The organism is Rhizobium sp. NZLR11, from assembly GCF_019685115.1.
Taxonomy (GTDB): Bacteria; Pseudomonadota; Alphaproteobacteria; order Rhizobiales; family Rhizobiaceae; genus Rhizobium.
Map to the genome: position 1 here is coordinate 1 of NZ_JABDWD010000034.1, position 46,609 is coordinate 46,609.

A 46,609-nucleotide genomic window follows, 5' to 3' on the forward strand; every position below is an offset into this window, starting at 1 on the left:
CGCCAGCCTCCTGCTCACGCAGCACACCGATGATCTGCTCTTCTGTAAATCTCTGCTTCTTCATTCGTCCGTCCTTCGTAAGGCCGGACTCTAATCAATTCTGGAAGAAATTCGCAGTGGCAGGTCACACGTTCAACAGGTTCGGCTTGGATGCGGCCCAGGCTGCGGCTCCGCTATGATCGGCATCGGCGCCGAGAACCATGAAAACGATGTCTTCCTCCTTGCCCTGGAAGGTATGCACCGTGCCTATCCTTTCCCGCAGCCACCTGGACAGTCTCGATGGAGGGGACCGCATATTTCCGTTCCGGTCCATCCATGCTGCATGGGCCAGAGCCTGCCTCAGGCTGTTCTTGACCTCCTTGAACGGCGAGATGATATAGAGATCCGGCAATGCGCCATTCCGGCGATATGTGGCAGTGAGGACGTTGACGATGAAGTCCGTCTGTTCTGCAACGGTCTGTTTGCCCGCGACCCTACCCCTGACGTCGATCCAGGCGCTGTCGCCATAAAACGGCGGTGCGTCGCCAGCAGGGCGGCGCTTCTCCAGCCCGAATACCATCTTGTTCTGATAGGCGATCCGGTTGGCAAGGCCGAACATCGGATCGATGCAGCGCCGGTGCACCCGGAGAGGACAGCCGATCCAGAGTCCATCCGCTTCCTCGCCGGGGACTGTCGTTCCGTAGCGGTTTGCGGCATCGGCCAGCATCTGCACCGACGCCCGGTTCGGTGAATATTGTCCTGTCGCCGTGTGGGCTGAGAGAGACGAAGCGGCGGTGATCAGCGCGCTCGGAAGTGTAAAGACCGGCTCGATCTGCTGGGGATCGCCGATCGCCGTGACACGGCGCCCCCGCAGCAGGGCTCCGACCGCCGCTTGCGGCACCGCCTGACCCGCTTCATCGATAAAGACCCAGCCGATCGAACCAGCTTCGAGCCCGCGGAATTGCCGGGCGAAGGAGGCAAATGTTGTCGAGACGATAGGAACGATCATGAAAAGGCTTTGCCAGATCGACACAATGTGCTCCCCATCGACGGGGCTATTGTTGGAAAGCAGTTTGCTGATGGCGACAATGTTTCCACCAAAACCCCCGCCCTTCCTGCCAACCTCCGCCAGCCATGCTTCATGCAGCGTCAATGCTGCTTCCAACAATGCCGAGCGCAGACCTGCCAGTTCGTCCTGATGCCACAGGCCGTCGATCTGGAACTGGTCGGTCTCGAGATCGGCGAGACGGTCGGGTGCGGCAGGATGATTGAAAATTTCCCCCAGACGGTCGAATTCACTTCTTTTCCTGGACCAGATTTTCCGCCGAGACCGCAGTGCCTGTTCGGCCCGTTCATGCTTGAGCAACGCCTGTTCCCGCTGAGGTTCATGGATTTTCGCAAGATGGTCCTCGCATTCTGCCAGTGCCTTGCGCAATTCCAGCTGCCGACGCGCATTGGCGCCGACGTCTTGCCGATGCTGCCGGGTAGAGTTGCTCGGCAGCGCTCGCTCCCACCACGCAGGCGCGCTGCGGTCGAGCAGCTGTTCTTCCTCCTTCAGACCCGACAATCCTTCGCGGAGACGCAGCATTTCGGCCGCCGCCGTGTCGCAACGGCCCTGCACGCCCCGGAGTTCGGCGGCGGCTTCCCCGACCCCTTTAAGCGTCTCGCTGCAGAACGTATCCTCTGACACCCCGGCGATGTCGTCATAGAGATCGGCATAGCGTGCATATTGACCGATCTTGTCAAGAACCAGGGCATCGGCGTCATCAAAGGCCGTTGATGCTTCGGCGAAACTCGGCCCCTCGTAACTCTTAAGCCATTCCCAGATGGTCTGCGGCCTGGCCGCGCCGGACCAGCCGGGATTCGGCCTTTCGGTGATTTCCATGAAGGCGAAACGTTCCTTGAAGGCGCGACGGTTCCTGGAGTTGCCGCGCGCGCAGGCGATCAGCCCCCACGGACGGTCGCCGTCGGAAAGCTTGACGGCGGCACCATTGTCCTTCTGACAAGCGACCTTGTGCGCGACCGTCTGCAGATAGTGGAAGGAAGACGCCCTGGCGATCGAGCTTCGCTTGGGAAGGTCGCGCGAAATATTATCCACGGCGGCATTGTTGGAGGAGGCGACGACCATTTCGAAACCGGTAAGGGCCGGGATCAGTGCCGATATCGTGGCGGTGCTCCGGTCTGCGAAGATGGCGCGGCGCGCTGGTCCGTCGAAGGCATCGCGCGCCGTCTTCAAGGAGGAGAGCACGCGGGCGCGCCGAACGATATTATCCGCGAACAGATCGCGAAGCAGCGTCGTCTTTCCCGTCCCCGGCGGGCCGTTGACCGAAAACAGTCCGGTTTTTGAAAGCTCGCCGATGGCCGAATTGATCGCGAACTGCTGCATGAGGCTCATCGCGTGATAAGGTTCGCTGAGCCAGCGTCCGCGGTTGATATTTCCCGGATGCAAGGCCCGAACGATCGCCTGGCGTCCGTCCGCCGTATAGAGGTCGATCCGCTTCTCCTGCGCAAGCGGGGTGAGATATCGCCTGAGCGGCTCGGGAATATCGCCGTGTTTGACGCGCATCATCGCCCGCTCGATATCCTCGATGAAGAAGCTGTTCAGGATACCGATCTCTTCTTCAACGCTTGCACTGTCATCCTCCTCATCCTCGGCATCGGGCGCATGGCTCTCCTGCTGAGGCGGCAGCGACAGGACTTCAGGCCTTTCCGCCTTGTCTTTGTAGCGTATCTCAACGGCGGCGATGGGCATCTCCCGAGGCGAGGCAAAGCCGGCCCAATCGCAGAGCAATTCATGCAGCGTCAGAATCTCGCCGGCGTCGATCGGTTGATCGTCTGTGTCCCCGAAGGATGGCGATCTCAAATGCCGCTGCGCCCGAAAATTTTGAAGCAGTTCCGATAGCTGCCGCTTGCAGTCGGCAAATGCCTCGTAGCTGAGCGAGGAGAGGCCGGATTTCTGCACGCGACCCAGAGCCCAAGGAAGCGTGGAGACCGAAAATGTCTCGAAGATCGGCTGTCCCAAGGGCGTGAGCTGCAGGCTGGCAAAGCAGGTATCGCCATCGAGATCGCCGCGCTCGGCATCCTCATATTCGGCGATATCGGCTGCAACGCTATCGAAGCGCCTGCGGATGTCGGTGACTTCGGATTTGCTGAAGACGCCGAGGAACAGCGTAAAACCCGTGATCTGCTTCCCCTCGGGGATCGCGGGACGGCGGAGTGATGCACCGTCATCTTCAAGCGTCCTTGCATGCAGCCAGAAGACACTTCGGCCCTCACCTGTGACGACACGACTGGATAGATCATAGGGAATGAAGAACTCGATCTTGTGCCAGAAATCGAGAATGGCCAGAAGCCGTTCTCTTTCGGCGCCATCTGCATTGGTCTGCATGAGTTCCTACTGAGGAGTTGCAAAATAGGCTTGCACCTCTTTTAGCAACGATCGCAGCTCAAAATCAAAGACCATGGCGACTGCGCATTCAGGAAGCGCCCAAACGCATTTTTGCGCAACCGGCGAAAATCCCGTCAATGCAGACGCGGCCGGCGTCGCTTGCTGAGCTGCCGTCCCCGATTCCAGCGGAGGACAGTCTCCTGCGCGACGTCGGTCTTATGAGGAGCTGGCTCGACGCTCGTGCGGATCCGTTCGAGGGCTGCACTTGCCTTGGCCGCATAGTCGAGTGCGGCCGGATCGTCCGAATGCACATCCTGGATCGCAGCGAAGACTGCCTCCGCTTCGCCCAATCGCTTGTTGGCCGCAAGGGCAATGCCCCGTTTGTAATGCGCCTGGATGAGATGTGGCCCGATCTCTCCGACCTGGCGGAAAGTTTCGGCGGCCAGGTCATCTTGATGCAGGGCAAGCGCTCGCCGCTGGGCTGAGAGCAACCATTCGATGGCTGCCCGCCTCGTACACGACACTCCATGCAGGACGAAAATATAACAATCTGTACTGAAATATTACATCAAGCTCTGATCTATATTGGGAGCAGATATAACCTCGAAGTACCCATCACAGTAAAAATACAACCAAAGCTTAGTATATTATCGTTTTTTGCCCGCTAAAACTAATCACTTTGGGCCATTTCCTTCCCTCTCAATCCGTATTAACATAATTAAGAAATGTCTAAAAAATAAAGCGGTGACATCAAGGGCCGGCATTTCATACTATTTAATACCCGCCATCGCTCCAAGTTTGAGTAAAGTGTAACGCTACGGGAGGCGTATATGTTCATGACAGGCTCAGGGATGGAGAATACTGACCAGGGACGGAAGTTGGATTCATCTGGAAATACTATACTGGTGGTTGCCAAGGCGGATCTGTTTTCGGAATGCATGGTAGAAGCTCTGGCAAAGAAATTTCCGAACTGTGAAGTGGCAAGCATAACGAGCACAAAGCCGATGCTGGAAAAGGATACCAGCGATATAAAGCTCGTTTTATTCTATCATATACCGGCGCCGGAGCTTCATGAAGCACTGCAGGCTGCCCGCGAAAACCATCCGGAGACCTCCGTCGGACTCGTCGTCGAGGCGATCGATATGCTCGAACCCTATGTCAGCCGGCTGGTGGAGGCAAGGATCATCGATGGCGTCCTGCCGCTCAACCTGCGTCTCGATGTCTTCATGGCCGCAGTGGATCTACTGATGAAGGGCGGCGAACATTTTCCCTCAGCACTTCTCAATCGCCTCACCAACAAGAACGCCCAACTGGAGCCCTCCCTCTATCAGACAAAGTCGGTCGATGCGGCACGCAGCAATGCGCTGAAGCTGAGACGCGACAGCATCTCCAGTTTGACCACCCGGGAGGTTCAGATACTGGATCTCATCTGCAAGGGCACGCAAAACAAGATCATCGCCGACAAGCTGCATCTATCAGAAAACACCGTGAAGGTTCACGTCCGCAATATCTACAAAAAGATGAACGTGCGAAACCGCACGGAAGCTGCGTCCCGCTTCTTCAATGAGCATCCCGCCGGCGATGACGACATGTCCGGCCGGTGGCGCAACTGATCGAACGCGTATCGCGATGTTGGGCGACATGCTTTAACGCTGTCGCTTCAGATCGAGGGGCGCGCGAAGCAGTGCGACTTCTGTCCGAAGCCGCTTGGCGAGCAGATATAAGGCGCTGAGCCGTGATAGGCGACGTGAACCGTTGCCGCAGCAGGGCGCTCGGGCCGATCTGCCGGATAGGTATAGTCTTTCGAGACACGCGGCGCCTCGACCACGACGACACTTTTTTTCGCGACGACGGCTATGTCGTCGTCAGCGACCGCACAGGCACTCGGTCCGATCGCCATAAGCGTCGTTCCCCAGGCGAACATCGCAAAACGAAATAGACGCCAGCCTTTCGGCTGCGCTGCATCTTGTTTTTTCAACATAGCAAAACCCCTCGCACATGGCGCTTCCGGATGCAAGACCGGTCGCGCAATCCGGCGCGGCCAACCTTACTCCTTTCTTCTACATCTGCTGTATTGAGTGAGGCTTAAGCGACCTCAGACTACCCGTGGCGCGTGAGAAGCAGGAATAAAATGATTAATCATTTATTATTCTGAAGAATAGTTGCGTAGTTATTTTGGATAATCAGAATTTTTGAAGTTGACGTCAGCTGTAATCGTCTTATTGTTTAAATAGTAATTCAGTCATCCGAAGAATAACTAAAAAGTTATTCGTATTGAGATAGTCGATACAATGAATATCCAGCCGGATAAGGAGACATGCAGTGCATAACTAAATCAAAAGACTAAATACATGGGAAGGAGTTTGTAATGCGTAGTTTCGTTCCCAGCGAAGGAAATTCTGAGGTAACTCGTATACCGGTGCTCAGGCAACTGGGCACCGCTCTTGTCAATGGTGGGGCCGGCTTCCTCGGTTCACATCTCTGCGAAAGGCTGCTGCAGCGTGGCCACCGCGTCATCTGCCTCGATAATTTTTCGACCGGCCGCCGAGTGAATGTCGATCACCTCGCCGCGAACGCCCGTTTTCACATGGTCGAGCACGACGTTCGCCAGCCTTTCGATATCGAAGCGTCGCTCATCTTCAACTTTGCCTCGCCCGCCTCCCCGCCCGATTATCAGCGGGATCCTGTGGGAACATTGCTCACCAATGTGCTCGGCGCCGTCAACACCTTGGATTGCGCCCGCAAGACCGGTGCTGTCGTCGTTCAGTCGTCGACATCGGAAGTCTATGGCGACCCGAGCCAGAGCCCGCAGCAGGAATCCTATTGCGGCAATGTCAACCCGATCGGACCGCGCGCCTGTTACGACGAAGGCAAACGCAGCGCCGAAACCCTGTTCTTCGACTATCACAGGACCTACGGCGTCGACATCAAGGTCGGCCGCATCTTCAACACCTATGGGCCGCGCATGCGTCTGGATGACGGCCGGGTGGTCTCCAATTTCATCGTGCAGGCCCTGCGCAATGCAGACCTGACGATCTACGGCGATGGTCAGCAGACCCGCTCTTTCTGCTATGTCGACGATCTCGTCGAGGGATTCCTGCGTTTCTCGGCCGCCGGCAACGCCTGCCACGGTCCAATCAACCTCGGCAACCCCGCTGAGATCACCGTTCGCCGCCTGGCGGAAATCATCCGCGACCTGACAAATTCCCGTTCCCGGATCGTTCACCTGCCTGCGGTCACCGACGACCCCCGTCAGCGCCGGCCGGATATTTCCCGAGCCTTGGCCGATCTTGGCTGGCAACCCCGCATCGGCCTCGAAGCCGGCCTGGCGCGCACCGTCGATTATTTCGACGGGCTGCTCGCCGAAACCGAGAAGGCGGAGGTCGTATGAGATGCCCCGCTACATTCTGGTTACCGGCGGCGCCGGTTTCATAGGCAGTCATATCTGCAAAGCGTTGTCGCGCGCCGGCATGATCCCGGTTACCTACGACAATCTCTCGACGGGACATGCCGACAGCGTCCGCTGGGGGCCGCTTATTCGGGCCGAGCTAGCCGACGCCGCCACGCTGCGCCGGACCCTTGCCGAGTTTTCGCCTGATTGCGTCATTCATTGCGGTGCCAATGCCTACGTCGGCGAATCCGTCGAGATGCCCAGGAAGTATTACCGAAACAACGTCGTCGGCAGTCTGACGCTGCTCGAGGCCTGCCTCGACCAGGATATCAACCGGATCGTCTTTTCGAGCAGCTGCGCCACCTATGGCGTTCCCGCCTCGTTGCCGATACGCGAGGAAAGCCCGCAGCTGCCGGTCAACCCCTATGGTCGCACAAAACTGATCTTCGAGATGGCGCTCGAGGATTTTGCCGCCGCCTATGGCATCCGCTTCGCCGCCCTGCGTTATTTCAACGCGGCCGGCGCCGATCCGGAGGGTGAGCTTGCCGAGCGCCACCAGCCGGAAACCCACCTAATCCCCCGCGCCCTTCTCGCTGCCGCCGGCAGGCTGGAGAGGCTGGATATCTTCGGCACCGACTATGCGACCGAGGACGGAACCTGCGTGCGCGACTATATTCACGTCAGCGATCTCGCGCAGGCGCATCTTGCCGCCGTCAATCATCTGATGGCCGACGGCGGCTCGCTCAGCGTCAATCTCGGCTCCGGTCGCGGCACCTCGGTGCTCGAGATCCTCGAAGCCATCTATCGCGCGACCGGCCGTGAAGTCCCCGTCCGCTATCGCCCCCGCCGGGCCGGCGATCCGCCGATCCTCTTTGCCAACACGGCGAGAGCGAAGGCGGAACTCGGCTTCGCTCCCACCCTCTCGGATATCGATACGATCATCCGTACCGCCGGCCCGACCTTTGGACTGGAGATGACAGCGTGAGCAACGTTTCGCAAATCGGCCACGGCGTCAGTACGGCTAAAGCCGCCACCGCGGATGCATTCGAGCCTGTTTTTACCGGCTGGAACCGCGTCGCCTATGGTTTCGGCATCCTTTGCTGGCTGGCCGCACTTGGGTTTTTCTGGATCTGGTGGTGCCAGTCCGCCCATATCATTTCCTGGACCGCCTTTGTGCTCATTACCCTCGTACTGGGCTGGATCACGCTCGTGCCGGCCTATTTCATCCTGATCTTTCTCGATGCGAGGACGATCAGCCCCCGCGCTCCGCTGCCGGAAGGGCGAGTGGCGATGGTCGTCACCAAGGCGCCGTCCGAGCCTTTTGCCGTCGTTCGCGCCACGCTTCAGGCAATGCTCGACCAGACCGGCGTCGAGTTCGATGTCTGGCTGGCCGACGAGGATCCTTCCGAGGAGACCAGGCGCTGGTGCGCGCAGCACGGCGTGCTGATCTCCACCCGAAAGGGGGTGGCGGAATATCATCGCGCAAGCTGGCCGCGCCGGACGCGATGCAAGGAAGGCAACCTTGCCTATTTCTACGACCATTTCGGCTATGAGCGTTATGATTTCGTCGCCCAGTTCGACGCCGATCATGTGCCGACGCCGACCTATCTCCGTGAAATCCTGCGCCCCTTCACCGACCCTGAAATCGGTTATGTCTCCGCGCCGAGCATCTGCGATGCGAATGCCGGTACGAGTTGGGCCGCGCGCGGCAGGCTCTATGCCGAGGCCAGCCTGCACGGTTCGCTGCAGACAGGTTACAACAATGGCTGGGCGCCGCTCTGCATCGGTTCCCACTATGCCGTTCGCACCGCCGCACTTCGCCAGATCGGCGGCCTCGGCCCGGAACTCGCCGAAGACCATTCGACGACGCTGATGATGAATGCCGACGGCTGGCGCGGCGTCCATGCCGTCGATGCGATCGCCCATGGCGACGGCCCGGCGAATTTTGCCGATCTCGTCGTCCAGGAATTTCAGTGGTCGCGCAGCCTCGTCACCATTCTGCTGCAACATTCCAGCCGCTATGTCGTCCATCTGCCATGGCGACTGAAATTTCAGTTCGTGTTCTCGCAGCTGTGGTACCCGCTGTTTTCCGCCTTCATGGCCGTAATGTTCCTGCTGCCGGTTGCCGCCTTGCTGACGGGCCACGTCTTCGTCGACGTCACCTACCCGGATTTCCTGCTGCATTTCCTACCCATATCGGGGGTGCTGACGCTGTTTTCCGTCTTCTGGCGGGCGACGGGAACCTTCAGACCGCATGATGCGAAACTTTTCGGCTGGGAGGGGCTGGCCTTCATCTTCCTGCGCTGGCCGTGGTCGCTCGCCGGCAGCCTTGCGGCCGTTCGCGATCATATCTCCGGCTCCTTCGTCGACTTCCGCATCACCCCGAAGGGAAAACAGCAGCAGCATTCTTTGCCGCTGCGCGTCGTCGCCCCTTATATCGCGCTCGCCGGGCTTTGCGCCGTCGCCATGGCGCTTGCCAGCGAGGTCGCTGCCGCTCAGGGCTTTTACATTTTCGCCGCGATAAACCTCTCGATCTATCTGTTGCTAGCGATACTGATCGTCGTTCGCCATGCGATTGAGAGCAGTCTGCCGCTGCTGCCGCAATCGCACGGGCTACGGCTTGCGACTGCCATGGGGCTTGGGATCTGGGTTACCGGCGGCATGCAGCTGGGCAGCCATGGCCTCAGCAGCCTCGAAGCTCTTTCCCATGGCCAGCCATTCATCAGTTTCACCGAATCACAATTTGCCGTCGCCGGTGCCGGCCTCGGCGGCGGCAAGACCAGGATCACCAAATTTCGTCTCAAATGGAATGGGTTCGGCAACATGGGACGGGACGAACAGGGTGTGTAGCCGGCAGTCCGGCAAGTGTCGAACAGGAGGATGTAATGTGTATCGGATCGAAACTTTATGGAGCAGCCCTTGCTCTCAGCCTGTGTCTGCCGGTGGCGGCACATTGCGCCGAGGCAGCTGGCAAGAAGGCGCCGACGCCGCTCAGCGCCTATGAGCTCTACCGCATCTACGGCGACAAGACCTGGATCTGGAACACCGGCGGCGGTCGTTTCGTCGATGACGGCCGGCGGTTCGTCGCCTGGACCAATGACAAGGGCAAGCAGTCCTTCGCCGAAGGCACGTGGGTGGTCGACGATCTCGGCCAGCTCTGCATGCGCGCCACCTGGACGAATGCAGAAGGTGCGGCCCGCGCCAGCACCTGTTTCGGCCATCGCAAAATCGGCAACACGATCTATCAGCGGCGCCAGCCGGACGGCAATTGGTATGTCTTCCGTCATGCGTCGGTGCGCGGCGATGACGAGTTTGGCAAGCTCGTTCCCATGGATTCGGTCAGTGCGAAAGCGCGTGACCTGAAGCAGGTCCTGCTGAGCCAGGAAGTAGCCCGAAAAGGAGGGTGAGCCATGAAGAAGCTACTGAAAAAAAACCTCTCGACTGCAGCGATAGCGGTGCTGCTGCTGTGTGTCGCCGATATGCCGGGCCGAAGCGAGATGCAATATGCGGGCATTGCCCCGAACCCGGCTGCAGGCGTCCAGACGATCATCGACAAACGCCCCGTTCTTCATGCCGACGGCATCAAGTTCGGCGCCTATGATCCAAATGGTGATTTTGGCGCACAATCGAATGTCGCGACCGAAGCCCTGTTCCTGCCTTGGGAGGACGTCGATCTGGAGACGCTGCGCGTTGCCGATGCCTACGCGCAGGCCAGAGGCCGCAATCTGCTGATATCGGTGGAGCCGTGGTCCTGGGATGTCGACTGGCGGCTGACCTCCGGCCAGCTTCGTCAAAAGGTCCTGCGCGGCGATTACGATGTCAACATGCGTGCGATCGCGCAGATGATATCCCAGCTGAAAAGTCCGGTGATCATTCGCTGGGGCCAGGAGATGGAGGACAAGTCCGGGCGGTTTTCGTGGTCCGGATGGAACCCGCGGGACTATATCACGGCCTACAAGCGCATGATGGATATCGTCCGCCAAGAGGCGCCGGGCACTAAGCTGATGTGGTCGCCGAAGGGCGAGCCAGGCTTGCAGGACTACTATCCCGGTGATGATTATGTCGATCTCGTCGGGCTCTCGGTCTTTGGCCTGGAACGCTACGACGAGCTTGCCTACACCAAGCATCGGACGTTTTCGGAAGCGCTGAAGCAGGGTTACGATCTCGTCGCCGGCTACGGAAAGCCGATCTGGGTGGCGGAGCTCGGCTATCAAGGCGGCGACGCCTATGTCAGGCCCTGGATCGAAACCGCGACGCTGAAGCAGAGCGCCTTTCCAAACCTTCAGGAAGTCGTCTATTTCAACGACCGGGATGTGCATGCCTGGCCGTTCGATCTCGGCCGGCCGGACTGGCGCGTCGTCGAAGGCCTGGCCAACTGACCGCCCGGAAAGGAGAGAGGCCCGCCGGGGTTTGCGGGCCTCTCCTCTCATGTCGGGCGATCGATCATCCTTTGATCGTCGCCTTACCCTCTTCGATGAGCCGGCTTGCCGCATCGGCGGGCAAAATCCGTTCGAAGGCGAGTTCGTCACAGATCGGGCGCAGCACGCGCTGGTCGAACTGGGTTGCGCCCATCGGCACCGGCGGCGGATATTCGCCGACCTGGTCCTTGAGAAGATTGACGTATTTGACTGTTTCCTGCTCCGTCGGGTTGAGCTGCGGTAGTATGGCTTCGCGCACGGCCGGGGACATCGGCACGCCGCGCTCGACGCCGAGAATCTTGCCGGCCTCGATATCGTTGACGAAGAAGTTGATGAATTTCGCGGCTGCCTCGCCGTTCTTTGTCGTGGCGCCGAGGCTCCAGATAAGCGCGGGACGGTAGTAGTGGCCCGACGGCCCGCCCTTCTTTTCCCGCGGCAGCATGGTGATGCCGAGCTTGTTCTTGATGATCAGCTGATAGCCGACCATTTGATTGGAATAGGCCATGCCGATCACCGATTTGCCGATACCGAGGCAATTGGTGTCGATGGTGTTCTGATCGAGCGTCTGGACGTCGGCAGCAACGGTGCCCCCCGCTTTGCGAAGCTTCTCCCAGTAGTCGAACCATTCGGTGGCATCGTCGGCTGTGAAGCCGAGCCCGACGCTTTCCTTCGCAAAGAGGCTCTTGCCGCGCTGGCGCAGCCAGGCGTCGAACACATAGGCGTAGCGTGCGGCATAGGGGCCGCCGCTCTTGCCGGAGGACTTGGCGAGTTCTACGGCGAGCTTGGCATACTCGTCCCAGGTGAGGTCGGGTGTCGGCAACGGGATGCCCGCCTTTTCGAATTCGACCGTGTCGAAGAACATCGAGAAGGAGTTGAGGCCGAGGCCGACACCATAGAGTTTGCCGTCGATGGTGGTCAGTTTCAGCATGTCGGCGCCGAAGGACTGGACGTTCAGGGTCGAAGGCAGGAATTCGTCAAGCGGCATGCACGCGCCGCGCTTGGAATAGTCGGAGATCGTTCCCGGCTCGAGCTGGAAGACGTCGGCGATCGAGCGGCCGGCCATCTGCGTTGCGAGTTTGGTCCAGTAGCCGTCGCCCGAAAGCGATTCACCGACGATCGTGACGCCGGGCGTCTTCGCTTGGTAGAGCTTGGCGACTTCGAGCGTGCGCTTGGCGCGGTCGTTCGACCCCCACCACATGGCGCGCAGCGACGCGTCCTCGGCAAAAGCCGGAATTGCGCTTCCCGCGCCGAAGGCGAGGCCGGCGGCTGCTCCGGCTGAACCCATCAGAAATGAACGGCGGTTGACCTGCATGATATCCTCCTCCTTGTCGCAACATGCCCGCTACCATCCTCCAACGGCGTTGGCGTGCATTTTGCAATAGAGTACGCAAAAAAATAATTATTGCAATAAATAACGTTTATCTTGCAAATTTGCATAATTTGCATAAGGTTTGCCCATGAATGAACAAAAAACCAACGACCAAGAAACCAACGACCAAAAAATCAGACGGCCGCGTCAGGCCGATATCGCTACATTGGCCGGCGTCTCCGTCTCCACGGTGTCGCGTGTGCTCGCCAACGAACCCGGCATCAGCGAAACCGTGCGCCGCCAGATCTTGAAGGTGGCGGCCGAGCACGGCTATCCGGTGAAATCTGCGACCGAAGCCGTTGCCGGCGGGCTGGCGCTCATTGCCAGCGACGGCGTCACCGGCGGTCTCAGCGTCTTTTATGAAGCGATCGTCGAGGGCCTGCGCGCCGGAGCCGCCGAAGCCGGCATGCCCTTCGAGATCCGGATGGTTCGCGAGGATCGCATCACGCCGGACGCCGTGCGCGACTATATGCAGGCAGCAGATGCCGAGGGTCTCTTTCTGGTCGGCATCGACCCGAACGAGATGCTGCGTGACTGGCTGCAGGGCACCATGACGCCGGCCGTGCTCGTCAACGGCACCGATCCCAGAATGCAGTTTGATGGCGTTTCGCCGGCTAATTTTTTCGGCGCCTATGAAGCGACCAGCCGAATGATCAAGGCCGGCCATCGCCGCATCCTGCATCTGAGCGGCTCGCACCGCTATACTATCCGGGAGCGTATCCGCGGTTTTGAGGCTGCGGTGGCCGCCGTCCCCGACGCCGAGGGTCGTTTCGTGCCTCTGGTGCTGGAGGGCAGCGCCAGCCGCGAGGCGCATGAACGCACTGCCGCGGTCCTTGCCGAAAATGCCGGTTTCACCGCCGCCTTCTGCATGAATGATTTCATCGCCGTCGGCGTGCTCGAGGCCGTCACCGAAGCCGGTATGCGTGTGCCGGAGGATTTCGCGATCGTCGGCTTCGATGATCTGCCCTGCGCGCTGATGACCAATCCGCGGCTTTCCACCATGCGCGTCGACCGCGCCGCCCTCGGGCGCGAGGCCGTCTTCCTGATGCTGTCCCGTTTCCGCAACAGGACGGCGGCGGCGCGCCACATCTGCCAGGCGGTCGTTGCCGTTGCGGGAGGGACCGTTCCGAATGCCGAAAAACCGTGAGTGATGCTGATGACCTATGATCCCGCCAGCGCCAACCCGCTTGCAGGCAATCCGCTCGAAACCCGCGCCGATATGAGCCGGGCTCTGCTTGATCTCTTCGATCCGCTTCTTGTCTGTTTTTCAAAAGGCAATGCCCGCGTCAGGCTGAGCGGCGGCGCCGCCCATTTCGACCGGGCGGCAGCCGATCTCGAAGGCTTCGCCCGCCCGCTCTGGGGATTGGCGCCGCTTGGCGCCGGCAACGGCGACTTCGCCCACTGGCATCGTTTTGCCGAAGGTCTCGCAAACGGCACCGATCCCGCCCATCCGGAATATTGGGGAACGGTCAATGGCCGCGATCAGCGGATGGTCGAGCTTGCCGCTCTCGGTTTTGCCCTGGCGCTGGTGCCGGAAAAGATCTGGGAGCCGCTCGATCAGCGCGCCCGCGGCAACGTCGTCGCCTATCTCAAGCATGCCAGGCAGTTCGACTATGCCGACAATAACTGGAAATTCTTCCGGATCCTTGTCGATATTGCGCTCGATCGTCTCGGCGCCGATTTCGATCGCAGCCTGACCCGGCAATATCTGCAGGAGCTCGAAGGCTTCTATATCGGCGATGGCTGGTATCGCGACGGCAACGTGCGCCGCATCGACCACTACATTCCGTTCGCCATGCATTTCTATGGTCTGATCTATTCCAAGCTCGTCGACGACGATTATGCAAAACGCTACCGGGAGCGCGCCATCCTCTTTGCCCGGGACTTCCGCCACTGGTTTGCCGCCGACGGCGCGACGATCCCATTCGGCCGCAGCCTGACCTATCGCTTTGCCTGTGCCGGCTTCTGGTCGGCGCTCGCCTTTGCCGATGTCGAGGCTTTGCCCTGGGGCGAGGTCAAGCATCTCTGCCTGCAGCATCTACGCTGGTGGAAAGATAAGCCGATTGCCGATCGCGACGGCGTGCTGTCGATTGGTTTTGGCTATCCGAACCTGCTGATGTCGGAAAGCTACAATTCCGCGGGCTCGCCCTATTGGGCGCTCAAGGCCTTCCTGCCGCTCGCCATCGCCGAGGATCATCCGTTCTGGACCGCTGAGGAAAAGGCGCCGGAGCAGGCACCCTCTATCGTCCCCCAGCGTCATCCCGGCATGGTGATGATGCGGGCAGGCGGCGATGTCGTGGCACTGTCTGCGGGCCAGGAAAATCTGCAGATGCGTTTCGGCACGGAAAAATACGCGAAGTTCGCTTATTCCACCCGCTACGGCTTCAGTGTCGAGTCCGATGAGCGTGGCTTCGCGCTTGCCGCCTTTGATTCGATGCTGGCCTTCAGCGATGACGGCCTGCATTACCGCGTGCGCGAAACGAATGAGCAAGCAAAGCTTGCAGGCGAGGTGCTCTATGCGAAATGGTCGCCTTTCCCCGCTGTCGCTGTCGAAACCTGGCTGCTGCCTCAAGCCCCCTGGCATATCCGCCTCCACCGGATCAGGTCTGACCGGCCGTTACGCATCGCCGAAGGCGGCTTTGCCATCGGCCGCCGGGATTTCGAGCTGGACAGGCTCTCGGCGTCCGATGGGGCTGCCTACGCGATCGGCGAAGCCGATTTCACCGGCATTGTAGATCTCGGTTCTTCGGTCAGGCGCGCCGGCCTTGCCCAGAAGGCGCAACCCAACACCAATGTGATCGTTGCGAAAACCATCGTGCCGCAGCTGCGCGGCCAGATCCCGGCCGGTGAAACCATCCTGGTGACGGCAGTGCTGGCGCTCGACGATCCCGCCGCCGTCACCTCTGCCTGGACGAAGCCGCCGAAAGCGCCCGATATTGCGATGCTGGAGGCCCTGGTGCGGGAAAAAGGCGTGACCGTCAGCGCCATCGAAGCGCCGGGACAGATGCCATGAGCCGCCCGGCCATTGTTCTTGCGATGGAGCCCTCGCGCACGGAACACGTCCTGCCGGAGGGTTTGCTGCAACGGCTCGACACCGTCGGTCACCTGCTGGATTCCAAGCCGCTGCAGCATTTCAACGACGAGCGGGCCAGACGCCTGCTGGCCGAAGCCGAAATCCTGATCACCGGCTGGGGCGCGCCCTATGTCGGGCCTGACATTCCCGCCGCAGCAACGCACCTTCGCCTCATCGTTCATGCGGCGGGCACGGTAAAGGGCGTCATCGACGACAGCATCTTCGAAGCCGGCATAGTGGTCAGCCATTCGGCCGAGGCCAATGCCGTGCCGGTCGCCGAATTCACGCTGGCGGCGATCATCTTCGCCGGCAAGCGGGCCTTCCGTTTCCGTGATCTCTATGTCGCCGACCGCAACCGCGACCGGACCTATCCGATGCAGCGCGAAGCGATCGGAAACTATGGCCGCATCGTCGGCATCGTCGGCGCCTCGCGCATCGGCCGGCGGGTAATCGAGCTCTTGAAACCCTTCGGCTACAGGCTGCTGCTGTTCGACCCCATGCTCGATGCTGCCGAGGCCGCCGGACTCGGCGCGGAGAAGGTCGATCTCGACGAATTGATGCGCCGCGCCGATATCGTTTCCCTGCACGCGCCGTCGCTGCCCTCGACCCGGCATATGATCGATGCGCGAAGATTGTCGCTGATGAAGGAGGGCGCAACGCTGATCAACACCGCGCGCGGCATCCTCGTCGATGAGGTGGCGCTGCTTTCGCAGCTGAAGACCGGCCGCATCGATGCGGTCATCGACGTCACCGATCCGGAGATCCCGGACCCCGGCTCGGTATTCTACGATCTGCCGAATGTCTTTCTGACGCCACATATTGCCGGCGCCATCGGGCTGGAACGGGCGCGCCTCGGCGAGATGGCGGTGGACGAGGTCGAGCGCTTCATGATCGGCCGGCCGCTGCTTTACCAGATCCACCAGGCGAATCTCGAAAACATCGCCTGAGGCGCGTCGAGCGACCCAGGCGACGAGATATCAGCGTGATGTCCGCAGCGAATTGGGCGAACCGTCATCGGCGAGCTCGGGCATCAGATCGGCAATTTTGACCACTTTGCCGGTGCGCGAGCTTGTCAACGCCGCAATGCCGCAGAGCACGGACATGGCGCCGGCCCGCGTGCCGGCGCGCTGGGCGAGCCTGTCTTCTATGTCGGGCTTGAAGATCATATTGCGCATCCGGTCGTCGCCGCCGTAATGGCCGCCGGTGAAATGCGGAACGACGATGCGCTCGACCGCCTCCTTGCCGTTCGGGAAATTGCGGATCAGCAGGATCGTGTCTTCCTTCGGCTCTTCCCAGGGCTGGGCCTCATATTGGCGAAGCTCGATGCGCCCCTTGGTGCCGTTGAAGGCGAGGTGATGGCCTTCGATCGGTTGAAAGGTGTTCAGCGAATAGGAGACATGGACGTTGTTGCGATAGCGCAGGCTGACCACCATCGTGTCGGGAATGTCGATATCCTCGCGGAAGACGCAGCCGTCGCGGAAATAGCCGTCAATCTTCGAGGGATCCTCGTAGAGCTGATCGAGGAACGGATCGGCCTCGAGATCTAGATAATAGTCGCATTCATGCGCGTGCGGACAGAGCTTGCAGCGCGGGCCGCGGAATGGGCCCTTGCGGCCGTAGTTTTGCAGGTCGGCAAAGGAGGTGACGGCTTCGGGGTCGCTGTCGAGATACCAGTTCAACAGATCGAAATGATGCGTCGCCTTGTGGACGAACAGGCTGCCGGAATTTTCGGTATAGGCATGCCAGCGGCGGAAGTAGTCGGCGCCGTGTTTGGTGTTGAGATACCAATGGAAGTCGACGGAGGTCACCCGGCCGATCTCGCCGGCATTCAACAGTTCCTTAATGCGCGCCGCCGTCGGCGCGTAGCGGTAGTTGAAGGAGACGTCGACGCGCCGGCCGGTCCGTTTCTCGGCATCGATGATCCGCCTGATCTTGTCGACCGCTGTTGTCATCGGCTTTTCGGTGATGACGTCGATACCGGCTTCGAGCGCCCGCACGACGATGTCGTCGTGGGTGTGATCAGGCGTGCAGACGATGATCAGATCCGGCTTCTGTTCGGCCAGCATCGCGTCGATATCGTCGTAAATCGGCGCGTTGCTGCCGATCATATTGCGGGCACGTTCGCCACGCAGCGAATTCTTCTCGACGATCGCGATGAGATCGACATGTTCGCGCCAGCCGGCAAGCAGGTCCTTGCCCCACATCGTGGTGCCGCGGTTTCCGGTGCCGATCAGGGCAAAACGGCGTTTCTCCATCGAATGAACCTCCTGCATGCGTGATGAAACGAATTGAAAATCAGATCTGGCAGCAACTGCGGAAGCGCTCGACGCAGGTGGCGATCACCTCGTCGGCCGGGCGTTTCCACCAGGTCTCGGCCGAAAAAATCTCCACCTCCTGCACGCCGAAGAAACCGGCAGCCTCGACCATCCGTCGTATGCCCTTGAGGTCGATGACGCCATCGCCCATCATGCCGCGGTCAAGCAGCATGTCCTTGGTCGGCACCAGCCAGTCGCAGATGTGATGGGCAAAGATGCGTTTCATGCGCCCGGCGCGGGCAATCTGGTTGGCAAGATCGGGATCCCACCAGACATGGTAGACATCGATCGCAACGCCGACATCCTCACCGAGCTGATCGCACATGTCGAGCGCCTGGCCGAGCGTGTTCACGCAGGCCCGGTCGGCGGCATACATCGGGTGCAGTGGCTCGATGGCGAGCTTGACGCCGGCAGCCTGCGCATGCGGCAGCACGGCGGCAATGCCGTCAAACACCATCTGGCGGGCGGCGACAATATCCTTCGAGCTGCCGGGCAATCCACCGACAACGAGCACCAGGCAATCGGCTGCGAAGGCCGCGGCCTCGTCGATGGCGCGCCTGTTGTCGTCGAGGTTCTTCTGCCAGTCGGCATCGTTTGCCGCCGGAAAGAAGCCGCCGCGGCAAAGTCCGGTCAGCTTGATGCCGTTCGATTTGACGATCCGCACCGCTTCGTCGAGACCGGCCTTGGCGACCTGGTCGCGCCACGGCGCGATCGAGGTGATGCCGTGTTTCAGGCAGATATCGACGGCTTCGGCGAAACCGCATTGTTCGCGGATCGTCGCCAGATTGATCGAAAGTCCTTCGGCTTGCATGTCATTCCCTCCCATTGCCGTGCCGGCGCTTAGTGAACGCCATGGACGGCAAGCACCTGCTTCATGCGCGCCGTTGCGAGTTCCGGATCGGCGAGAACCCGCGCCTTGTCGGCCAGGCGGAAGAGTTCGGCCAGATGCGTCAGCGAACGGGTGCTCTGCTGGCCGCCGACCATGACGAAATGGTCCTGTAGGCCGTTGAGATAGGCGAGGAAGACGACGCCGGTCTTGTAGAAGCGCGTCGGCGCCTTGAAGATGTGGCGCGACAGCGGCACGGTCGGCTCGAGCAGATCGAAGAATTCGTGGTTACTCTTGCGGCCGAGCGCGTCGAGCGCAGCGGACGCTGCCGGCGCGATCGCATCGAAAATCCCGAGCAGCGCATCGGAATGACCCTCTTCGTCGCCGGCGATCAGTTCGGCATAGTTGAAGTCGTCGCCGGTATACATGCGCACGGCTTTAGGCAGTTGGCGGCGCATCGCCACTTCTTTCTCCTTGGAAAGCAGCGAGATCTTGATGCCGTCGACCTTGTCGGCATGTGCCTCGATCACCTCGAGGCAGGTGGACATCGCCTTGAGGTGGTCGCCGTTGCCCCAATAACCCTCGAGCGCCGGATCGAACATCTCGCCCAGCCAATGGATGATGACCGGTTCCTTGACCTGGCGGAGGATGCGGTCGTAGACGCGGATATAGTCATCCGGCCCTTTGGCGGCGGCCGCAAGCGCCCGGCTCGCCATAAGGATGATACGGCCGCCGGCTGCCTCCACCGTTTCGATCTGCTCCTCATAGGCCTTGAGGATCGTGTCGACGGTCACGTCGGGTCCCGGCGTTAGATGGTCGGTGCCGGCACCGCAGGCAATCAGCGCATCCTTGCGACCGGCCGCTTCGCCAAGCGCCCGGCGGATGAGGTCGCGCGCTTCCGACCAGCCGAGGCCCATGCCGCGCTGCGCCGTATCCATGGCTTCGGCGACGCCGAGGCCGAGATCCCAGAGCCGGTGGCGAAAGGCGAGCGTTCGGTCCCAGTCGATCGCCGGCGTCAGCCACGGGTCGTTGTCGGCGAGCGGATCGGCGACGACATGGGCGGCGGCAAAGGCGATGCGCGGGAAGGCCTTGGCGTCGCGCTTCTTCAGTTCGATCGGCGTGCCGGTCAGTGTGTAGGGGACGATCTTGCCGTCGAGGGGGAGATTGATCGTCGTCACGGTCAGAACTCCAATGCGGGAACGTCGAGCCAGCGGCGCTCTGCCCAGGATTTCAGGCCGAGTTCGGCAAGCTGCACGCCCTTGGCGCCGGCTTCCAAGCCATAGGGCCACGGCGCATCTTCGACGACATGGCGGATGAACATCTCCCACTGCGCCTTGAAGCCGTTGTCGAAAGCCTGCGTGTCCGGGACCTCGTCCCAGGTCTTGTAAAAGTCGATCGTCTGCGGCTGGTCGGGGTTCCAGACCGGCTTCGGCGTGTTGACGCGGTGCTGGCTCCAGCATTTCGTCAGGCCGGCGACAGCCGAACCATGCGTGCCGTCGACCTGGAAGGTGACGAGGTCGTCGCGGCGAACGCGAACGGCCCAGGAGGAGTTGATCTGCGCGATGGCGCCGCCCTCGAGCTCGAAGGTCGCATAGGCCGCATCATCGGTGTCGCAATCATAAGGCTTGCCCTGCTCATCGATGCGCTGGCCGATATGGGTGGCGCCGAGGCAGGAGACAGCCTTTACCTCGCCGAACAAATTGTCGAGCACGTAGCGCCAGTGGCAGAGCATGTCGAGGATGATGCCGCCGCCATCACCCTTGCGATAATTCCAGGACGGACGCTGGGCGGGCACGCCCCAATCGCCTTCGAAGACCCAGTAGCCGAATTCGCCGCGCACCGAGAGGATCTTGCCGAAAAAGCCGGAATCCTTCAGCAGCGCCAGCTTGCGCAGGCCCGGCAGGAACAGCTTGTCCTGCACGACGCCGTGCTTGAGCCCGGAGCCGCGCGCCTTGCGGGCAAGGTCGAGTGCTACTTGCAGATCGTCGGAGATCGGCTTTTCGCAATAGACATGCTTGCCGGCATCGATCGCCCTGGACAGCAGCTCGGCGCGCATCAGCGTCGTGCCGGCGTCGAAGAAGATCGTGTCGTCGGGATTGGCGAGAGCGGCATCGAGGTCGGTCGACCAGCGCCCGATGTTATGCTTCTTCGCCAGCTCTTCCATCTTGGCGCCGTTGCGGCCGACGATGATCGGGTCGATCTCGAGTTTCTCGCCCGATTTCAGCGTGATGCCGCCCTGGTCGCGGAAGGCGAGGATCGAACGCACCAGGTGCTGATTGTACCCCATGCGGCCGGTAACGCCGTGCAAGATGATCCCCAAGCGTGCCATTTTTCCTCCCTTGCAATTTTTTGCGGCGGGAGCGGGCATCCGGCCCGACCCTCCCAAGTCAGTAACTAAACAGTTACTTGATGGCAGAAGAGCAGCGAGGCTGTCAATAGTCAAATCCTGTTTTCGGGATTCAGCGCTTGATCGAGGCGAGCGTCACGTGGACGATATGCCTTTCCCAGGCATGGAGATGGGTCGGCTCGATCAGGTCCCGGCCGAAGATCGTCGAAAGCGTGTACTGGTTGGACAGGTAAAAATAGCCGAGCGAGGCGATCGTCAGATAGACGTGCAGGGGATCGGCGGTCTCGACGAAGACGCCCTGCTTCTTTCCCCGCTCGAGTACATCCGAAAGCTCGCCGATCAGATGCGAGTGCAGTTCTTTTAGCCGAACGGACTGGCGCAGCCAGCGGGCGCGATGCAGATTTTCCGTGCCGAGCAGGCTCAGGAATTCCGGGTGCTGGAGAAAATAACGCCAGGTGAAGAGCGCGAGTTCGCCGATGCCTTCTTCCGGGCTACGGTCGCCGATATGAAGCGCGCGCTCGGCCGTGCGGATGCCGACATAGGCTTCTTCGAGCACTCTGAGGTAGAGCTGCTCCTTGTCGCCGAAATAATGGTAGAGCATGCGCTTGTTGGTGCCGGCGCGTTCGGCGATGGCATCGACGCGGGCCCCGCCCATGCCGTTTTCGGCGAACTCGCGGGTTGCCGCTTCCAGGATCGCGGCGCGTGTCCGCTCCGGATCGCGTTGCGCCGTGCGTTCCTGAGATGGGCGCCGGGATTTTTTCTTTTCTCCGTTTTCCGCGTTGTCGTTCATCGTTTCCCCTCCGTCTCGGATGTTGCGCTCATAAGCCTTCGGTGCGAAATTGTAAAAACCGAATTTAGAAGGGCGGCCAGCAACAACCGACACCCCGCTTGACACGCTTGCCGCTTTGCCCGTAGCTTGTAACCAATTAGTTATTTATGCAAGGGTAACTACATCGGAAGCGTGTGGAGGCGCTTCCCCTTAGGAGGAGGAAAAAATGAGCCTACGTGTAAGCAGACGTAATTTCGTGGCGGGAGGCGCAACGCTTCTTTCGCTTTCGGCGCTCGGAACCAGCGCTTTGGCACAGGAAACGCGCCTGCGTCTCCTGTGGTGGGGCTCGCAGCCGCGCGCCGACCGCACCAACAAGGTCTCCCAACTTTACCAGACAAAGAATGCCGGTACGTCGATCACCGGCGAATTCCTCGGCTGGGGCGATTACTGGCCGCGTCTTGCGACCCAGGTCGCCGGCCGCAATGCGCCTGATATCATCCAGATGGACTATCGCTATATCGTTCAATATGCACGGCGCGGTGCGCTTGCGCCGCTGGAATCCTATATGCCGGCGAAACTGAACCTCGACGATTTCGACAAGGCGCAGGTCGAAGGCGGCAGTGTCGACGGCCATCTCTATGGCGTCAGCCTCGGGGCGAACTCGGCCGCGACGGTGCTCAACACCACCGCCTTCAAGGAGGCCGGTGTCGATCTGCCGACGCAGGCGACAACCTGGGAAGAATTCGGCCGCATGGGCGCCGAGATCACCAAGGCGGGCAAACGCAAGGGCATGTTCGGCATCGCCGACGGCAGCGGCGGTGAACCGCTGTTCGAAAACTGGCTGCGTCAGCGCGGCAAGGGCCTCTATACCGCCGACGGCAAGATCGCCTTCGACGTCGACGATGCATCGGAATGGTACGACATGTGGGCCAAGTTCCGTGAGGCCGGCGCCTGCGTTCCTGCCGACGTCCAGGCGCTCGACAAGAACGACATCGAAACCAACACGGTATCGCTCGGCAAATCTGCGGCCGGCTTTGCCCATTCCAACCAGTTCGTCGCCTATCAGGCAATGAGCAAGGACAAGTTGGCGCTCACCAACTACATGCGCATCAAGGCGGATTCGAAGGGTGGCCACTATCGCAAGCCTTCGATGTTCTTCTCGGTCTCGGCCCAGTCGAAATCGGTGGAGCAAGCGGTCGACTACGTCAATTTCTTCGTCAAGAACCCCGAGGCGGCGGTGCTCCTGGATGTCGAACGCGGCATTCCGGAATCGGCCGCCATGCGCGAGGTCGTCGCGGCGAAGCTCGATGAGAACGGCAAGGTTGCCCTGGCATATGTCAGCGGTCTTGGCGACCTCGCCGGCAAATTGCCGCCGCCGCCGCCGGCCGGCGCCGGTGAGGGCGAGCTGATGTTGCGCAACATCGCCGAACAGGTCGGCTTCGGACAGCTGTCTCCCGCCGATGGCGGCAAACAGCTCGTCACTGAAATCACGCAGATTCTCGCACGAGGCTGATCCCGTATGAGCAATGCGATGCGCACGCCCGCAGGGGCCATATCAGTGGAAAGCTATCAGGGTGCCGTGGCCGAAGGACGCTTCCGGCGTCTCTGGAATGCCAATGCTCCCGGCTATCTCTTCCTTTTGCCATGGCTCATCGGCTTTTTCGGGTTGACCCTCGGGCCGGCCCTGATTTCGCTCTACCTTTCCTTCACCGACTTCGACATGATCCAGTCGCCGCGGTGGGTGGGGGCTGCGAATTACGTGCGCATCGCCACGGCGGATCCGAAATTCTCGGCCGCCATGCACGTAACCCTGACTTATGTCGTCTTATCGGTGCCGTTCAAGCTGACCTTCGCCTTGCTGGTCGCCATGGCGCTGAACCGCGGCCTGCGTGGGCTGCCGATCTATCGCGCCATCTTCTACCTCCCCTCACTGCTGGGTGGCAGCGTGGCGATCGCCGTGCTCTGGCGCCAGCTTTTCGCCAGTGACGGCCTCATCAACGCGGCCCTTGCCCAGATCGGCATCGAGGGACCGAGCTGGATCTCGCATCCGAACTATTCGATCTACACGCTGGTGGCGCTGTCCGTCTGGCAGTTCGGCTCGCCGATGATCATCTTCCTGGCCGGCCTGCGCCAGATCCCGCAGGATATGTATGAGGCCGCGAGCCTCGACGGCGCCTCGAAATTCCGGCAATTCTACAAGATCACGCTGCCACTTCTGACGCCGGTGATCTTCTTCAACGCCGTCGTCCAGACGATTGATGCCTTCAAGGCCTTCACGCCCGCCTTCATCATCTCCGGCGGCACGGGCGGTCCGATCAACTCGACGCTCTTTTACACGCTCTACCTCTATCAGGAAGCCTTCGGCAATTTCCGCATGGGCTATGCCTCGGCGCTCGCCTGGATCCTGGTGGTGATCATCGCGATCTTCACTGCCTTCTCCTTCCTGACCTCGCGTTATTGGGTGCACTACGATGACTGAGATGACCGCTTCCGTCACTGCGGCCAGGCCGCCATCGGACATCACCAAACGCAGTCTGCCGGCGTCGCTCATCATCCACGCCCTGCTGATCGCCGCATCGCTTCTGATGCTCTATCCTCTGTTGTGGATGGTTTCGGCATCGGTCAGGCCGGAAACCGAGATCTTCTCGTCGACCTCGCTCATCCCGTCGTCGATCGATTTCTCCTCCTATGCGCGCGGTTGGGTCGGCCTCGATGTCAGCTTCGGCCGGTTCTTCTGGAATTCGCTGGTCATTTCGCTGCTGGTGGTGACGGGCAATGTCATCGCCTGTTCGCTGACGGCCTTCGCCTTTGCGCGGCTGCGGTTCGTCGGCCGGAATTTCTGGTTCGCGATCATGCTCGGCACGCTGATGATCCCCTATCACGTGACGCTGATCCCGCAATATGTGCTCTTCCTCGATCTCGGCTGGGTCAACACCATCCTGCCGCTTGTCGTGCCGAAGTTCCTGGCAAGCGATGCCTTCTTCATCTTCCTGATGGTGCAGTTCTTCCGCGGTATCCCGCGCGAACTCGACGAGGCGGCGATGATGGATGGTTGCAGCGCCTGGCGCATCTATTGGAAGATCATGTTGCCGTTGTCGCTGCCGGTGCTGGCGACGGCCGCCATCTTCTCCTTCATATGGACCTGGGACGATTTCTTCGGTCCGCTGATCTACCTGAACGACATGAACACCTATACGATCCAGCTCGGCCTGCGGACCTTCGTGGACTCCACCAGCGCATCGGATTGGGGCGGTTTGTTCGCCATGTCGACCCTGACGCTGGTGCCGGTATTCTTCTTCTTCCTGTTCTTCCAGCGTCTGCTGATCGAGGGCATCGCCACGACGGGCATGAAGCGTTGACGGCGATAGCGGGAAAAAGCGACATGAGCATGAAGACGGTGGCGATCGTCGGCTGCGGCATCGGCCGCTCCCACATCGTCGAAGGCTACCTGCCGCATTCCGACAAGTTCAAGGTCGTGGCGATCTGCGACCTGAACGGAGAGCGTTTGTCGGCGGTCGGCGACGAGTTCGGTATCGAACGCCGCACCACCTCTTTTGCAGAACTGCTGGCCGACGACACGATCGACATCATCGATATCTGCACCCCACCCGGCATTCATCTGGAACAGGTGGTCGCGGCGCTCGCCGCCGGCAAACATGTCGTCTGCGAAAAGCCGCTGACCGGCTCGCTGGCCGGTGTCGATACCATCATGGAAGCGGAAAAAGCCGCCAAAGGCGTACTGATGCCGATCTTCCAATATCGTTATGGCGACGGTATCCAGAAAGCCAAGCGGATCATCGATGCCGGCATTGCCGGCAAGGCCTATACGGCTTCGGTCGAAACCTTCTGGTTGCGCAAGCCGGAATATTACGCCGTTCCCTGGCGCGGCAAATGGGCGACAGAACTCGGCGGCGTGCTCGTTACCCATGCGCTGCATCTGCACGACATGATGATGCATCTGATGGGCCCGGCAGCAAGGGTCTTCGGCCGTGTCGCCACCCGCGTCAACGATATCGAGGTCGAGGATTGCGCCTCCGCCAGCCTGCTGATGGAAAACGGCGCCTTTGTCTCGCTGTCCTGCACGCTTGGTTCGCAGGAACAATTGAGCCGGCTAAGGCTGCACTTCGAGAACGTCACGTTCGAAAGCAGCCACGAACCCTACACACCAGGCAAGGATCCCTGGAAGATTATCGCTGCGAATGACGAGGTGCGGGAGAAGATCGACCGGGTGATTGCCGACTGGCAGCCGGTCGCGCCGCGTTTCACCACCCAGATGGGCCAGTTCCACGCCTTCCTCAGCGGCCAGGGGCCGCTGCCGGTGACGACGGTGGATGCTCGTCGCGCGCTGGAACTGGTGACCGCCATTTACCAGTCTTCCGACAGCGGCGCCGACGTGCCGCTGCCGGTCGGTCCTGACAGTCCGAAATACGCCGATTGGCGCGCAAGAACGAAGTAACCGATAAATAAAACGAGAGGGTTTTGAGAAGATGGCAACCAGTGTCGTTCTTCAGAAGGTCGAGAAGCGCTACGGCTCGCTGGATGTGATCCATGGCATCGACCTGACGATCGATCCCGGCGAATTCGTCGTTTTCGTCGGCCCCTCCGGCTGCGGAAAATCGACCCTTCTGCGCATGATCGCCGGTCTCGAGGAGATCACCGCCGGCGCGCTGCTTCTCGACAGCGAGCGCATGAACGAGGTGGCGCCCGCCAAACGTGGCATCGCCATGGTTTTCCAGTCCTATGCCCTCTATCCCCATATGTCGGTTTACAAGAACCTTGCCTTCGGCCTGGAGACGGCGGGTTACAAGAAGACCGATATCCAGCCGAAGGTGAAGCGTGCCGCCGAGATCCTGCAGATCGAGAAGCTGCTGGAGCGCAAGCCGAAAGCGCTCTCCGGCGGTCAGCGTCAGCGTGTTGCGATCGGCCGCGCCATCGTGCGCGAACCGCGGATCTTCCTGTTCGACGAACCGCTGTCGAACCTCGATGCCGAACTGCGCGTGCAGATGCGCGTCGAGATCTCCCGCCTGCACCGCAGCCTGGGTAACACCATGATCTATGTCACCCATGACCAGGTCGAAGCCATGACGATGGCCGACAAGATCGTGGTGTTGAATTCCGGCCGCATCGAGCAGGTCGGCGCGCCGCTCGATCTCTACAACAACCCGGCCAACCGCTTTGTCGCCGGTTTCATTGGCAGCCCGAAAATGAACTTTCTCAAGGCCCGCATCGAGCAGGTCGGCGAGGCTGAAACCAGCATCCATGTCTGCGGCAATTCGGTTCGCCTGCCGCGCCGGCTGAAAGGCGAGGCTGGCCAGGACGTCACCTTCGGCATCCGTCCCGAGCATCTTTCCCTCGCCGAGGGCGCCATCGCACTGTCGACCGTCAACATCGATCTCGTCGAAAATCTCGGCGGCGCCACCATGCTTTACACGACGACGCCCGATAGCCAGCTCCTGACCGTTGCGCTCGACGGCCAGCAGAAGGTCGAGCGCGGCGCCAATGTGAAGACTTCCTTCGATCCGGCCCGCTGTCACGTCTTCGATGCCGCCGGCAAAACGATCTAACCGCCCTTCTTGACAGCCGATCCCCCTCTGCCCCATCATTTCTGGATGGAGCCGTTGGAACAGGATGAATCCTGTTCTAACTTAATTAGTTAGAGCATGCTGTCGTCCGAAAACCGCTCACACTTTTCGGCATCATGCTCTGGGGGACAAGCATGACGCCTGAAGATAGGATTCATGCCCTTGGCATCTGGCAGGGCCCAATCGAGATTTCGCCGATATCCGGCGGCATTACCAACCGGAATTACCTAGTCAGCGATGCCGTGGCGCGCTGCGTGGTGAGGCTCGGCACCGATATTCCGATCCACCACATCAACAGGCAGAACGAGCTTGCCGCAAGCCGTGCGGCCCATGCCGCCGGCATATCGCCCGCTGTCATCCACCATTCGCCCGGCGTGCTGGTGCTCGAATATATCGAGGCACGGGCGCTTTCACCGGAGGATGTCAGGACACCGGAAATGCTGACCCGGATCGTCCCCTTGGTCCGTGCCTGCCACTGCGATATCGCCAGGCATTTCCGTGGTCAGGCAATGATCTTCTGGGTCTTCCACGTCATTCGCGACTACGCCGCCAATCTGAAGGCGTCGGGCAGCGCCTATCTCCCGCTGCTGTCGGCGCTGATCGGCAAGACCGAGACGCTGGAAGCAGCGGCAGGGCCGTTCGAGATCGCCTTCGGCCACAATGACCTGCTGGCCGCCAACTTTCTTGATGACGGCAAGCGGCTCTGGCTGATCGACTGGGACTATGCCGGCTTCAACACGCCGCTGTTCGACCTCGGCGGACTGGCCTCGAACAACGAACTCGCTGATGCGGCCGAGCGCATGATGCTGGAGATCTATTTCGACCGGCCGCTGACCGATGACCTCAGCCGGCGCTATGGCGCGATGAAATGCGCCTCGCTGCTGCGCGAGACGCTCTGGAGCATGATTTCGGAAATCCATTCCACCATCGATTTCGACTATTCCGGCTATACGGCCGAAAATCTCGCGCGCTTCGAACGCGCCTATCAAGCTTTTGAGCAGGACAATAAATGACGAAGGAATTACCGAAGACGGCAAAAGCCGTTGTCATCGGCGGCGGTATCATCGGCTGCTCGACGGCCTATCATCTCGGCAAACTCGGCTGGACCGATACCGTCCTCTTGGAGCGTAAGAAGCTCACCTCGGGAACCACTTTCCATGCCGCCGGCCTCGTTGGCCAGTTGCGCACCAGCGCCAACATCACCCAGCTTCTCGGTTATTCCGTCGATCTCTACAAACGGCTGGAGCAGGAAACCGGCCTCGGCACCGGCTGGAAGATGAATGGCGGCCTACGGCTTGCCTGCAACGAGGAGCGCTGGACGGAGGTCAGACGCCAGGCGACCACCGCCCATTCCTTCGGCTTGGAAATGCAATTGCTGACGCCGCAGGAAGCCTTCGATCTCTGGCCGTTGATGACGGTCGATGATCTGGTCGGGGCCGCTTTCCTTCCCACCGACGGCCAGGCCAATCCCTCCGACATTACTCAGGCGCTGGCGAAAGGCGCCCGCATGTCTGGTGTTTCGATCTTCGAGGATACCGAAGTTCTCGATCTCGAGATCGACAACGGAAGGATCCGCGCCGTCGTCACGGCGCAGGGGCGCATCGAATGCGAGCGCGTCGTCGTCTGCGCCGGCCAATGGACGCGCACCGTCGCTGCCCGTTTCGGCGTCAATGTGCCGCTGGTCTCCGTCGAGCATCAATACATCATCACCGAATCCTTCGGCGTGCCTTCCAATCTGCCGACGCTGCGCGATCCCGATCGCCTGACCTATTACAAGGAGGAGGTCGGCGGCATCGTCATGGGCGGCTACGAGCCGAACCCCATTGCCTGGGCGAAAGACGGGATCCCCGAAGGTTTCCACTACACGCTGCTGGACAGTAATTTCGACCACTTCGAGCCGATCATGGAACAGGCGCTCGGCCGCGTTCCGGCGCTGGAGAATGTCGGCGTCAAACAGCTGCTGAACGGCCCGGAAAGCTTCACGCCGGATGGCAATTTCATTCTCGGCGAGGCGCCGGAGCTGAAGAATTTCTTCGTCGGCGCCGGCTTCAACGCCTTCGGCATCGCCTCGGCCGGCGGCGCCGGCATGGCGCTTGCCGAATGGGTGACGAAAGGTGAGCCGCCCTACGATCTCTGGCCGGTCGACATCCGCCGTTTCGGCCGCCCGCATTTCGATACCGACTGGGTGCGCACGCGCACGCTCGAAGCCTATGGCAAGCACTACACCATGGCCTGGCCGTTCGAGGAGCATTCGAGCGGCCGCCCCTGCCGCAAATCGCCGCTCTATGACCGGCTGAAGGCGCAGGGCGCCTGTTTCGGTGAAAAGCTCGGCTGGGAGAGGCCGAACTGGTTTGCCGATCTTTTCGCCAACGAGGAGCCAAGGGATGTGTATAGTTATGGCCGCCAGAACTGGTTTGCCGCCGTCGGCCGCGAGCACAAGGCAGTGCGCGAGGCGGCCGTCATCTTCGACCAAACCTCATTCGCCAAATTCGTGCTGAAGGGCAGGGATGCCGAGGCGGCACTCTCCTGGATCGCCTCCAACGATGTCGCAAGGCCTGTGGGATCGCTCGTCTACACGCAAATGCTGAACGACAAGGGCGGCATCGAATGCGACGTGACGGTCGCCCGCATCGCCGAGGACGAATATTACATCGTCACCGGCACCGGGTTCGCCACCCATGACTTCAATTGGATCGCACGCAATATTCCGGCGGAGATGCATGCCGAACTGGTCGACGTCACCTCAGCCTATTCCGTGCTGTCGCTGATGGGGCCGAATGCCCGCGCCGTGCTGGAAAAGGTGACCGGCAGCGACGTCTCGAATGCGGCCTTTCCCTTCGGCAAGGTCAGAACCGTCGGCATATCGGGTTGCCCGGTGCGGGCGCTGCGCATCACCTATGTCGGCGAACTCGGCTATGAACTGCATATCCCGATTGAATATGCCACCACGGTCTATGACGTGTTGATGGCCGCCGGCGCCGAGCTCGGCCTCGTCAATGCCGGCTACCGCGCCATCGAGAGCTGCCGCCTGGAAAAGGGTTATCGCGCCTGGGGGTCCGATATCGGTCCCGACCATACGCCGGTCGAAGCCGGCCTCGGCTGGGCGGTGAAGATCAAGAAGAACATTGCCTTCCGCGGCCGTGAGGCGATCGCGCGGCAGCTGGCGGATGGGGTGAAGAAGCGCCTCGCCTGCTTCGTTCCCGACGATCCCGATACCGTGCTGCTCGGCCGCGAAACGATCTATCGCGACGGTAAGCGCGTCGGCTGGCTGTCGAGCGGCGGCTTCGGTTATACGCTCGGCAAGCCGATCGGCTACGGTTATGTCCGCAGCCCCGACGGCGTCACGGAGGATTTCATCCTCTCCGGCACTTATGAGCTCGATGTCGCGCGGGAGCGCATCCCCTGCAAGGTGTCGCTGGCGCCGCTCTACGATCCCGATATGGCGCGGGTGAAGGCGTGACGGGTCGAATTCCTGTGCGCTCGAGCGTTCCGAGAGGGCGCGCCCTCTCCTATGTCGGAAAGGCTCAAAATAGCGGCAACCGATCGTCCTGGATCAGGATCTCCAGCTTGTCCGACACATCCTGCGTCCAAGCCCGGTGTCCGGTCAAAGCCGCCGGGAAAAGTCCGGGAAGGGTGAAAAGCGCCGCCGAAATCGCCGGGCCGGTGCGCGGGACATCGGCGATCAAAGCGACAATTTCCTGAGCACGGGGATCGCGTAGTTCGTAGCGATCGCCGTTGCCGTGTTCGCCGATCGCATAGCGCATCCATGCCGCAACGGCGATGGCGTAGGTTTCAGCCCTGTCGCCATGCGCCAGCGCCTCGCTTGCCGGTTCCAGTAGCCGCTGCGGCAGTTTCTGCGTGCCGTCCATGGCGATCTGATAGGTTCGATGGGCGATCGCCTTGTTTGCAAAGCGGGCTATCAATTCATTGGCATAGTCGTCGAGATCGATGCCGGGAACCGGATCGAGCGTTCTCGCCGCCGCATGCATATGGCGGTAGGCAAGGGCTGCCAAGGCTTCATCATCCATCACGTCGCGGATGAATTCATAGCCGCCGATATAACCGAGGTAGGCGAGCAGCGAGTGGGCGCCGTTCAGCATCCTGAGCTTCATCTTCTCATAGGCCGAGACGTCTTCGACCATCAGTGCGCCGCGCACCTTTTCCCAGGCCGGCCGGCCATTGGCGAAATGGTCTTCGATGACCCATTGCGTAAAGGGCTCCGTCTCGATCGCCGCCAAATCGGTGCGGCCCGTCAGCCGCTCGGCATCGGCATAGGTCGCGTCGGTGCTCGCCGGCGTGATGCGGTCGACCATCGTCGACGGGAAGGGCACATTCGCTTCGATCCAGGTATGCAGATCGGCATCGATGCGGGAGGTGAATTCGAGCACGAGGCGTTTCAGAACGGCGCCGTTGCTCGGCAGGTTGTCGCAGCTCAGCGGCGTAAAGGGGGCTATTCCCTTCTGCCGGCGGCGTGCAAGGCCTTCCACCAGATAGCCGATGACGCCGCGCGGCGCATGCCGGTTGGCGAGGTCGGCGACGATATCGGGATGTTTGAGGTCGAGGCCGCCGGTTGCCGGATTGAAACCATAGGCCTTTTCCGTCACCGTCATGCTGACGATGCGGATCGCGGGATCTTCGAGCCGCGCCAGCAGGCCGGCTGGATCGCGCGGCGCCACATGCGCCTTCAGGATCGAACCGATCACCTCAGCCGTCGTGCCCGATGTATCGCGGATCAGCGTCGTATAGAGCCCGTTCTGGGCGCTCAGATTGTCGGCGACATCAGGCGTGCGCAGGCTTGCCACCTCGATACCCCAGTCGCCGCCTGCGGCTGCAAGCGCACCATCCGTAAACGGCGCAAAATGCGCGCGGAAAAACGCGCCAGGCCCCAGATGCAGAATGCCGCTTTTCAGCTGGTTGCGGTCATAGGCGGAAAGCTTCGCCGTCGGGGCGAGGCCGGAAAGGGTCTGCAGTCGTTCGGTCACAGCTTGTAGGCCTTCTTTGCATTGCCATAGGAGAGTTCGCCTGCAACGATCTCGGCTTCCCTCTTGGAAATCCGATGCTCGGCGGCGAGCCCAGCGAGGAAGCCGCAGACTTCGCGGCGCCAGACGTCATGCCGCGCCGGGATTGAAAGCAGCGCCCGCGTATCGTCGTTGAAGCCGGCCATATTGGCGAAACCTGCTGTTTCCACCACCTGGTCGAGATAGCGGCGAATGCCGAGCGGGCTGTCGTGGAACCACCAGGGTGGGCCGATCATCAGGCAGGGCCAGTGGCCGACCATTGGCGCCATCTCGCGCGCATAGGTCGTCTCGTCGAGCGTGAACAGCAGCACCCGAAGGCCCGGCGCATGGCCGTATTTCGAAAGCAGCGCATCCAGGCCGCCGACCCAATCCGTGGGTGTCGGGATATCGGCGCCCATATTCGGGCCGCGCGTCGCAAACAGCCTGCGGTCGGTATTGCGCTTCGAGCCGGCGTGGATCTGCATCACCATGCCGTCTTCGGCCGAAAGCCCGGCCATCTCGGTCATCATCTGGCCGCGGAAAAGCTCCGCGTCTTCAGCCGAAAGCGGCCCCTTCAGCGCCTTGTCGAGCAGCGCCTGTTTTTCCGCAAGCGGCAGATCGGCGGTGAAGGCTGTGGGCACACCGTGATCGGTCGCGGTGGCGCCGAATTGGCGGAAATAGGCGCGCCGGCGCCGATGCGCCTCGATCAGTCCGTCCCAGCGCGTCACCTCAGTGCCGGTGATCTCGCCGAATTTGACCAGATTGTCGCGGAAGCCGACGGCTTCTGGATCGGTGACGCTGTCCGGCCGGTAGGTGGTGCGCACCTTGCCGATCCAACCGTCCGCCGCCAGCTTCTGGTGATGCACCAGCGGGTCGAGCGCGCCGTCCGTGGTCGCGATCGTTTCGATCCCGAATCGCTGATGCAGCGCCCGCGGACGGAATTCGGGAAGGGCGAGCTGGGCATTGATATGGTCGTAGAGCGCATCGGCATTGTCAGGTGTCAGCGGCTCGGTGCAGCCGAGCACGGCCGACATCGCGTGATCGACCCAGAGGCTCGAAGGCGTTCCGCGGAAGAGGTGATAATGCGCGGCAAAGGTCCGCCAGATCGCCCGTCCCGCAGCCACCGGCTTGCCATCGAGCCGCGGCACGCCGAGTTCGTCCAAGGTGACGCCGACGCTGTGCAGCATCCGGAAGAGATAATGATCGGGAATGACCAGCAGCGAGGCGGCGTCTTCGAAGGGCTTGTCGTCGGCGAACCAGGCGGGTTCGGTGTGCCCGTGCGGGCTGACGATTGGAAGATTGCGCACCGTCTCGTAGAGATCTCGCGCAATGGTCCGTGTTGCCGGATCGGCCGGAAAGAGCCGGTCCGGATGAAGAAAGCCGTTTCCTGCATCCATCAGTATTCCTCCCTGATGGATAAGGGCCTACCCCACAACATCAGGCACGGCAAGGTCTTTTGGTAACCAAACGGTACAGTTTGGCGCATCGCTCCGCCAGCCATCGAAAGCATTGACGCGCTGGCCTATTTCCGCTTTGGGAGAACCATCTGTTCTGCCGGTTTCGGCAAAGGAGGATCGATGTCCGACGAGACGAACCGCATCACCCGGCTGGAGGAAATGCTGGCCCATCAGGCAAAAACGATAGAGGAGCTTTCCGATCAGCTGACCGAGCAATGGAAGATCGTGGAGCAGATGCGCACCAAGCTCGACCGGCTGACGGAACGTTTCCTGTCGCTCGAGGAGCAGTCGCTGGACGCGCCGGCAATTACCCGCCCGCCGCATTATTGACGGCGCGCTGCCGGTACGCGGCGGATACCGCGTGCCGGATTTCCTTGGCTGGCTGATCAGACGCCGCCGATGCAGAGATATTTCATTTCGAGATAATCGTCGGCGCCGTGCCGCGAGCCCTCGCGGCCAAGGCCCGATTGCTTGATGCCGCCAAAGGGCGCGGTCTCGGACGACATGATGCCGGTATTGATGCCGATCATGCCGTATTCCAGTGCTTCCGCCACGCGCCAGACCTTCTTCAGATCGCCGGCATAGAAATAGGCGGCCAGGCCGAATTCCGTGTCATTGGCCTCAGCTACGACATCCTCGACCGTCTCGAAGCGGAAGAGCGGCGCCACCGGGCCAAACGTTTCTTCGCGGGCCACCTTCATGCCGCGGGCGACGCCGGTCAGCACCGTCGGCGTGAAAAAGGTGCCGGCGCTGTCGATGCGCTTGCCGCCGGTCAGCACCTTGGCGCCCTTTGCAAGCGCGTCGCCGACATGGTCTTCCACCTTGGCAAGACCCTGCTCGTCGATCAGCGGCCCGATCATGACGCCCGGCTTGAATCCGTCGCCGACCGACATTTCGGCGACCTTCGCAGCAAGCTTGGCCGCAAAGGCGTCATAGACGTTCGACTGAATGTAGAGGCGGTTGGCGCAGACGCAAGTCTGGCCGGCATTGCGATATTTGGAGGCGATCGCGCCCTCGACGGCGGCGTCGAGATCGGCATCGTCGAAGACGATGAAGGGCGCGTTGCCGCCGAGCTCCAGGCTCACCTTCTTGATCTGGTCGGCGCACTGCCGCATCAGGATGCGGCCGACCTCCGTCGAGCCGGTGAAGCTGATCTTGCGCACCTTGTCATTGCCGCAGAGCTCGCGGCCGATCGCCGGGCCGTCGACGCCGACGACGAGGTTGAAGACGCCGGCCGGAATACCCGCCTGTTCGGCGAGCACGGCAAGCGCAATTGCCGTCAGCGGCGTCTGCTCGGCGGGCTTCGACACCACCGTGCAGCCGACGGCAAGTGCCGGCGCTATCTTGCGGGTGATCATCGCTGCCGGGAAATTCCACGGCGTGATCGTGCCGACGACGCCGACCGGCTGCCTGATGACGATCATCCGTTTGTCGTCGGAAGGCGCGGGGATCGTCTCGCCGTAGATGCGCTTGGCCTCTTCGGCATACCATTCGATATAGGCGGCGGCATAAAGGATCTCACCGCGCGCTTCCGGGAAGGGCTTGCCCATTTCGGCGGTCAGGATCGCGGCGAGCGCGTCGGCATTGGCGACCATCAGGTCGAACCATTTGCGCAGGATGGCGCTGCGCTCCTTGGCCGGACGGGCAGCCCAGCCCGGCTGGGCGGTATGCGCCGCATCGATCGCCGCCCGCGTTTCTTCAGTACCCATATCGGGCAGCGAGGCGAGCAGCTCGCCCGTTGCCGGGTTGAGCACGTCGAAGGTCTTTGCGGTATCGCCTGATGTCCAGACGCCGTTGATATAGCCGGCAGCGCGCAGGAAGGGCGAAGAGAAGGGAACGTGTCTGGTCAGGGCGGTGGTAAAAGCCATCTCATATCTCCTTGGGAGCGGCCGCCGGTTGCCGACGGCCGTCGAAATCCGGTTCCTGTCGCGTCACTTGGTCGAACTCGCTTCCAGCATCGAGGCCTCGAGAATGTCGAGCGCCTCGCCGAAAACCTCATCCTGGATGGTGATCGGCGCGAGGAAACGGATGACGTTGCCATGGATGCCGCAGGTGAGCAGGATCAGGCACTTGTCGAGCGCGATCAGCCGCACCCGATTGGCGAATTCCGCACTTGGCAATCCCGTCGTCCGGTCGTTGAATTCGACGGCGTTCATGAAGCCCGGTCCGCGGATATCGACGATCTCGGGCACCGTCTCGCGCAGCGATTCCAGCCGCTGCTTCAGCCGTCCGCCAAGCTGGTTGGCGCGGCCGCAGAGATCTTCGTCCTTGATGACGTCAAGCACGGCGTGGGCGGCAGCGATCCCGAGCGGATTGCCGCCATAGGTGCCGCCGAGCCCGCCCGGTCCCGGCGCATCCATGATTTCGGCGCGGCCGGTGACGGCGGCGAGCGGAAAGCCGCCAGCAAGGCTCTTTGCCATCGTCGTCAGGTCCGGCGCCACCTCGTGATGATCCATTGCGAACATCCTGCCGGTGCGGGCAAAACCGGTCTGCACCTCGTCGGCGATCAAGAGGATGCCGTGCTGGTCGCAGAGTTCGCGCAACGCCTTCATGAAGGCGGCGGGTGCGGAGTAGAAACCGCCTTCGCCCTGCACCGGCTCGATGATGATGGCGGCGACGCGCTGCGGATCAACATCGGCGGCGAAAAGCTTCTTCAGGGCTGCGAGCGACTGATCGGCGGTGACGCCGTGCAGCTCGACCGGGAAAGGAATATGGAACACATCGCCGGGCATTGCGCCGAAGCCCACCTTGTAGGGCACCACCTTGCCGGTCAGCGCCATGCCCATGAAAGTGCGGCCATGGAAGCCGCCGCCGAAGGCGATGACGGCCGAGCGTCCGGTGGCGGCACGCGCGATCTTGACGGCGTTCTCGACCGCTTCGGCACCCGTCGTAACAAAAATCGTCTTCTTCTCGAAATCACCAGGCAGCAGCACGTTCAGCCGTTCGGCGAGGTGCACGTAGCTTTCGTAGGGCACCACCTGATGGCAGGTATGGGTGAAGCGGTCGAGCTGATCCTTGACTGCGGCGATCACCCGCGGATGGCGGTGGCCGGTGTTGAGAACGGCGATGCCAGCGGCGAAATCGATGTAGCGGCGGCCTTCCTTGTCCCAGATCTCGGCATTTTCTGCGCGATCGGCATAAATCTGGGTCGTCATGCCGACGCCGCGGGAGATGGCGGCGTTCTTCCGGTCGGTAAGGCTTGTCGCGTTCATCGGATGTGCTCCTGCGCTGAAAGGGGGGCTGGAATTATCTTGCAGAAGTTCTGCAAGCTATGTAGAAAACTCCTACATTTTTCCTGCAAGAAAACAAGCGGGATTTTTTGCTTCAAACATCACGCGTTTTGATGAATGCTCGCAGCGATTGGAATCGGGATGTTTCTGGATGAACGATAGCGGACCTGTGCGCTACAAGGTGGCGGAGGCCGCAAGGCTGGCGGGCGTTTCGGCCTCGACGCTGCGCCTCTGGGAAAGCCAGGGCCTTTTGGTTCCTGGCCGTTCGGAAACCGGCCATCGGCAATACAGCGCCGACGATGTGGCGCGGTTGAAGCGCATCTCTTGGTTTCGTGTCGAGCGTGGCCTCAATCCCGCGGCAATCCGTGAGGCGTTGGAAGGGGAGGAGCCTCCGGCCGATGGTGCGGAGGCAAGCCAGGGCGCCGGCCTTGGCCGCAAGCTGCGCAGCCTGCGCCATGCCGCGGGCAAGACGCTCGATCAGGTGGCTGGCGACATCGGCATCACCGCTTCGACGCTCTCGACGCTGGAGCGCACTTCGCAGGGCGTGAGCTTCAAGACCCTACATGACCTCGCCGAGTATTATGGCACTACCGTCTCGCGCCTTTCAGGCGAGGAAAGCGAGGAGGGATCGGCTGTGGTGCGTGCCGGGGCGTGGCGCACCTGGCCTGAAACAACGCCTGGAGTCGCGGTGCAGTTGCTCGCCGAAGGCCGCAGGATGATGGATTGTCATCGTTTCGTGCTGGCGCCGGGGGCGGCCAGCGAGGGCGCCTATCGTCACGAGGGCGAGGAATTCATGCATGTCCTGGCCGGCCGGCTCGAACTGGTGCTCGATAGCGATCAGTTTTTCGATCTCGGTCCGGGCGATTCGCTCTATTTCGAAAGCCGCCGCTATCATTCCTGGCGCAACCGCCACGACGGCGAAACCGTGCTTCTCTGGATCAACACGCCGCCGACATTCTGAGCTGCCCGCAGCAGGAAAGCGGTTTCGCCTTTTCTGCCTTTGCGCTATAGCGCTACTGCATAATTCCTTAGATCGGCATCAATTTAAGGATAAAATTATTCAGCACTTCAAAGTGCTACAGCGTCCTTTGCGCGTCTGAAATGTCGCGCAAAGGACGCTGTAGGGGATACGTTCGAACGAAAGATTGTCTCATGGCCGCCACCATACGTTATCACGAAGGCGATATTTCCGCGGCCGATGCCGCCCGTTACACCGGCGCAATCGCCATCGACACCGAAACGCTCGGCTTGGTGCCGCGCCGGGATCGGCTCTGCGTCGTCCAGCTTTCGCCGGGTAACGGCACCGCCGACGTCATCCGTATCGCCGCCGGCCAGAAAGAGGCCCCCAATCTCGTCGCCCTGCTCGAAGATCCCACCCATCAGAAGATCTTTCATTACGGCCGCTTCGATATTGCCGTGCTCTTCCATACTTTCGGCGTCACGACGACGCCGGTGTTCTGCACCAAGATCGCCTCGCGCCTGATCCGGACCTATACCGATCGCCACGGGCTCAAGGATAATCTCAAGGAGATGCTCGACGTTGATGTCTCCAAGGCGCAGCAATCTTCCGATTGGGCGGCCGAGCCGCTATCTCAAGCCCAGCTCGAATATGCCGCGTCCGATGTGCTCTATCTGCACGCGTTGCGCGACAAGCTGACGGAACGCCTGCTTCGCGACGGCCGGTTCGACCATGCGACGGCCTGCTTTGCATTCCTGCCGACCCGCGCCAAGCTCGACCTGCTCGGCTGGGAAGAGGCCGATATCTTCGCCCACAGCTGATTAAATTGCCTGCGACACGCAGACAGACAAAGGCCGTGGACTGGCGTGTCCGCGGCGTTAGCGATTCGTTAACGCCTCTTTCCTAAAATTCCCATTAATGTTTATGCATTTCGATGACGCGGCTATTGCGTCATGCGGACAGGAGGATCTGCTGGGATGCAAGGGGGCCGGATGAGCGCGGTCCTTTTATAGAGCCTGCTTTCATCGTCACTTTGCGAAAGGAGCATGCCATGTTGACTCCCGTTCGTGCAGCGTCCAATGCAAGCTTTTCGTCCCAAGGCCAGACTGCGGCGATCGTCGCCGGCGGCCTCGGCCGTTCTGTGATTGCGCCGGCGCCTGTCAATCCCGTCGAAGCCGCCGACCTGAATTCCGCCATTGCCGGCAAGCTCAATATCCTGCTCCTTGCCGCGCGTGAGCGCATGGTCGAAGCCCTTTTCGATGCCATCGATGCCGCCGGCCGCGCGATCTCGCTGGATCGCGGCGAGGACGAGACCAATCTTGCCTTCGCCTCCCGGCTCGCCGATGCCATCCAGCGGCTGCCGGCTCTCAGGATCGACGAGGTCGAGCGCCAATTCACCGCAGAGGGCCATAGCCTGCCGCTCCGGATGATCGCCGCAGCCCTGAAGAACCCCACAGGCCCGGAAGCAGCCCGCATCGTCGCCTATCTGGAAATCGTCCGCTACAAGGATCGCGATCTCGCCGCCCGCGCCGTCGTCCGCTCCTACGGCCAGAACGACGCTTCGCCGATGCGCGCCGAAGCTCGTCCTGAGATCCAACTTCATGAGGATCGTGGGTCTGCCGCCACGCGCCAGCCGGCAGACAAGCTATCCGCGCCGGCCAGTTTGCTGATCGAGGCCGCGGCTCTGGCGACCGCCGAGGAAGTGGTCGTCGCCGAGGCCGTGGACGCAGAAGATCCGGAAACGCAGCAGCCTCAAAACCGGGCTCAGTCCGCGTCGGCGGCGGCAAGCGAGGTCGCCCCGGAAAAATCCGCGCCGCAGGAGATCGAAGCCGCGCCGGCCTTGCCGACCGAAGCCACAGCGACCGAGGACGCGCGGGAAACGCCGGAGGCGTCTGCCATCCAGCCTCGCGCGGTGTTGGAAAAGGGCGATCCCGTCATTCCCAGGAACTGGGCAGGAATTGTCGCTTCGATGACCGAAGAGGTCTCCGCGATGATTGTCACCATCATCGGCGAGCAGGATATTGAAGCCGTCGTGGAGGATGGTCCCGTCGAGGCGGCCGTTGAGATCGATGTGATCCTCGACGAAGCCGTCATCAGCGATGCGACCGAAACCTTGACCAGGCAGCCGGCGGAGTTCGCAGCACCGGATGCGCGCCAGTCCGCAGCGCTTCACCCTTCGCCGATGGATACCGAGATCGTGACTGCGGCTGCCCGTCAGCCGAAAGAGATCGCCGCGCCACCGCCAATGATGCCGATTTCCGAGACGGCCGAGGCGTCCTATCTGCCGCTGGCCGCAAGAATGCCGGAGGGGCTTGCCTATACGCAGCTGCCTTATCAGTTCGCCAAGGATGTTCCGTCGAACGAGAAGGCCGGTGAAACGAGCCACCAGCATCAGCACCACCACGATGGGGCACCGCCAGACCAGCAGCAGGAGGATCAGCAGCAGGCGCAATCGGGCAGCGGGGATGCCACGCCCGATCTGGAAGCTGCCAACGCGGCACCTGAGCGCAGGACGCCGAGGATGATTGATTCCGAGCCGACGCCACATCAGCCAGGCGCGGCCGAAGACCCTGTTTATGCGCTCTATCAGCGCATGGTCGGCTGGGAATAAATTTCCATAATCCAAGTCATCAGGAAGCATGCAGCGGTTCCGGGATAACGAAATGCATAAAAACCAAGGACCAAAGCGCCGCGCTGGATCAACTTTGATGCGACGCGCTCTAGCCCGAAAATGAAGAACCCGCCGGATCGCTCCGGCGGGTTCTTCAATTCAAAAGGCGGATGCGAGGCTTATTCGCCGCCGCGGTTCTTCAGGGCTGCGCCCAGGATGTCGCCGAGCGAAGCGCCGCTGTCGGACGAACCGAACTGGGCAACGGCTTCCTTCTCTTCCGCAATCTCCAGAGCCTTGATGGACAGCATGATCTTGCGGTCCTTCTTGGAGAAGTTGGTGACGCGGGCGTCGAAGACCTGGCCGACCGAGAAGCGCTCAGGGCGCTGTTCGTCGCGGTCGCGGGCAAGGTCAGCGCGGCGGATGAAGGAAGTGATGTCCTCGTGGTTGACGAGCTTCACTTCAACGCCGCCATCGTTGACTGCGATGACTTCGCAGGAAACGACTGCATTCTTGCGCAGGTCGCCTGATGCAGCGGCGTCGCCGACTGCATCCTTGCCGAGCTGCTTGATGCCGAGCGAGATGCGTTCCTTCTCGACATCGACGTCGAGAACGACGGCCTTGACGACGTCACCCTTGTTGAACTCCTCGATGACCTGTTCGCCCGGACGGTTCCAGTCGAGGTCGGAGAGGTGCACCATGCCGTCGACATCGCCGTCGAGGCCGATGAACAGGCCGAATTCGGTCTTGTTCTTGACTTCGCCTTCGACTTCAGTGCCGGCCGGATGGCTGCGGGCGAATGCTGCCCACGGGTTTTCCAGCGTCTGCTTGAGGCCGAGCGAGATACGGCGCTTGGACGGATCGACTTCGAGAACGACGACTTCGACTTCCTGGGTGGTCGACAGGATCTTGCCGGGGTGAACGTTCTTCTTGGTCCAGGACATTTCCGAGATATGGATCAGGCCTTCGATGCCCGGCTCCAGCTCGACGAACGCACCGTAGTCGGTGATATTCGTAACGGTACCGGAAATCTTCTTGCCTTCCGGATACTTGGCCTGGATGCCATCCCACGGATCGCTCTCGAGCTGCTTCATGCCGAGCGAGATGCGATGGGTTTCCTGGTTGATGCGGATGATCTGAACCTTGACCTGCTGGCCGATGTTCAGGATTTCCGACGGATGGTTCACACGGCGCCATGCCATGTCGGTGACGTGCAGCAGGCCGTCGATGCCGCCGAGGTCGACGAACGCACCGTAATCGGTGATGTTCTTGACAACGCCGTCGACAACCTGGCCTTCTTCGAGGTTCTGAACGATTTCAGAACGCTGCTCGGCACGGGACTCTTCCAGAACCGTACGGCGCGAAACCACGATGTTGCCGCGGCGCTTGTCCATCTTGAGGATTTCGAAGGGCTGCGGGTTATGCATCAGCGGAGTGACGTCGCGGATCGGGCGGATATCGACCTGCGAACGTGGCAGGAAGGCGATCGCACCGTCGAGGTCGACCGTGAAGCCACCCTTGACCTGGTTGAAGATCACACCTTCGACGCGCTCGCCGGCTTCGAACTTGGCTTCGAGCTTGACCCAGCTTTCTTCGCGGCGAGCCTTCTCGCGCGACAGAACTGCTTCGCCGAGCGCGTTTTCGATACGCTCAACGTAAACTTCGACTTCATCGCCAACCTTGAGCTGGCCGTCCTTGGCGCGGGCGCCGAATTCCTTGAGCGCGATGCGGCCTTCGACCTTCAGGCCGACGTCAACAACGGCGACATCCTTTTCGATGCCCGTGACGATACCCTTGGTAACATAGCCTTCGGCCAGATCGTTCTTGGCAAAAGACTCTTCGAGAAGGGCCGCGAAATCCTCGCGAGAGGGAGTAGCTACTGACATAAAATCTCCTGCGTGTCCTGAATAGCGAAGCGGACACGTACGCGCCGGTTGGTTTGCGTTGAACGGGCCTGAACCCAGTCCGCCCTCTTTCACGAGGGCAATCCGGCGCTTGGACGGAATTTCAGGCTGCATTAACAGCGATCCATGCTCCTGAGCATGCAAAATCGCTTCAATTTAGGCATTTCGGCTCAAGACCGCATCGATGATCGATTGTGCAGCTTGAAACGCGGCCTCTATACTCATTTCCGACGTATCAAGCAAGTGCGCATCATCAGCTGGTTTCAAAGGGCTGTCGGCCCGTCCCATGTCGCGTTCGTCGCGCCGTTTGACGTCTTCGAAAATCGCATCGAAATCGGCCGTCGCCCCCTTGCCGAGGATCTCGTCGTAACGGCGTCTTGCACGGACCTCCGGCGTCGCCGTTACATAGAGTTTGATAGGCGCATCCGGGCAGACGACCGTGCCGATATCACGCCCGTCGAGCACGGTTCCCGGCGCCTTTATCGAAAACCGCCGCTGCGCCTCGACCAGCGCCCGGCGCACCGCCGGCATCACGGCAATCTTCGAGGCGGCTTCGCCGATCTCATGTTTGGAAAGTATATCGCGATCCAATCCAGCGAGTTCAACCTCCCGCGCGATCTTTTCCGCCACCGCCTCGTCGTCGAGCGGCAGGCCGGCGTCGAGCAGCGCCTTGGCTGTGGCGCGATAGGTCAGGCCGGTATCCAGATGATGGAAGCCGTATCGCTCGGCGATGCGGCGCGAAAGCGTACCCTTGCCGGCCGCCGCCGGGCCATCGATGGCGATGGTGAAGGTCTTCGTTGTCATGTGATCAATCCTGGAGCAGCGGGCTTACAGGCTCTGGCTGGAGCCAAGCATGGCGTAATCATTTGTAAACGCATAGCATTTCTTTCGCAAGGCCGTCCTTTTCGGCGACAATCTTCGCTACGTTCTGCGGCTGCCGCGGCTCGTTACCATACACCCGCCGGCCGGTCATCCGGCGGCGGCGGAAATAGCCTGCGCTCTGATCATAAAGTTTGGCTTTGACATGGGAAGCCACAGCGATTAAGGGGACCGGCTTATAAATTCCGATGGAACGCCGGCTTGATCGGCATTTGCCGAATCTCGCATTCGGCCATTCTCACGAGGCTTATAGTGGCGAAAGCGGAACTTGGAACCAAGCGTACCGATCCGGAAACCGGCAAGAAGTTTTATGATCTGAACCGGGATCCGGTCGTTTCTCCTTATACCGGCAAGTCCTACCCCCTGTCCTTCTTCCAGGAAACCTCGGCGATCGCCGAGGTTGCCGAGGAAGACGAGGTCGCGGAAGTCGATACTGAAAACACCGAAGTCGAACTGGTTTCGCTGGAAGATGCCGATGAGGCCGCAAGCGGCGACGACATCCCCGATATCGGCGATGACGATGTCGAAATCGAAGGCGATGACGACGACGATACCTTCCTCACACCCGACGAAGACGATGACGACGATGACATGAGCGACATCATCGGCGTGACCGGCGACGACGACGAAGTCTGACCACTGCATTTCGGCCCGGTGAGGAAAAAATTCTCCGGGCCGGATTTTTTAGGCTTGCTATCTCCGAAAACCGGAAGTAATAAGCCGCCACTCCGAAGGGCACGCCTTGAGGAGTATCCCAGGACCGGCCCTGAGCCGGACCACCTTGATGGGGCTATAGCTCAGCTGGGAGAGCGCTTGCATGGCATGCAAGAGGTCAGCGGTTCGATCCCGCTTAGCTCCACCAAATTTCCAGAATTATATCAACGTGTTGCGGCCAGATCGCTAAGGTCAAGGTCCGCGAACCAACGTATGGGTAGCGCGATGGGTAGCAATCGAGCATCCCTGAAATCTGCTGGAATACGCCCGAAACTATGCGACATGTCGCAACTAATTTTTCTTCCTATCTTCGGCACCAGTGTATGGGCAGTCTCGCAAAAGATAGGCAGACTATTATGCCTTTGGGATTGGGGAAATCACGATGGGCTTGAGCGGGTTCATAGGACTGCTACTGGCTTGTGCAGGAGCAGTGATCGGCGGGTTCCAAGTACTGCTTTATCTGCAGAATGGCGTTTGGGAACCGGTATCAGTTCTGGATGCTGCGCTCTACTTGTATCTCCATGTCATTGAGAGGCGTGATACCACTTGGTTTTCATCACCTGAGGACTGGGTAGGGCTCCACGACATTATGGCGGGCATACCTGCGAGCGTGTTTCTGTTCTTTTCTGGTGTGGCCCTGGTCGGCATGGACAATGAGGCCATAAGGTCCATGCCCCCTGAACAGTAGGGGCGAAGATCGGCGGGCCTTCCTTATAGTGCCATCATTACGGTGACGCCGATGGCAACCAAAGCCAGCATGGCGGCAATTATCCCCGCCCAAGCAGCGATCTTTGCCCACAAGAGCATTATCTTTCCCGATTCAGTTGTGCGCCGGGCGATCTCCCCGCGAGCTTTCAACGCTTGGGGGCTATCATTCATCCAAGCGAGTTCGGCAAGCTCGCTATCTGACAGCATCCGCGCCTGTTCTTCCATTTCCTTCGAACTGCCGGTTAAAGTCACGATTGTTTCCCACCTCGGAATCAGGACATTATATATGGCAAAGAAGAAGAAACTCGTTCTGCTTTCAACGATTGATGCGATGGCCCGGCTGGATAGAATGATGCCTATCCTGTACCGCAACATCGTTAATGCGATCCGCATCGAGGCCACGATGGAAGCCGGAAACAGCATCATTCCGACCATGCCTGATAAAGCATTTCCCGGTGCGCATGCCTTCAACGCCATCATGCAGAGCTTGGCATTTGATCTCGCGATGCACCTTGCGCGGCTCTATGACGTGGGAAACAGAAATCGGCCTGTAAACAGCCGCGATGTTGCGTCAATTCCCCTAGCGATTCGGCTTCTTAGGCAGAAGCGATGCCAGAAAGAGCTTAAAGCTCGGGCGCGAAATTGGCTTCCCGAATCGCGGAGCTACGCCGACATGTTCGAGCGAGATTGCTCGAAGGCGCTTGAGCGCGTGTCCGCGAACTACTCGGAAACCTTTAAAGGGAAGTTTGGTCGTGGTGGCCTGAAGACGCTGAAGGCATTCCGGGATACTTTCATGGCTCACTCGCTGATGACCGATGTGGATGCCAAGCCGATCTATAACCAACTCTTCCGGCTCACCGACTGCGCAAAGGCTTTCGTGGAAGACGCTCGAATTGCAGTGAGCGGCGATAACTCCAGCTTGGATGAACAAGAGCAAATATTCCTCGATCATGCTAACGAATTCTGGCGCATGGCATTGCTCGGCGAACGGCAAGACTCGTAGCTCCCGCCGTGAGGCAAAAAACAGTCGGGGCATCTATATCCAAGTGTGCAAGACTACCTCAAATGTTCTGTCATCCGGTCAAAGTCCGTTATGAAATCGGCACAGACATCGTGGACTTGCTGAAGGTACATGATTGCGTTTTCGTAAGATCCGATAACTGCCTCCCGAGCAATAGGAACTCGCTCAATATGCAGTTCCTCCAAATTGTGCTCCACGTCGCTGATTGCTTCGTCGATGGAGGAGGTTAGTTGTTCGGGCCGAATGTGAGTAAACTCTATCTCGGTCTGCACTCGGGCGAACTCAGTTCGGTCTACCAAGCCGTGCAGAAATCTAAGACGTTCAATGACATATCGGAGCGACTCCAGGCTCAAAGGTAGTTTCGCGTCTTGCCAACGGCCAAGAGTTTCCTCGCATTGCGCCTTTATGTTCGCGGAAGTTTCAGCCGCCTTCTTTGCCAGCATGTACGTAGAGCGGGTTTGGATGCCCACTGTAGTCCGATGTTGCTTTTCTGCATCTCGTACCTGCCGTGATAAGAACCAAACGGTCGGAATTGCCGCCGTTACTGCCGCTGACCTGCCACTGCGAATTTCTTCCAGAATTGATTAGAGTCCGGCCTTACGAAGGACGGACGAATGAAGAAGCAGAGATTTACAGAAGAGCAGATCATCGGTGTGCTGCGTGAGCAGGAGGCTGG

Annotated in this window: 37 protein-coding genes, 1 tRNA gene and 1 pseudogene; 23 read left to right on the top strand and 16 right to left on the bottom strand. The window is 60.7% G+C overall.

Annotation, left to right across the window (positions count from 1 at the left end; translation table 11 throughout):
• Nucleotides 1–124: 124 nt before the first annotated feature.
• Together HJB83_RS32090 and HJB83_RS34450 are read right to left on the bottom strand one after the other, a co-directional pair.
• On the bottom strand, nucleotides 125–3,367 hold the full coding sequence (locus HJB83_RS32090; RefSeq protein ID WP_259671470.1) for a DEAD/DEAH box helicase: 3,243 nt from the start codon (nucleotides 3,365–3,367) through the stop codon (nucleotides 125–127).
• A gap of 134 nt (nucleotides 3,368–3,501) precedes the next feature.
• A pseudogene (locus HJB83_RS34450) lies at nucleotides 3,502–3,834 on the bottom strand (cellulose biosynthesis protein); the annotation flags it as partial.
• A gap of 363 nt (nucleotides 3,835–4,197) precedes the next feature.
• Here HJB83_RS34450 and HJB83_RS32100 point away from each other — a divergent pair.
• Nucleotides 4,198–4,980 (top strand): response regulator transcription factor, encoded by a 783-nt coding sequence (locus HJB83_RS32100; protein ID WP_221116440.1) that lies wholly within the window; start codon nucleotides 4,198–4,200, stop codon nucleotides 4,978–4,980.
• Nucleotides 4,981–5,027: 47 nt separating this feature from the next.
• Here HJB83_RS32100 and HJB83_RS32105 read toward each other — a convergent pair whose 3' ends face one another.
• On the bottom strand, nucleotides 5,028–5,348 hold the full coding sequence (locus HJB83_RS32105) for a hypothetical protein (protein ID WP_207582367.1): 321 nt from the start codon (nucleotides 5,346–5,348) through the stop codon (nucleotides 5,028–5,030).
• Between the two features lie 387 nt (nucleotides 5,349–5,735).
• Here HJB83_RS32105 and HJB83_RS32110 point away from each other — a divergent pair, with 387 nt between their 5' ends.
• Genes HJB83_RS32110 through HJB83_RS32130 form a run of 5 tightly spaced genes read left to right on the top strand, consistent with a single transcriptional unit; the run spans nucleotide 5,736 to nucleotide 11,137 of the window.
• Nucleotides 5,736–6,758 carry a UDP-glucuronic acid decarboxylase family protein gene (locus tag HJB83_RS32110; RefSeq protein WP_207582368.1) on the top strand — a complete coding sequence of 341 codons (1,023 nt, stop codon included), beginning with the start codon at nucleotides 5,736–5,738 and terminating at the stop codon, nucleotides 6,756–6,758.
• Nucleotide 6,759: 1 nt separating this feature from the next.
• On the top strand, nucleotides 6,760–7,743 hold the full coding sequence (gene galE, locus HJB83_RS32115; RefSeq protein WP_221116441.1) for a UDP-glucose 4-epimerase GalE: 984 nt from the start codon (nucleotides 6,760–6,762) through the stop codon (nucleotides 7,741–7,743).
• Nucleotides 7,740–9,608, top strand: a complete 1,869-nt coding sequence (locus tag HJB83_RS32120) for a glycosyltransferase family 2 protein (RefSeq protein ID WP_221133199.1) — start codon at nucleotides 7,740–7,742, stop codon at nucleotides 9,606–9,608. Before galE ends, HJB83_RS32120 begins: the two co-directional genes overlap by 4 nt.
• A 35-nt stretch (nucleotides 9,609–9,643) precedes the next feature.
• Nucleotides 9,644–10,165, top strand: coding sequence for a DUF995 domain-containing protein (locus HJB83_RS32125; protein WP_207582371.1), 522 nt, complete (start codon nucleotides 9,644–9,646; stop codon nucleotides 10,163–10,165).
• 3 nt (nucleotides 10,166–10,168) lie between these two features.
• The gene (locus HJB83_RS32130) at nucleotides 10,169–11,137 is read left to right on the top strand and encodes a glycoside hydrolase family 26 protein (protein ID WP_221133200.1); all 969 of its coding nucleotides are present in this window, start codon (nucleotides 10,169–10,171) and stop codon (nucleotides 11,135–11,137) included.
• A 64-nt stretch (nucleotides 11,138–11,201) separates the two neighbouring features.
• On the opposite strand, the gene HJB83_RS32135 is transcribed toward HJB83_RS32130, so the two are convergent.
• Nucleotides 11,202–12,488 carry an ABC transporter substrate-binding protein gene (locus HJB83_RS32135; protein WP_221116445.1) on the bottom strand — a complete coding sequence of 429 codons (1,287 nt, stop codon included), beginning with the start codon at nucleotides 12,486–12,488 and terminating at the stop codon, nucleotides 11,202–11,204.
• Nucleotides 12,489–12,633: 145 nt separating this feature from the next.
• On the opposite strand from HJB83_RS32135, the gene HJB83_RS32140 reads away from it, so the two are divergent.
• From HJB83_RS32140 to HJB83_RS32150, 3 genes are read left to right on the top strand one after another with little or no spacing between them, the layout of a single operon-like run.
• Complete coding sequence (locus HJB83_RS32140; protein ID WP_221116446.1) at nucleotides 12,634–13,692, top strand: LacI family DNA-binding transcriptional regulator; 1,059 nt, start codon at nucleotides 12,634–12,636, stop codon at nucleotides 13,690–13,692.
• A gap of 9 nt (nucleotides 13,693–13,701) precedes the next feature.
• Entirely contained in the window at nucleotides 13,702–15,558 is a 1,857-nt protein-coding gene (locus HJB83_RS32145) for a DUF2264 domain-containing protein (RefSeq protein ID WP_221133201.1), read from the top strand.
• A complete protein-coding gene (locus HJB83_RS32150; protein WP_207582376.1) occupies nucleotides 15,555–16,565 on the top strand; it encodes a hydroxyacid dehydrogenase in 1,011 nt (336 codons plus the stop codon). The genes HJB83_RS32145 and HJB83_RS32150 overlap by 4 nt, the downstream gene beginning before the upstream one ends.
• A gap of 30 nt (nucleotides 16,566–16,595) precedes the next feature.
• Here HJB83_RS32150 and HJB83_RS32155 read toward each other — a convergent pair whose 3' ends face one another.
• The 5 genes from HJB83_RS32155 to HJB83_RS32175 form a co-directional block, all read right to left on the bottom strand.
• Nucleotides 16,596–17,873: a Gfo/Idh/MocA family protein gene (locus HJB83_RS32155; RefSeq protein WP_221116449.1), complete on the bottom strand. Its 1,278-nt coding sequence runs from the start codon at nucleotides 17,871–17,873 to the stop codon at nucleotides 16,596–16,598.
• Between the two features lie 40 nt (nucleotides 17,874–17,913).
• Nucleotides 17,914–18,744, bottom strand: coding sequence for a sugar phosphate isomerase/epimerase (locus HJB83_RS32160; RefSeq protein WP_221133202.1), 831 nt, complete (start codon nucleotides 18,742–18,744; stop codon nucleotides 17,914–17,916).
• A gap of 29 nt (nucleotides 18,745–18,773) precedes the next feature.
• A complete protein-coding gene (locus HJB83_RS32165; RefSeq protein WP_221116450.1) occupies nucleotides 18,774–19,937 on the bottom strand; it encodes a dihydrodipicolinate synthase family protein in 1,164 nt (387 codons plus the stop codon).
• A 2-nt stretch (nucleotides 19,938–19,939) separates the two neighbouring features.
• Nucleotides 19,940–21,088 (bottom strand): Gfo/Idh/MocA family protein, encoded by a 1,149-nt coding sequence (locus tag HJB83_RS32170; RefSeq protein WP_207582380.1) that lies wholly within the window; start codon nucleotides 21,086–21,088, stop codon nucleotides 19,940–19,942.
• A 130-nt stretch (nucleotides 21,089–21,218) separates the two neighbouring features.
• The gene (locus HJB83_RS32175; RefSeq protein WP_207582381.1) at nucleotides 21,219–21,896 is read right to left on the bottom strand and encodes a TetR/AcrR family transcriptional regulator; all 678 of its coding nucleotides are present in this window, start codon (nucleotides 21,894–21,896) and stop codon (nucleotides 21,219–21,221) included.
• A gap of 205 nt (nucleotides 21,897–22,101) precedes the next feature.
• Between HJB83_RS32175 and HJB83_RS32180 the strand changes: the two genes are divergently transcribed.
• The 7 genes from HJB83_RS32180 (at nucleotide 22,102) to HJB83_RS32210 (ending at nucleotide 30,917) form a co-directional block, all read left to right on the top strand.
• Nucleotides 22,102–23,388 carry an ABC transporter substrate-binding protein gene (locus HJB83_RS32180; protein WP_207582382.1) on the top strand — a complete coding sequence of 429 codons (1,287 nt, stop codon included), beginning with the start codon at nucleotides 22,102–22,104 and terminating at the stop codon, nucleotides 23,386–23,388.
• 6 nt (nucleotides 23,389–23,394) lie between these two features.
• Complete coding sequence (locus tag HJB83_RS32185) at nucleotides 23,395–24,354, top strand: carbohydrate ABC transporter permease (protein ID WP_207582383.1); 960 nt, start codon at nucleotides 23,395–23,397, stop codon at nucleotides 24,352–24,354.
• Nucleotides 24,347–25,234: a carbohydrate ABC transporter permease gene (locus HJB83_RS32190; protein ID WP_405049021.1), complete on the top strand. Its 888-nt coding sequence runs from the start codon at nucleotides 24,347–24,349 to the stop codon at nucleotides 25,232–25,234. Before HJB83_RS32185 ends, HJB83_RS32190 begins: the two co-directional genes overlap by 8 nt.
• A 23-nt stretch (nucleotides 25,235–25,257) precedes the next feature.
• Nucleotides 25,258–26,331 (top strand): Gfo/Idh/MocA family protein, encoded by a 1,074-nt coding sequence (locus HJB83_RS32195; protein ID WP_207582384.1) that lies wholly within the window; start codon nucleotides 25,258–25,260, stop codon nucleotides 26,329–26,331.
• Nucleotides 26,332–26,362: 31 nt separating this feature from the next.
• The gene (locus HJB83_RS32200; protein WP_207582385.1) at nucleotides 26,363–27,439 is read left to right on the top strand and encodes an ABC transporter ATP-binding protein; all 1,077 of its coding nucleotides are present in this window, start codon (nucleotides 26,363–26,365) and stop codon (nucleotides 27,437–27,439) included.
• Between the two features lie 152 nt (nucleotides 27,440–27,591).
• Entirely contained in the window at nucleotides 27,592–28,470 is an 879-nt protein-coding gene (locus tag HJB83_RS32205) for a phosphotransferase (protein WP_221133203.1), read from the top strand.
• Entirely contained in the window at nucleotides 28,467–30,917 is a 2,451-nt protein-coding gene (locus HJB83_RS32210) for an FAD-dependent oxidoreductase (protein WP_221133204.1), read from the top strand. Before HJB83_RS32205 ends, HJB83_RS32210 begins: the two co-directional genes overlap by 4 nt.
• A gap of 64 nt (nucleotides 30,918–30,981) precedes the next feature.
• Here the strand turns inward: HJB83_RS32210 and HJB83_RS32215 are convergent, their stop codons facing one another.
• Together HJB83_RS32215 and uxaC are read right to left on the bottom strand one after the other, a co-directional pair.
• On the bottom strand, nucleotides 30,982–32,439 hold the full coding sequence (locus HJB83_RS32215; protein ID WP_221133205.1) for a mannitol dehydrogenase family protein: 1,458 nt from the start codon (nucleotides 32,437–32,439) through the stop codon (nucleotides 30,982–30,984).
• The gene (gene uxaC, locus HJB83_RS32220; protein ID WP_221133206.1) at nucleotides 32,436–33,851 is read right to left on the bottom strand and encodes a glucuronate isomerase; all 1,416 of its coding nucleotides are present in this window, start codon (nucleotides 33,849–33,851) and stop codon (nucleotides 32,436–32,438) included. The genes HJB83_RS32215 and uxaC overlap by 4 nt, the downstream gene beginning before the upstream one ends.
• A gap of 180 nt (nucleotides 33,852–34,031) precedes the next feature.
• On the opposite strand from uxaC, the gene HJB83_RS32225 reads away from it, so the two are divergent.
• On the top strand, nucleotides 34,032–34,241 hold the full coding sequence (locus HJB83_RS32225) for a SlyX family protein (protein ID WP_164016000.1): 210 nt from the start codon (nucleotides 34,032–34,034) through the stop codon (nucleotides 34,239–34,241).
• 56 nt (nucleotides 34,242–34,297) lie between these two features.
• Here the strand turns inward: HJB83_RS32225 and HJB83_RS32230 are convergent, their stop codons facing one another.
• On the bottom strand, nucleotides 34,298–35,779 hold the full coding sequence (locus HJB83_RS32230) for an NAD-dependent succinate-semialdehyde dehydrogenase (RefSeq protein ID WP_221133207.1): 1,482 nt from the start codon (nucleotides 35,777–35,779) through the stop codon (nucleotides 34,298–34,300).
• 63 nt (nucleotides 35,780–35,842) lie between these two features.
• Nucleotides 35,843–37,123, bottom strand: a complete 1,281-nt coding sequence (locus tag HJB83_RS32235) for a 4-aminobutyrate--2-oxoglutarate transaminase (protein ID WP_221116457.1) — start codon at nucleotides 37,121–37,123, stop codon at nucleotides 35,843–35,845.
• A 169-nt stretch (nucleotides 37,124–37,292) separates the two neighbouring features.
• Here HJB83_RS32235 and HJB83_RS32240 point away from each other — a divergent pair, with 169 nt between their 5' ends.
• From HJB83_RS32240 to HJB83_RS32250, 3 genes are all read left to right on the top strand, one after another.
• Nucleotides 37,293–38,102, top strand: coding sequence for a MerR family transcriptional regulator (locus HJB83_RS32240; protein WP_221116459.1), 810 nt, complete (start codon nucleotides 37,293–37,295; stop codon nucleotides 38,100–38,102).
• 191 nt (nucleotides 38,103–38,293) lie between these two features.
• Nucleotides 38,294–38,920, top strand: a complete 627-nt coding sequence (locus tag HJB83_RS32245) for a ribonuclease D (RefSeq protein ID WP_221116461.1) — start codon at nucleotides 38,294–38,296, stop codon at nucleotides 38,918–38,920.
• A 230-nt stretch (nucleotides 38,921–39,150) separates the two neighbouring features.
• Nucleotides 39,151–40,710, top strand: a complete 1,560-nt coding sequence (locus HJB83_RS32250) for a hypothetical protein (RefSeq protein ID WP_207582394.1) — start codon at nucleotides 39,151–39,153, stop codon at nucleotides 40,708–40,710.
• A gap of 179 nt (nucleotides 40,711–40,889) precedes the next feature.
• On the opposite strand, the gene rpsA is transcribed toward HJB83_RS32250, so the two are convergent.
• Complete coding sequence (rpsA, locus tag HJB83_RS32255) at nucleotides 40,890–42,593, bottom strand: 30S ribosomal protein S1 (RefSeq protein ID WP_007634197.1); 1,704 nt, start codon at nucleotides 42,591–42,593, stop codon at nucleotides 40,890–40,892.
• Between the two features lie 174 nt (nucleotides 42,594–42,767).
• The gene (gene cmk / locus HJB83_RS32260) at nucleotides 42,768–43,415 is read right to left on the bottom strand and encodes a (d)CMP kinase (RefSeq protein WP_221133208.1); all 648 of its coding nucleotides are present in this window, start codon (nucleotides 43,413–43,415) and stop codon (nucleotides 42,768–42,770) included.
• 327 nt (nucleotides 43,416–43,742) lie between these two features.
• Here cmk and HJB83_RS32265 point away from each other — a divergent pair, with 327 nt between their 5' ends.
• Both HJB83_RS32265 and HJB83_RS32270 read left to right on the top strand, forming a co-directional pair.
• A complete protein-coding gene (locus HJB83_RS32265) occupies nucleotides 43,743–44,126 on the top strand; it encodes a TIGR02300 family protein (RefSeq protein ID WP_207582396.1) in 384 nt (127 codons plus the stop codon).
• Nucleotides 44,127–44,276: 150 nt separating this feature from the next.
• Nucleotides 44,277–44,352, top strand: a tRNA-Ala gene (locus tag HJB83_RS32270).
• A 563-nt stretch (nucleotides 44,353–44,915) separates the two neighbouring features.
• Here HJB83_RS32270 and HJB83_RS32275 read toward each other — a convergent pair.
• Nucleotides 44,916–45,164 (bottom strand): hypothetical protein, encoded by a 249-nt coding sequence (locus tag HJB83_RS32275; RefSeq protein WP_221159808.1) that lies wholly within the window; start codon nucleotides 45,162–45,164, stop codon nucleotides 44,916–44,918.
• A 34-nt stretch (nucleotides 45,165–45,198) separates the two neighbouring features.
• On the opposite strand from HJB83_RS32275, the gene HJB83_RS32280 reads away from it, so the two are divergent.
• Nucleotides 45,199–45,915, top strand: coding sequence for a hypothetical protein (locus HJB83_RS32280; RefSeq protein WP_221159809.1), 717 nt, complete (start codon nucleotides 45,199–45,201; stop codon nucleotides 45,913–45,915).
• Nucleotides 45,916–46,609: the final 694 nt, after the last annotated feature.

What these genes read in the sequence shown, in the direction of transcription:
- HJB83_RS32090 (WP_259671470.1), bottom strand. Translation starts at nt 3,367, where the DNA reads ATGCAGACCAATGCAGATGGCGCCGAAAGAGAACGGCTTCTGGCCATT.
- HJB83_RS32100 (WP_221116440.1), top strand. Translation starts at nt 4,198, where the DNA reads ATGTTCATGACAGGCTCAGGGATGGAGAATACTGACCAGGGACGGAAG.
- HJB83_RS32105 (WP_207582367.1), bottom strand. Translation starts at nt 5,348, where the DNA reads ATGTTGAAAAAACAAGATGCAGCGCAGCCGAAAGGCTGGCGTCTATTT.
- HJB83_RS32110 (WP_207582368.1), top strand. Translation starts at nt 5,736, where the DNA reads ATGCGTAGTTTCGTTCCCAGCGAAGGAAATTCTGAGGTAACTCGTATA.
- galE (WP_221116441.1), top strand. Translation starts at nt 6,760, where the DNA reads ATGCCCCGCTACATTCTGGTTACCGGCGGCGCCGGTTTCATAGGCAGT.
- HJB83_RS32125 (WP_207582371.1), top strand. Translation starts at nt 9,644, where the DNA reads ATGTGTATCGGATCGAAACTTTATGGAGCAGCCCTTGCTCTCAGCCTG.
- HJB83_RS32130 (WP_221133200.1), top strand. Translation starts at nt 10,169, where the DNA reads ATGAAGAAGCTACTGAAAAAAAACCTCTCGACTGCAGCGATAGCGGTG.
- HJB83_RS32135 (WP_221116445.1), bottom strand. Translation starts at nt 12,488, where the DNA reads ATGCAGGTCAACCGCCGTTCATTTCTGATGGGTTCAGCCGGAGCAGCC.
- HJB83_RS32140 (WP_221116446.1), top strand. Translation starts at nt 12,634, where the DNA reads ATGAATGAACAAAAAACCAACGACCAAGAAACCAACGACCAAAAAATC.
- HJB83_RS32145 (WP_221133201.1), top strand. Translation starts at nt 13,702, where the DNA reads ATGACCTATGATCCCGCCAGCGCCAACCCGCTTGCAGGCAATCCGCTC.
- HJB83_RS32150 (WP_207582376.1), top strand. Translation starts at nt 15,555, where the DNA reads ATGAGCCGCCCGGCCATTGTTCTTGCGATGGAGCCCTCGCGCACGGAA.
- HJB83_RS32155 (WP_221116449.1), bottom strand. Translation starts at nt 17,873, where the DNA reads ATGGAGAAACGCCGTTTTGCCCTGATCGGCACCGGAAACCGCGGCACC.
- HJB83_RS32160 (WP_221133202.1), bottom strand. Translation starts at nt 18,744, where the DNA reads ATGCAAGCCGAAGGACTTTCGATCAATCTGGCGACGATCCGCGAACAA.
- HJB83_RS32170 (WP_207582380.1), bottom strand. Translation starts at nt 21,088, where the DNA reads ATGGCACGCTTGGGGATCATCTTGCACGGCGTTACCGGCCGCATGGGG.
- HJB83_RS32175 (WP_207582381.1), bottom strand. Translation starts at nt 21,896, where the DNA reads ATGAACGACAACGCGGAAAACGGAGAAAAGAAAAAATCCCGGCGCCCA.
- HJB83_RS32180 (WP_207582382.1), top strand. Translation starts at nt 22,102, where the DNA reads ATGAGCCTACGTGTAAGCAGACGTAATTTCGTGGCGGGAGGCGCAACG.
- HJB83_RS32185 (WP_207582383.1), top strand. Translation starts at nt 23,395, where the DNA reads ATGAGCAATGCGATGCGCACGCCCGCAGGGGCCATATCAGTGGAAAGC.
- HJB83_RS32190 (WP_405049021.1), top strand. Translation starts at nt 24,347, where the DNA reads ATGACTGAGATGACCGCTTCCGTCACTGCGGCCAGGCCGCCATCGGAC.
- HJB83_RS32195 (WP_207582384.1), top strand. Translation starts at nt 25,258, where the DNA reads ATGAGCATGAAGACGGTGGCGATCGTCGGCTGCGGCATCGGCCGCTCC.
- HJB83_RS32200 (WP_207582385.1), top strand. Translation starts at nt 26,363, where the DNA reads ATGGCAACCAGTGTCGTTCTTCAGAAGGTCGAGAAGCGCTACGGCTCG.
- HJB83_RS32205 (WP_221133203.1), top strand. Translation starts at nt 27,592, where the DNA reads ATGACGCCTGAAGATAGGATTCATGCCCTTGGCATCTGGCAGGGCCCA.
- HJB83_RS32210 (WP_221133204.1), top strand. Translation starts at nt 28,467, where the DNA reads ATGACGAAGGAATTACCGAAGACGGCAAAAGCCGTTGTCATCGGCGGC.
- uxaC (WP_221133206.1), bottom strand. Translation starts at nt 33,851, where the DNA reads ATGGATGCAGGAAACGGCTTTCTTCATCCGGACCGGCTCTTTCCGGCC.
- HJB83_RS32225 (WP_164016000.1), top strand. Translation starts at nt 34,032, where the DNA reads ATGTCCGACGAGACGAACCGCATCACCCGGCTGGAGGAAATGCTGGCC.
- HJB83_RS32230 (WP_221133207.1), bottom strand. Translation starts at nt 35,779, where the DNA reads ATGGCTTTTACCACCGCCCTGACCAGACACGTTCCCTTCTCTTCGCCC.
- HJB83_RS32235 (WP_221116457.1), bottom strand. Translation starts at nt 37,123, where the DNA reads ATGAACGCGACAAGCCTTACCGACCGGAAGAACGCCGCCATCTCCCGC.
- HJB83_RS32240 (WP_221116459.1), top strand. Translation starts at nt 37,293, where the DNA reads ATGAACGATAGCGGACCTGTGCGCTACAAGGTGGCGGAGGCCGCAAGG.
- HJB83_RS32245 (WP_221116461.1), top strand. Translation starts at nt 38,294, where the DNA reads ATGGCCGCCACCATACGTTATCACGAAGGCGATATTTCCGCGGCCGAT.
- HJB83_RS32250 (WP_207582394.1), top strand. Translation starts at nt 39,151, where the DNA reads ATGTTGACTCCCGTTCGTGCAGCGTCCAATGCAAGCTTTTCGTCCCAA.
- rpsA (WP_007634197.1), bottom strand. Translation starts at nt 42,593, where the DNA reads ATGTCAGTAGCTACTCCCTCTCGCGAGGATTTCGCGGCCCTTCTCGAA.
- cmk (WP_221133208.1), bottom strand. Translation starts at nt 43,415, where the DNA reads ATGACAACGAAGACCTTCACCATCGCCATCGATGGCCCGGCGGCGGCC.
- HJB83_RS32280 (WP_221159809.1), top strand. Translation starts at nt 45,199, where the DNA reads ATGGCAAAGAAGAAGAAACTCGTTCTGCTTTCAACGATTGATGCGATG.